This is a genomic window from Yoonia maritima (assembly GCF_043641945.1).
GTDB lineage: Bacteria > Pseudomonadota > Alphaproteobacteria > Rhodobacterales > Rhodobacteraceae > Yoonia > Yoonia maritima_B.
The window spans coordinates 564554-620906 of record NZ_JBHZRX010000001.1; the positions used below are offsets into that span (position 1 = coordinate 564554).

General features: G+C 54.8%; 57 protein-coding genes and 3 tRNA genes (2 of these 60 cut by a window edge). 35 read left to right on the forward strand and 25 right to left on the reverse strand.

What is annotated here, in order from left to right; translation table 11 throughout:
• The 5 genes in view from ACHUEV_RS02895 to ACHUEV_RS02915 are tightly spaced (at most 16 nt apart) and all read right to left on the reverse strand, a layout consistent with a single transcriptional unit that may run on beyond the window.
• Window positions 1-551, reverse strand: the 5' portion of a protein-coding gene (locus tag ACHUEV_RS02895; protein WP_394177556.1) for a 3-hydroxyacyl-CoA dehydrogenase NAD-binding domain-containing protein. Its footprint begins 1531 nt before the window's first position; 551 of the gene's 2082 nt are visible here — the first part of the coding sequence; its start codon is at window positions 549-551; its stop codon lies off the left edge, out of view.
• Between the two features lie 16 nt (window positions 552-567).
• Entirely contained in the window at window positions 568-1494 is a 927-nt protein-coding gene (locus ACHUEV_RS02900; protein WP_394177557.1) for an electron transfer flavoprotein subunit alpha/FixB family protein, read from the reverse strand.
• Complete coding sequence (locus tag ACHUEV_RS02905; protein WP_394177558.1) at window positions 1494-2255, reverse strand: electron transfer flavoprotein subunit beta/FixA family protein; 762 nt, start codon at window positions 2253-2255, stop codon at window positions 1494-1496. Before ACHUEV_RS02905 ends, ACHUEV_RS02900 begins: the two co-directional genes overlap by 1 nt.
• Window positions 2252-3442: an acetyl-CoA C-acyltransferase gene (locus ACHUEV_RS02910; protein ID WP_394177559.1), complete on the reverse strand. Its 1191-nt coding sequence runs from the start codon at window positions 3440-3442 to the stop codon at window positions 2252-2254. Before ACHUEV_RS02910 ends, ACHUEV_RS02905 begins: the two co-directional genes overlap by 4 nt.
• Complete coding sequence (locus ACHUEV_RS02915; RefSeq protein ID WP_394177560.1) at window positions 3435-4940, reverse strand: class I adenylate-forming enzyme family protein; 1506 nt, start codon at window positions 4938-4940, stop codon at window positions 3435-3437. Before ACHUEV_RS02915 ends, ACHUEV_RS02910 begins: the two co-directional genes overlap by 8 nt.
• Before the next feature lie 172 nt (window positions 4941-5112).
• On the opposite strand from ACHUEV_RS02915, the gene ACHUEV_RS02920 reads away from it, so the two are divergent.
• Window positions 5113-5838, forward strand: coding sequence for an IclR family transcriptional regulator (locus ACHUEV_RS02920; RefSeq protein ID WP_394177561.1), 726 nt, complete (start codon window positions 5113-5115; stop codon window positions 5836-5838).
• 6 nt (window positions 5839-5844) lie between these two features.
• On the opposite strand, the gene ACHUEV_RS02925 is transcribed toward ACHUEV_RS02920, so the two are convergent.
• Both ACHUEV_RS02925 and ACHUEV_RS02930 read right to left on the reverse strand, forming a co-directional pair.
• The gene (locus ACHUEV_RS02925; protein WP_394177562.1) at window positions 5845-6312 is read right to left on the reverse strand and encodes a MaoC family dehydratase; all 468 of its coding nucleotides are present in this window, start codon (window positions 6310-6312) and stop codon (window positions 5845-5847) included.
• Between the two features lie 23 nt (window positions 6313-6335).
• Complete coding sequence (locus tag ACHUEV_RS02930) at window positions 6336-7334, reverse strand: NADPH:quinone oxidoreductase family protein (protein ID WP_394177563.1); 999 nt, start codon at window positions 7332-7334, stop codon at window positions 6336-6338.
• A gap of 140 nt (window positions 7335-7474) precedes the next feature.
• Here ACHUEV_RS02930 and ACHUEV_RS02935 point away from each other — a divergent pair, with 140 nt between their 5' ends.
• From ACHUEV_RS02935 to ACHUEV_RS02985, 11 genes are all read left to right on the forward strand, one after another.
• Window positions 7475-8635, forward strand: a complete 1161-nt coding sequence (locus ACHUEV_RS02935) for an acyl-CoA dehydrogenase family protein (protein ID WP_394177564.1) — start codon at window positions 7475-7477, stop codon at window positions 8633-8635.
• Between the two features lie 10 nt (window positions 8636-8645).
• Window positions 8646-9752, forward strand: coding sequence for an acyl-CoA dehydrogenase family protein (locus ACHUEV_RS02940; RefSeq protein WP_394177565.1), 1107 nt, complete (start codon window positions 8646-8648; stop codon window positions 9750-9752).
• A 61-nt stretch (window positions 9753-9813) separates the two neighbouring features.
• On the forward strand, window positions 9814-11010 hold the full coding sequence (locus ACHUEV_RS02945; RefSeq protein ID WP_394177566.1) for an acetyl-CoA C-acyltransferase: 1197 nt from the start codon (window positions 9814-9816) through the stop codon (window positions 11008-11010).
• Window positions 11010-12020, forward strand: coding sequence for an NAD(P)H-dependent flavin oxidoreductase (locus ACHUEV_RS02950; protein ID WP_394177567.1), 1011 nt, complete (start codon window positions 11010-11012; stop codon window positions 12018-12020). The genes ACHUEV_RS02945 and ACHUEV_RS02950 overlap by 1 nt, the downstream gene beginning before the upstream one ends.
• Window positions 12013-12663: a histidine phosphatase family protein gene (locus ACHUEV_RS02955; RefSeq protein ID WP_394177568.1), complete on the forward strand. Its 651-nt coding sequence runs from the start codon at window positions 12013-12015 to the stop codon at window positions 12661-12663. Before ACHUEV_RS02950 ends, ACHUEV_RS02955 begins: the two co-directional genes overlap by 8 nt.
• A 7-nt stretch (window positions 12664-12670) precedes the next feature.
• Window positions 12671-13702: a phosphotransferase family protein gene (locus ACHUEV_RS02960; protein ID WP_394177569.1), complete on the forward strand. Its 1032-nt coding sequence runs from the start codon at window positions 12671-12673 to the stop codon at window positions 13700-13702.
• 140 nt (window positions 13703-13842) lie between these two features.
• Window positions 13843-15087 (forward strand): branched-chain amino acid ABC transporter substrate-binding protein, encoded by a 1245-nt coding sequence (locus ACHUEV_RS02965; protein WP_394177570.1) that lies wholly within the window; start codon window positions 13843-13845, stop codon window positions 15085-15087.
• A gap of 88 nt (window positions 15088-15175) precedes the next feature.
• Window positions 15176-16132, forward strand: a complete 957-nt coding sequence (locus tag ACHUEV_RS02970) for a branched-chain amino acid ABC transporter permease (RefSeq protein ID WP_394177571.1) — start codon at window positions 15176-15178, stop codon at window positions 16130-16132.
• Window positions 16129-17412: a branched-chain amino acid ABC transporter permease gene (locus ACHUEV_RS02975; protein ID WP_394177572.1), complete on the forward strand. Its 1284-nt coding sequence runs from the start codon at window positions 16129-16131 to the stop codon at window positions 17410-17412. The genes ACHUEV_RS02970 and ACHUEV_RS02975 overlap by 4 nt, the downstream gene beginning before the upstream one ends.
• On the forward strand, window positions 17409-18167 hold the full coding sequence (locus ACHUEV_RS02980; protein ID WP_394177573.1) for an ABC transporter ATP-binding protein: 759 nt from the start codon (window positions 17409-17411) through the stop codon (window positions 18165-18167). Before ACHUEV_RS02975 ends, ACHUEV_RS02980 begins: the two co-directional genes overlap by 4 nt.
• A gap of 1 nt (window position 18168) precedes the next feature.
• Complete coding sequence (locus ACHUEV_RS02985; RefSeq protein WP_394177574.1) at window positions 18169-18870, forward strand: ABC transporter ATP-binding protein; 702 nt, start codon at window positions 18169-18171, stop codon at window positions 18868-18870.
• 34 nt (window positions 18871-18904) lie between these two features.
• On the opposite strand, the gene ACHUEV_RS02990 is transcribed toward ACHUEV_RS02985, so the two are convergent.
• From ACHUEV_RS02990 to ACHUEV_RS03005, 4 genes are all read right to left on the reverse strand, one after another.
• Entirely contained in the window at window positions 18905-19675 is a 771-nt protein-coding gene (locus ACHUEV_RS02990; protein ID WP_394177575.1) for an SDR family oxidoreductase, read from the reverse strand.
• A gap of 4 nt (window positions 19676-19679) precedes the next feature.
• A complete protein-coding gene (locus ACHUEV_RS02995; RefSeq protein WP_394177576.1) occupies window positions 19680-20444 on the reverse strand; it encodes an SDR family NAD(P)-dependent oxidoreductase in 765 nt (254 codons plus the stop codon).
• Between the two features lie 3 nt (window positions 20445-20447).
• Window positions 20448-21692 (reverse strand): acyl-CoA dehydrogenase family protein, encoded by a 1245-nt coding sequence (locus ACHUEV_RS03000; RefSeq protein ID WP_394177691.1) that lies wholly within the window; start codon window positions 21690-21692, stop codon window positions 20448-20450.
• A 253-nt stretch (window positions 21693-21945) separates the two neighbouring features.
• Complete coding sequence (locus ACHUEV_RS03005) at window positions 21946-22701, reverse strand: enoyl-CoA hydratase/isomerase family protein (protein ID WP_394177577.1); 756 nt, start codon at window positions 22699-22701, stop codon at window positions 21946-21948.
• Between the two features lie 280 nt (window positions 22702-22981).
• Here ACHUEV_RS03005 and ACHUEV_RS03010 point away from each other — a divergent pair, with 280 nt between their 5' ends.
• The gene (locus ACHUEV_RS03010; RefSeq protein ID WP_394177578.1) at window positions 22982-24046 is read left to right on the forward strand and encodes an OmpP1/FadL family transporter; all 1065 of its coding nucleotides are present in this window, start codon (window positions 22982-22984) and stop codon (window positions 24044-24046) included.
• 60 nt (window positions 24047-24106) lie between these two features.
• Here the strand turns inward: ACHUEV_RS03010 and ACHUEV_RS03015 are convergent, their stop codons facing one another.
• Together ACHUEV_RS03015 and ACHUEV_RS03020 are read right to left on the reverse strand one after the other, a co-directional pair.
• Window positions 24107-24916, reverse strand: coding sequence for an IclR family transcriptional regulator (locus ACHUEV_RS03015; protein ID WP_394177579.1), 810 nt, complete (start codon window positions 24914-24916; stop codon window positions 24107-24109).
• 327 nt (window positions 24917-25243) lie between these two features.
• Window positions 25244-25318 (reverse strand) — tRNA-Thr (locus ACHUEV_RS03020).
• Window positions 25319-25405: 87 nt separating this feature from the next.
• Here ACHUEV_RS03020 and ACHUEV_RS03025 point away from each other — a divergent pair.
• The 12 genes from ACHUEV_RS03025 to ACHUEV_RS03080 all read left to right on the forward strand — a co-directional run bounded on the left by ACHUEV_RS03025 (window position 25406) and on the right by ACHUEV_RS03080 (window position 32587).
• On the forward strand, window positions 25406-25555 hold the full coding sequence (locus tag ACHUEV_RS03025) for a hypothetical protein (RefSeq protein ID WP_204353891.1): 150 nt from the start codon (window positions 25406-25408) through the stop codon (window positions 25553-25555).
• 6 nt (window positions 25556-25561) lie between these two features.
• Window positions 25562-26830, forward strand: coding sequence for a UDP-N-acetylglucosamine 1-carboxyvinyltransferase (murA, locus tag ACHUEV_RS03030; RefSeq protein ID WP_394177580.1), 1269 nt, complete (start codon window positions 25562-25564; stop codon window positions 26828-26830).
• Window positions 26827-27300, forward strand: coding sequence for a DUF2948 family protein (locus ACHUEV_RS03035; protein ID WP_394177581.1), 474 nt, complete (start codon window positions 26827-26829; stop codon window positions 27298-27300). The genes murA and ACHUEV_RS03035 overlap by 4 nt, the downstream gene beginning before the upstream one ends.
• A gap of 61 nt (window positions 27301-27361) precedes the next feature.
• Complete coding sequence (hisD, locus tag ACHUEV_RS03040) at window positions 27362-28672, forward strand: histidinol dehydrogenase (protein ID WP_394177582.1); 1311 nt, start codon at window positions 27362-27364, stop codon at window positions 28670-28672.
• Complete coding sequence (locus ACHUEV_RS03045; RefSeq protein WP_394177583.1) at window positions 28669-29148, forward strand: UPF0262 family protein; 480 nt, start codon at window positions 28669-28671, stop codon at window positions 29146-29148. Before hisD ends, ACHUEV_RS03045 begins: the two co-directional genes overlap by 4 nt.
• Window position 29149: 1 nt before the next feature.
• Window positions 29150-29638: an arsenate-mycothiol transferase ArsC gene (locus ACHUEV_RS03050; protein WP_394177584.1), complete on the forward strand. Its 489-nt coding sequence runs from the start codon at window positions 29150-29152 to the stop codon at window positions 29636-29638.
• Window positions 29639-29769: 131 nt separating this feature from the next.
• Window positions 29770-29988: a translation initiation factor IF-1 gene (infA, locus tag ACHUEV_RS03055; RefSeq protein WP_007205486.1), complete on the forward strand. Its 219-nt coding sequence runs from the start codon at window positions 29770-29772 to the stop codon at window positions 29986-29988.
• 90 nt (window positions 29989-30078) lie between these two features.
• Window positions 30079-30684, forward strand: coding sequence for a Maf family protein (locus ACHUEV_RS03060; protein WP_394177585.1), 606 nt, complete (start codon window positions 30079-30081; stop codon window positions 30682-30684).
• Window positions 30681-31715, forward strand: coding sequence for a ribonuclease E/G (locus ACHUEV_RS03065; RefSeq protein ID WP_106356608.1), 1035 nt, complete (start codon window positions 30681-30683; stop codon window positions 31713-31715). The genes ACHUEV_RS03060 and ACHUEV_RS03065 overlap by 4 nt, the downstream gene beginning before the upstream one ends.
• A complete protein-coding gene (locus tag ACHUEV_RS03070; protein WP_106356607.1) occupies window positions 31715-31900 on the forward strand; it encodes a DNA gyrase inhibitor YacG in 186 nt (61 codons plus the stop codon). The genes ACHUEV_RS03065 and ACHUEV_RS03070 overlap by 1 nt, the downstream gene beginning before the upstream one ends.
• A gap of 94 nt (window positions 31901-31994) precedes the next feature.
• A tRNA-Phe gene (locus tag ACHUEV_RS03075) sits at window positions 31995-32069 on the forward strand.
• 371 nt (window positions 32070-32440) lie between these two features.
• Window positions 32441-32587, forward strand: a complete 147-nt coding sequence (locus tag ACHUEV_RS03080; protein ID WP_394177587.1) for a hypothetical protein — start codon at window positions 32441-32443, stop codon at window positions 32585-32587.
• Here the strand turns inward: ACHUEV_RS03080 and ACHUEV_RS03085 are convergent.
• The 4 genes from ACHUEV_RS03085 to acsA are packed head-to-tail and all read right to left on the reverse strand — an operon-like array spanning window position 32584 to window position 37797.
• Window positions 32584-32823 (reverse strand): acyl carrier protein, encoded by a 240-nt coding sequence (locus ACHUEV_RS03085; RefSeq protein ID WP_394177588.1) that lies wholly within the window; start codon window positions 32821-32823, stop codon window positions 32584-32586. The genes ACHUEV_RS03080 and ACHUEV_RS03085 overlap by 4 nt on opposite strands.
• Window positions 32824-32825: 2 nt before the next feature.
• Complete coding sequence (locus ACHUEV_RS03090) at window positions 32826-34055, reverse strand: dihydrolipoamide acetyltransferase family protein (RefSeq protein ID WP_394177589.1); 1230 nt, start codon at window positions 34053-34055, stop codon at window positions 32826-32828.
• Complete coding sequence (gene pdhA / locus ACHUEV_RS03095) at window positions 34052-36055, reverse strand: pyruvate dehydrogenase (acetyl-transferring) E1 component subunit alpha (RefSeq protein WP_394177590.1); 2004 nt, start codon at window positions 36053-36055, stop codon at window positions 34052-34054. The genes ACHUEV_RS03090 and pdhA overlap by 4 nt, the downstream gene beginning before the upstream one ends.
• Window positions 36052-37797 (reverse strand): acetate--CoA ligase, encoded by a 1746-nt coding sequence (gene acsA, locus ACHUEV_RS03100; protein ID WP_394177591.1) that lies wholly within the window; start codon window positions 37795-37797, stop codon window positions 36052-36054. The genes pdhA and acsA overlap by 4 nt, the downstream gene beginning before the upstream one ends.
• Before the next feature lie 309 nt (window positions 37798-38106).
• Between acsA and ACHUEV_RS03105 the strand changes: the two genes are divergently transcribed.
• From ACHUEV_RS03105 to ACHUEV_RS03115, 3 genes are all read left to right on the forward strand, one after another.
• Window positions 38107-39408 carry a hypothetical protein gene (locus ACHUEV_RS03105; protein ID WP_394177592.1) on the forward strand — a complete coding sequence of 434 codons (1302 nt, stop codon included), beginning with the start codon at window positions 38107-38109 and terminating at the stop codon, window positions 39406-39408.
• Between the two features lie 108 nt (window positions 39409-39516).
• A complete protein-coding gene (locus ACHUEV_RS03110) occupies window positions 39517-39912 on the forward strand; it encodes a cupin domain-containing protein (RefSeq protein WP_394177593.1) in 396 nt (131 codons plus the stop codon).
• A gap of 22 nt (window positions 39913-39934) precedes the next feature.
• Window positions 39935-40708 (forward strand): ZIP family metal transporter, encoded by a 774-nt coding sequence (locus tag ACHUEV_RS03115; RefSeq protein ID WP_394177595.1) that lies wholly within the window; start codon window positions 39935-39937, stop codon window positions 40706-40708.
• Between the two features lie 1040 nt (window positions 40709-41748).
• Here the strand turns inward: ACHUEV_RS03115 and ACHUEV_RS03120 are convergent.
• The 5 genes from ACHUEV_RS03120 to ACHUEV_RS03140 form a co-directional block, all read right to left on the reverse strand.
• Window positions 41749-42621, reverse strand: a complete 873-nt coding sequence (locus tag ACHUEV_RS03120) for an NAD(P)-dependent oxidoreductase (protein WP_394177596.1) — start codon at window positions 42619-42621, stop codon at window positions 41749-41751.
• A gap of 36 nt (window positions 42622-42657) precedes the next feature.
• Window positions 42658-44544, reverse strand: a complete 1887-nt coding sequence (locus ACHUEV_RS03125; protein WP_394177597.1) for an acyl-CoA synthetase — start codon at window positions 44542-44544, stop codon at window positions 42658-42660.
• Window positions 44545-44656: 112 nt separating this feature from the next.
• Complete coding sequence (locus tag ACHUEV_RS03130) at window positions 44657-46447, reverse strand: ABC transporter transmembrane domain-containing protein (RefSeq protein ID WP_394177598.1); 1791 nt, start codon at window positions 46445-46447, stop codon at window positions 44657-44659.
• 89 nt (window positions 46448-46536) lie between these two features.
• Window positions 46537-46610: transfer RNA gene (locus ACHUEV_RS03135), tRNA-Gly, on the reverse strand.
• 170 nt (window positions 46611-46780) lie between these two features.
• Window positions 46781-48337, reverse strand: a complete 1557-nt coding sequence (locus ACHUEV_RS03140) for a bifunctional metallophosphatase/5'-nucleotidase (RefSeq protein ID WP_394177599.1) — start codon at window positions 48335-48337, stop codon at window positions 46781-46783.
• A gap of 162 nt (window positions 48338-48499) precedes the next feature.
• Between ACHUEV_RS03140 and ACHUEV_RS03145 the strand changes: the two genes are divergently transcribed.
• Together ACHUEV_RS03145 and ACHUEV_RS03150 are read left to right on the forward strand one after the other, a co-directional pair.
• A complete protein-coding gene (locus ACHUEV_RS03145; RefSeq protein ID WP_394177600.1) occupies window positions 48500-48832 on the forward strand; it encodes a DUF952 domain-containing protein in 333 nt (110 codons plus the stop codon).
• Complete coding sequence (locus tag ACHUEV_RS03150) at window positions 48829-49881, forward strand: quinone-dependent dihydroorotate dehydrogenase (protein WP_394177601.1); 1053 nt, start codon at window positions 48829-48831, stop codon at window positions 49879-49881. The genes ACHUEV_RS03145 and ACHUEV_RS03150 overlap by 4 nt, the downstream gene beginning before the upstream one ends.
• On the opposite strand, the gene ACHUEV_RS03155 is transcribed toward ACHUEV_RS03150, so the two are convergent.
• From ACHUEV_RS03155 to ACHUEV_RS03165, 3 genes are read right to left on the reverse strand one after another with little or no spacing between them, the layout of a single operon-like run.
• Window positions 49858-51186 carry an MATE family efflux transporter gene (locus ACHUEV_RS03155; protein ID WP_394177602.1) on the reverse strand — a complete coding sequence of 443 codons (1329 nt, stop codon included), beginning with the start codon at window positions 51184-51186 and terminating at the stop codon, window positions 49858-49860. The genes ACHUEV_RS03150 and ACHUEV_RS03155 overlap by 24 nt on opposite strands.
• Window positions 51179-51670, reverse strand: a complete 492-nt coding sequence (locus tag ACHUEV_RS03160; protein WP_394177603.1) for a PaaI family thioesterase — start codon at window positions 51668-51670, stop codon at window positions 51179-51181. Before ACHUEV_RS03160 ends, ACHUEV_RS03155 begins: the two co-directional genes overlap by 8 nt.
• Window positions 51667-52107: a PaaI family thioesterase gene (locus ACHUEV_RS03165; RefSeq protein WP_394177604.1), complete on the reverse strand. Its 441-nt coding sequence runs from the start codon at window positions 52105-52107 to the stop codon at window positions 51667-51669. The genes ACHUEV_RS03160 and ACHUEV_RS03165 overlap by 4 nt, the downstream gene beginning before the upstream one ends.
• A gap of 144 nt (window positions 52108-52251) precedes the next feature.
• Between ACHUEV_RS03165 and ACHUEV_RS03170 the strand changes: the two genes are divergently transcribed.
• From ACHUEV_RS03170 to ACHUEV_RS03190, 5 genes are all read left to right on the forward strand, one after another.
• Window positions 52252-52620, forward strand: a complete 369-nt coding sequence (locus tag ACHUEV_RS03170; protein WP_394177605.1) for a MerR family transcriptional regulator — start codon at window positions 52252-52254, stop codon at window positions 52618-52620.
• A 194-nt stretch (window positions 52621-52814) separates the two neighbouring features.
• On the forward strand, window positions 52815-53216 hold the full coding sequence (locus tag ACHUEV_RS03175) for a MerR family transcriptional regulator (RefSeq protein ID WP_106356566.1): 402 nt from the start codon (window positions 52815-52817) through the stop codon (window positions 53214-53216).
• Between the two features lie 41 nt (window positions 53217-53257).
• Window positions 53258-55036, forward strand: a complete 1779-nt coding sequence (locus ACHUEV_RS03180) for an acyl-CoA dehydrogenase C-terminal domain-containing protein (RefSeq protein WP_394177606.1) — start codon at window positions 53258-53260, stop codon at window positions 55034-55036.
• A gap of 103 nt (window positions 55037-55139) precedes the next feature.
• Window positions 55140-55775 (forward strand): glutathione S-transferase family protein, encoded by a 636-nt coding sequence (locus ACHUEV_RS03185; RefSeq protein WP_394177607.1) that lies wholly within the window; start codon window positions 55140-55142, stop codon window positions 55773-55775.
• A gap of 12 nt (window positions 55776-55787) precedes the next feature.
• A protein-coding gene (locus ACHUEV_RS03190; protein WP_106745739.1) for an acetyl-CoA C-acetyltransferase crosses the window boundary here: on the forward strand, window positions 55788-56353 show its start. The gene runs 646 nt beyond the window's last position; only the first 566 of its 1212 coding nucleotides appear in the window; the start codon lies at window positions 55788-55790; its stop codon lies beyond the right edge, outside the window.

Sequence of the window (56353 nt, forward strand, 5' to 3'; positions counted from 1 at the left end):
GTGACGGCAACCTGTGCCGGATCGCCATCTTCTAGCCGATCAATAATGCCATGCTTTAGCGCGTCTTCCGCCGAAATTGGTGCGCCCCCAGTGATCATCTTGATCGTCGTCGCCGTGTCCGCGACACGTGGCAGGCGGATGGTACCACCAGAGCCGGGCAACAGACCAAGATTTACCTCGGGCAGACCAACCTTGGACCCTGTGATCCCGACGCGGGCGTGACAGCATAACGCCAGCTCAAGCCCCCCACCAAGTGCGGTGCCATGCATGATAGCCACGATGGGTTTCGAGGATGCCTCTAACCGATTGCACACATCCGGCAACACGGGCGGCTGCGACGGTTTGCCAAATTCACGAATATCGGCACCCGCGACAAATGTGCGGCCCGCGCAATATAACGCGATCGCCTTTACCTCGGGGTCCGCCTCAAGCATGTCTAACGCATCAACAACGCCTTTGCGCATGGCGTGGCCCGCCGCATTCACTGGCGGATTGTCGATGCAGATCGTCGCGATGTCATCGAATTTTTGAATTGTAACGACTTCAGTCATATTTCTCTCGATCTGTTCAAAGTGCTTCGGTCAGCGCAGGCACGGCATCGAATAGGTCGGCGACCAACCCATAGTCCGCGACCTGAAAAATCGGCGCTTCTTCGTCTTTGTTGATTGCCACGATGATCTTGCTGTCTTTCATGCCCGCGAGATGCTGGATCGCGCCCGAAATACCGGCGGCGATGTAAAGATCAGGTGCGACCACCTTGCCTGTCTGCCCCACTTGCCAGTCATTGGGCGCATAGCCTGAATCAACGGCGGCACGGGACGCACCAACAGCCGCATCAAGCTTATCGGCCAAAGCCTCGATGACTTTGAATTGTTCTTCGGACCCAACGCCACGCCCACCGGACACAACGATCTTGGCCGAGGTCAGGTCTGGGCGGTCGCTTTGCTGGACCTTGTCTTCGACCCATTCGGACAGACCGGGATCATCCGCAGCGGCGATAGTTTCAATGGTCGCGGACCCGGTTTGGGCAGCGGCGCTAAAACCAGCGGTACGTACGGTCAGAACCTTGGTCGGGTCAGTTGATTTCACTGTCTGGATCGCATTGCCAGCATAGACCGGGCGTTCAAATGTATTACCATCAACCACCGCAGTGACATCCGACAGAACCATCACATCAAGAAGCGCCGATACACGTGGCAGGATGTTTTTCGCACTTGCCGTCGCCGGGGCAACGATATGGGAATAATCCCCTGCCAGCGATACGATCAGCGCCGCCACGGTTTCAGCTAATCCGTTGCCATATGCCGCATCATCAGCACATAGGACTTTGCTGACGCCAGCCAATCTCGCACCCTGCGCTGCCGCATCCGCACATCCAGCAGATGCACAAAGAAGAGTCACATCACCAAGCGCCTGCGCCGCGGTGACAGCCTTGCCAGTTTGATCAAGCGAGATGTCCCCGCCCTGCATTTCGGCCAATAGTAATACAGCCATCAGATGACCCCCGCTTCGTCTTTGAGTTTCGCAATCAGTTCGTTCACGTCTTTGACGATCACGCCTGCCGAACGCTGTGCGGGTTCTTTAGTGCTGATAATCTGAAGACGCGGGGCAACATCAACACCCAGATCGGCGGGTGTTTTCACCTCAAGCGGCTTTTTCTTGGCTTTCATGATGTTGGGCAGCGACGCATAGCGCGGTTCGTTCAGGCGTAGATCGACGGTGATAGTCGTCGGCATCTTGACCTTGATGGTTTGCAACCCGCCGTCGACTTCGCGTGTGACCGTCGCATGATCACCATCAACGCCAACTTCGGACGCAAAAGTCGCCTGCGACCAACCCAACAATGCCGACAGCATCTGGCCTGTGGCGTTCATGTCATTGTCGATCGCCTGTTTGCCGCAAAGCACCAAACCGGGCGCTTCTTGCTTCACCACTTCGGCCAGTAATTTCGCGACGCTTAAAGGTTCGATATCGTCGTGCACATCCGTGACCGCTTCGATCAAAATCGCGCGGTCTGCACCCATCGCAAGCGCGGTGCGCAGCGTTTCTTGCGCCTGTTTGACGCCAATTGAAACAACGACAACTTCGTCGACTGTGCCAGCCTCTTTTAGGCGGATCGCTTCTTCGACAGCGATTTCATCGAATGGGTTCATCGACATTTTGACGTTGGCGAGATCGACACCGCTTCCGTCCGCTTTGACGCGCACTTTCACGTTGTAATCGATGACGCGTTTAACGGGGACTAAGACCCTCATTTAATAGACTCCACGATAATGGCGATGCCCTGCCCCACCCCGATACACATCGAGAGGCAGGCATATTTTCCGCCTGTTTCTTGTAAATTCCGCAGTGCTGTCAGAATGATCCGCGCACCGCTGGCACCCAGTGGATGGCCCACCGAAATTGCCCCGCCATGTGGGTTCACACGGCTGTCGTTTGCATCGATGCCCAGATGTTTGCAGCAGGCAAGCGCCTGTGCGGCAAAGGCTTCGTTGATTTCAATCAGGTCCATATCAGCCATGGTTAGGCCAGCGCGTTCCAATGCTTTGGGAACAGCAAAGGCCGGACCGATCCCCATGACACGTGGTGGCACGCCCGCAATTGCGCCTGCAACAATCCGGCCAATTGGCTTGGCCTTATCCGACGCCGCGCCGATCATCAGCATTGCGGCCCCGTCGTTGATGCCTGACGCATTGGCGGCGGTCGTGACACCCCCAGCAAAAAGCGGGCGCATCGCGTTCATCTTTTCAAGGGTGGTGTCGGGCCGGGGGTGTTCGTCTTGGTCGACCACCGTGACTGCCCCCCGTTTGCCGGGAACGCTGATCGGGGTAATTTCATCTTCAAAAAACCCACGCGCACGCGCCGCTTCGAACCGTTCTTGCGAAGCAAAGGCAAACGCATCTGACGCAGCGCGCGTGATTTTATAATCAGCGGCAAGATTGTCAGCCGTTTCAGGCATCGGAAAATCGCCGTACATTTCGGCCATTTTCGGGTTCGGAAACCGGGTACCGATCGCACTGTCATAGATAGTGTTGTTACGATCCCAAGCGCTCGCGCTTTTGGCGATGGTAAAGGGGGCACGGGTCATGCTTTCGACACCGCCCGCGATATAAAGCGGGGCCTCGCCCAGCGTTACAGACCGCGCCGCGTCAAGCGCCGACGCCATCGACGATCCGCACAAACGGTTCACTGTCAGACCGCCCACCTCAATCGGCAAACCAGCCAGCAATCCGGCAAAGCGCGCGACATTGCGGCTGTCTTCGCCAGACTGGCAAACATTCCCCAGAATAACGTCTTCGATCATGTCAGGCGGAAACGGGCTGCGTTCGACCAGTTTTGCGATAACTTGGGCGGCCAAATCATCAGGCCGGATCGCAGCAAGCGCGCCACCATGACGGCCAAACGGGCTGCGCAGCCCGTCGTAAACATAAGCATTAAGCATTTTTTTTAGCATCCATCTGGCTAATCGTTTCGGCAAAGATGGTCGTCAAAGATCCTTTCAGGATTTTTCCAGTTGCCGCCTGTGGCAGGCTATCTACCAGAACGATGTGCAAAGGGATTTTGTAGGAAACGACATTCTCGCGCATCCAGCTACGTAACTCTGCTTCGGTCACATCGCCTGACACGGTGACAAATGCCAAAACGTCCTCGTTGCCCGCACGTTCGCGCCCGACGACGGCAGATTGAACAACGGCTTTGTGTGCATTCAACGCGCTTTCCACTTCGGCCGGATACACATTGAAACCCGAATGCACGATCAGTTCTTTGCAACGGCCAACGATATGAATTGCGCCATCGGGATCAATGCGGCCAATATCACCAGTTTTTAAATAACCGTCAGCGGTGATAGCCGCTGCAGTGGCATCAGGATCTTTGTAATAGCCCTTCATCACGTTGGGACCGCGCACACAGATTTCACCGGCCCCATCGTCAGAACAATTGTGAAGAATCACCTCCAAGCCCGGCAGCGCGAGCCCGACCGAAGTGTCCTGGCGCAGATCATCAAGCCGCGTGACCGAAATTGTTGGAGAGGCTTCGGTCATTCCGTAGCCATTGTGTACATGCACACCAAACTTGCGCTCGATCTCGGACTTCCAGTGTGGATCAAGCGGCGCACCGCCCGAAGACATAATGCGCAATGATGTTTCAACGTGATCGACACCGGTGTCGTGCAGTTCTTTTAGAATTGCGGCATACATTTGCGGTACTGCCGGGAATAGCGTGACATCGTCTTGCAACGCATCAAGCACGCGCTTTGGATCAAACCGAGGCATCAGCCGGATCGTCGCTCCGACCTCCCATACGGGAAGAAGGATGCCGCCAAATCCGTAAACATGCGTGCCCGGCAAAACACCCAAAATAACATCGCCGTCACCCATTCCGCGCACGCCGCTTGTTGCGGTGGCAGCGTAAATCAGGTTCGCGTGGGTTAGCATCACACCCTTCGGAGTGCCCGTTGTTCCTGATGTGTAGAACAATGCAGCGACCTGATCCGAACCGGGCACAATAGGTTCAATCGCCACGTCGCGCACAGGCGATGCGACGATACGCCCGCAATCTAGCGCACCTAAATCAACGCCCCCAAAATGAGCAGAATGCGCTAGAGCCGCAGCAGAATCATCAACTGTATAGAGAATGCAACGCGCATCTGAATGTGCCAACGCAGTGTCTATATCACGCTCTGTCACGCGTGCATTTAGCGGAACGATCCACGCGTCAATCTTACTTATCGCCAAAATCGCAGCGGCATAAGTCATCCCGTTTTCGGCAAGCAGAACGACGCGGTCGCCTCCGCGAACGCCGTGGGCGCGCAACATCTGCACCATCTCATCCGAGATGCGGTCCAAATTGCCATAGGTATAAGTGCGACCGCCATCATCAAGCACAGCGATGCTGTCTGACGGATTTCCCCCAATCAAATCATGAATTCTATGCATCATCGCCAAATGTTCTCCCCTTAGGGAGCAACATACACACACAGCGTCATGCGTCAACATGCAGTACAGTGCTTTACTATGTAAAGCATTCTAGCTAACGTGAGCAAGGGCTTCACCCGCCCTGTTCAGACAGGTAAGATGGGCGGCACGCACCAGTTTTTGCGAAGGAAATTAAGTGGTCGACGAAACAGATAGACGACATGCGTCAACGCTCGCTAAGGGTTTGCAGGTGCTGCGCGCGTTCAGCCAAAAAGACGCATCGCTTGGGAACCGCGAAATCGCCCGACGCACAGGCATACATTCTTCGACCGTTTCACGAATGACCTACACCCTCGCGAAACATGGATTCCTTGTGCAACTTCAGCCGTCGGAAACATTTCGACTGGGTCCAGCTGCGATTGCGCTAGGGTATACCGCACGTGAAGGTTATTCGTTCCTGTCGCTGGCAGACCCCCTGATGCAGGAACTCGCCGATGACATCTCGGCCTTGGTTGCAGTTGGTGTTCAGGATGGTGACGCCGTGATGTTGGCGCGAGTGTGGCGACCGTCAGAACGCTCCGCGATCTGGCTGCAAGAGGGCCACCGCCTACCGATGGACCGCAGCGCACCTGGTCGCGCAATCAATGCTTTGGCGGCCCCCACCCCGGACGATGCACCGCAGACGACCGAGGATCGGCAAGCGCTGATTTTAAAAGGTTATGTCACATCACTGGGCGGCTGGAACGCCGAGGTGAACGCCTGCGCCGTACCTTTCGTACCCGACCAAACCGGCCTGCCCTTTGCATTTTTGTGCGGTGCTGGCATGGATGAAATGGACGCTGATCGCATACATAACGATGTCGGCCCTAAGCTGATCGCAAAGGTAAACGCGCTGAAAGTCATGCTTGGGCTGCCGCAATAGTCTGATCTAGTCGCTGAAAATCGTGAGCCCCAACCAAACCGCAGTCAGGGCCGGTTTTTCCGCGCCATCGATGTCTATGGTAAGCGTGTGAGTTTTGAGCAATTCGGTCGGCTTACGCTGAACCACGTCTGTAAGCGTAAACCGTCCGCGCAATCGCGACCCGGCGCGGACAGGAGCGAGAAAGCGAATTTTGTCAAAACCATAGTTCACGCCCATCACGCTCCCTTCAGACGGCGGTAACGATGACTGCGCAAAATGGGCGGCCAATGACAGTGTCAGAAATCCATGCGCAATCGTGCCGCCGAATGGTGTTTTTGCGGCGCGCTCTGGTTCGGTGTGTATCCATTGGCGATCCAGCGTCGCGGCCGCAAAGGCATCTATGCGCGCCTGATTAACCAACACCCAGTCAGAAACAGCGACCTCTCGACCGATCAACTGTTCGGACGCGGCCAAGGACCTTGCGATTGCAGACATTTTACTTCCTTCAGCTGCGTCGATTATTCAGCGACTTTTACGATGACTTTGCCCATTGCCTTGCGGTCCGACATCATGTTGATCGCATCGCCCGCCTGTGCAAGCGGATAACTGGCGTGAATGTGCGGCCGAATTTTACCTTCCGCATATAAGCGGAACAGATCATCCATGTTTTCTGCATGGCCTTTTGGATCACGCCGGACAGCCGCCCCCCAAAAAACACCTATAATCTGACTTCCCTTTAGAAGCGGCAGATTTAGCGGCAGCTTTGGAATGCCTGCGGGAAAGCCCACAACCAAATACCGCCCCTGCCAACCGATACCGCGCAGCGCTGGTTCAGCATAATCACCACCAACCGCGTCATAAACGACATCGACACCTTCGCCGCCCGACAGCTCTTTGATCTTGGTCGAAAATGCCCTCTGCGCGTCGCGATCCATTTCGCGTGGATAGATGATCGTATGATCTGCACCAATAGATTTGCAGAACGCAGCCTTATCTTCGGTCGAGACCGCGGCGATCACCGTGGCACCTGCAGCTTTACCCAATTCAATCGCGGCAGCGCCAACACCACCTGCAGCACCCAGAATCAACAGCGTCTCGCCGGGTTTGATTTGTGCGCGATCCTTTAAGGCGTGATGGGATGTCCCATAGGTAAAGATAAAGCATGCGGCGTCTTCGGCCGGCATCGCGTCTGGTACTTTGACCGCGCGCGCTGCCTCCAGCGTCATATGTGTGGCAAAAGCGCCGTGCCCCGTTAACGCCAGCACCCGCTCTCCTACGGCAAAGCCTGTGACGCCATCGCCGATAGAAATAATCTCGCCGCTCACCTCGCCACCCGGCGCAAAGGGGCGCTGCGGTTTGAACTGATATAGGTCCTTAATAATCAGCGCATCTGGAAAGTTCACACCAGCCGCATGCACCTTGATTAACAGCTCGCCCGCTTTCGGTTCTGGCATCGGCAGTTCCGTCATTTCCAGCGTTTCAGGGCCACCAGGTTCATTGCTGAGCATCGCTTTCATGTGCCGTCTCCTCCTCGGATATTTCAGTTTTGCACAACATCGAAAGATAATTGGGTTGTCAATCATTTTGCGAAATGCAATTCTGCTATGCGAAATTAACACCAGTACTTATCGCGATTATGACGACCGGGGAGGAATAAATGCTAGATATTACGGACCCCAACGCATTCAGGTCCGCGATTCGCGCGTGGTTGGATGACAACTGCCCCGCCGAAATGCGCGACGGTGAAAACACACCGGATCATGTCTGCTGGGGTGGTAAAAACTGGGTTTATGAATCAGATGCACAGCGTGTCTGGCTGGAACGCACGTCTGCTCTTGGGCTGACGGTCCCGACGTGGCCACGCGAATATGGCGGGGCTGGGTTAGAGCGCACACGTGAGAAGATTTACCGCGAAGAACTGGCCCGTATAAACGCGCGCTTACCGCTTCAAAGTTTTGGCATCTGGATGCTTGGGCCCGCGTTGTTGAACTTTGGAACGCATGAACAAAAAGAAACCTACCTTCCGCCGATTGCGCGGGGCGAAATACGATGGTGTCAGGGCTATTCAGAACCCGGCGCGGGGTCTGACCTTGCGAGTGTGCAGACCAAATGCGAAGATATGGGCGACCACTGGCTGGTTAACGGCCAGAAGATTTGGACGTCATACGCAGACAAGGCCGATGCCATCTTTGCGCTTGTCCGCACAGATAAAGAGGCGCCCAAACACAAAGGCATTTCGTTCCTGTTGATCGACATGACAGCCAAAGGCGTCAGCACGAAACCAATCCGGCTTATCTCTGGCAGCTCACCTTTTTGCGAAACCTTTCTTGACGACGTCAAAGTACCCAAAGGTCAGATCGTCGGCGATGTGAACAGCGGTTGGGATGTCGCCAAATACCTGCTGACCCATGAACGCGAGATGATCTCTGGCGGCGGGACGGGCGTATCCGGTGGGCGCGCACTTGGGGCTGTGATTGCCGACGCTTTCCCTGATGGGCTGACCGATACATCACTGCGTGCCCAAGCGATGGACGCCGAAATAGATGCACTTGCCATTTCGCTGACCATTGACCGTTACAAGGACCAATCCTCTGCTGGGCAAGGCACCGGCCATGCATCAGCCATGTTGAAATACATGGGTACCGAACTGAACAAGACGCGGCACGAACTGATCATGTCCGCGAACGGCAGTGATGCGTTGGATTGGGACGCGGGCCTTGCCGCCCCATGGCTGCGCACCAAAGCAAATTCAATCGAAGGCGGCACATCCGAAGTGATGCTTGGCATCATCGCGCGCCGCGTTCTTGATCTGAAATAGGACCACAGCAATGGCAAAACTCGTCAGAACCGCAGAGGAAACCATGCTGGCCGAAATGGCGCGCGGCTTTCTTGATGGCGCGGCCCCGGTCGGACACTTGCGCAAACTGCGCGATGCGAATGAGACCCATGATCCGGTGCTTTGGACACAAATGGTCGACATGGGTTGGGCAGGTATTTTGATCCCAGTGGATGCCGGGGGAAGCGATATGGGGTTTTCCGCCGCCTGTGTGCTTGCCCAAGAAATGGGAAAGACGTTGGCGGCCAGCCCGTTCCTATCCACAGCAGTCATTGCTGCAACAGCCTTGCGACAAGCAGGTGCCACCCTTGCGATGCAGGCGATTGCCAGTGGGCAATCCATATATGCGCTCGCTATCGACGAACACGCGAAATTCTACCCAGAGAACACGCAGTTGGTAGCGACAGCCGACGGGAACGGTTTCCGTCTAAATGGGCAAAAAGCATTTGTCGTTGATGGTGGTCTTGCAGATCGCGTGCTGGTTCTGGCGCGCACCGATGGCGGACTAACCCTATTCGATATTGCGGCCAACAGCGCCGGGTTAACGACGACCCAAAACAACATGATCGACAGCCGCAATGCGGCGGCACTTAGTTTTGATAATGTTGTGGCCACGGGTGATGACATCGTCGGCACGATTGATGATGCGATGACCGTTTTGCAGCCCGCGCTGGCAGCCGGGCAAGCCGCGCTTGCAGCTGAAACCGTCGGGCTGGCGACTGCCGCGATGGATATGACCGTCAGCTATTTAAAAGAACGCAGCCAGTTCGGCGTTAAAATCAGCAGCTTTCAGGCGCTTCAACACCGCGCCGCGCATTTGTGGTGCGAAACCGAGGTGACCACATCTGCTGTACTCAATGCTGGGCGCGCGCTGGATGAAAACCCCGATGAAGCCACGCTAGCTGTTTCGCTTGCCAAAGCACGTGCCATCCGCACGGCGAAACTTGCCGTCGTCGAAGGCGTTCAAATGCACGGTGGCATCGGCATGACCGATGAATTCGACATGGGATTTTACATGAAACGCGCGCGTGTCGCAGCCGAATGGCTGGGTGACTACGGCTACCACGCCGAACAAATCGCAAGGCTGCGCGGATTTTGATCAATCACAGAGATCAGCAGCCTGTTGCAAGCATTCTTATTGACGGACAAAGGAACAATCTATGCGTAACGCAGTTATCGTCTCGACCGCCCGAACACCGATCGGCAAAGCATTCCGTGGTGCGTTCAACGCGACCGCACCCACTGCTCTTGCGGCCCACGCAATCACAAACGCCGTGCAGCGTGCGAACGTTGACCCTGCCTTGATTGAAGATAGCATTTTCGGCGCGTCGTTGCAGCAGGGCGTGCAAGGCGGAAACATCGGGCGGCGTGCCGCATTGCGTGCTGGTCTGCCTGTGACCGTCGGTGGCATGTCGATCGATCGTCAATGCGCCTCTGGACTGATGGCCATAGGCACTGCGTGCAAACAGGTGGCGATGGACGGTATGGATGTTGTGATCGGCGGTGGTGTCGAAAGCGTATCAATGGTGCAAAACAAAGAATTCCGGGGCGGCACTGACCCATGGCTGATCGCAAACAAACCCGAAGCCTATATGTCCATGCTTGAAACGGCTGAAACGGTTGGTGAACGCTACGGCATTTCGCGCGAATATCAGGATGCATATGCCGCACAATCGCAGGCACGCACTCATGCAGCGCAACAGGCTGGCAAGTTTGACGATGAAATCGTGCCGATGACCACGATCAAAAAGGTTCAAAACCGCGAAACCGGTGAATGGTTCGACGAAGAGGTCACGCTAACCAAGGACGAGGGCAACCGCCCTGCGACCACTGCAGAAAGCCTTGCATCGCTGGACCCCGTGTTCAAGGACGGCATCCACATCAAAGAAGGCAAACACATCACTGCGGGTAACGCCAGTCAGCTTTCTGATGGCGGCTCAGCGATGGTCATCATGGAAGAGAAATTCGCGGCCAAGAATGGCTCAACACCGCTGGGACGTTGTGTAGGTATCACTGCGGCTGGGTGTGAACCCGATGAGATGGGCATTGGTCCGGTTTTTGCTGTGCCAAAACTGCTTAAGGCCCATGGCCTAAAGATGGATGACATCGGCCTGTGGGAATTGAACGAAGCCTTTGCTGTTCAGGTTCTTTATAGCCGTGATCAACTCGGAATCCCGGACGAAATCCTTAACGTGAATGGCGGCGCGATCTCGATCGGTCACCCTTATGGCATGTCCGGCGCGCGCATGGCGGGTCATGCGTTGATCGAAGGCAAACGTCGCGGCGTGAAATACGCCGTCGTGACCATGTGTGTCGGTGGCGGCATGGGTGCTGCAGGTCTGTTCGAAATCTTTTGATGGCACGGATCACATCCAAACGTGACGACAGCCATTTACCCGCAGCCCTACAAGGGTTGCGGATTCCGCTGGTATCGGCACCGCTTTTCATCATTTCAGGCCCTGAATTGGTCATCGCGCAATGCAAGGCTGGGATCGTGGGTTCTTTTCCCGCGCTGAATGCGCGCGAGGATAACGGCGAACCGCCGATGTTGGATAGTTGGCTGGGTCAGATCACAGATGAACTTGATTGCTACAACCAAGCAAACCCAGATACGCCGGCAGCACCGTTTGCGGTGAACCAGATTGTGCACCGGTCGAACGCACGGCTGGAACGCGATCTTGAGATTTGTGCAAAATGGCGTGTCCCGATTTGGATCACATCATTAGGTGCCCGCCCCGAAGTAAACGATGCGGCACATAGCTGTGGCGGTATTGTGCTGCACGATGTGATCAATAACACCTTCGCCCACAAAGCCATCGACAAAGGTGCCGATGGGCTGATCGCCGTTGCGGCTGGCGCAGGTGGACATACAGGCGCACAGTCGCCATTGGCGCTGATCAGCGAAATTCGTAGTTGGTTTCAGGGTCCGCTACTTTTGTCTGGGTCCATTGCGACGGGCCAAAGCCTGCTCGCCGCACGTGCGATGGGGGCCGACCTTGGCTATATGGGATCACCCTTTATCGCCACGACAGAGGCGAACGCCCTACCCGACCACAAACAAATGATCGCTAATTGCGGTGCCGAAGATATTATCACGTCTTCATTGTTCACCGGTGTTACAGGCAACTATCTGAAGCCATCCATCACGCGGGCGGGACTTGATCCTGATCATCTTCCTCACGGTACCCAAGAAAGCATGAGCTTTGCTGATGGGGCTGCCAAACCCAAGGCTTGGAAAGACGTCTGGGGTGCAGGCCAAGGTATCGGCGCAGTCAGCAAAGTCACCGATGTCGCGACGCTCATCAACCGGATCGATCATGAATACCACGAAGCCGGACACGCATTGGCGGCAGAATTCCATGGCTGAACTATTGATCATCAGACACGGCCAAGCCTCTTTCGGGGTAGCGAATTACGATGCGCTTTCGACGCTGGGGCAACGTCAGGCCGCATTGATTGGGGAAACGTTACGTGTTTCTGGCTGGGTTCCTGACCGCGTGATTTCAGGCACGCTAACCCGGCAGGTTGATACGCTGGCCGCAATGGGTTTCGAGGTCGACCCGGAACAGCACGCCGGATTTAATGAATATGACTTTCAGGACCTCTTAAAAGCTCACAACAGTCCCACGCCTTCCGCGATCCAATCAGCCGACCGCAAAGCGCATTTTCGACTTTTGCGCGAAACCGTCTATGCTTGGATGCGTGACGAAATCGTTGGTGCCGCCGAGACGTGGGATAGTCTCGCTGAACGTGTTGAGGCAGCCCGCCAGTTTGCAATTTCTAGTGACGCGAAACGCGTATTGGTCGTGAGTTCTGGCGGCGTGATCGGTCAGATGGTGTCCCGTACGCTAGGTGGCCCAGTAGAAAACATGATGACGCTTAACTTGCAGATCAAGAACACCGCCATGACCCGCTTTGTTTATTCGGACCGTGGTTTCCACCTGCACGAATTCAACAGCACCCCGCATTTCGCAGTTGGCGAAGGGGCTAAGATGATCAGTTATAGTTAGGGGCGCGATGACAACCGATACGCAAAATCTCGATATCACGGCAATCACGGATTATCTATCAGATCACCTACCTGGGTTTGCTGGCCCGTTAAGTGTTTCCAAGTTTCAACAAGGACAGTCCAACCCGACATTCTTGCTTAGCACGCCGACAAAACGTTTTGTCCTAAGGCGAAAGCCACCGGGGCAATTGCTCAAATCCGCGCATGCGGTGGATCGCGAATATCGGGCACAAAAGGCGCTTGCCGACAGCGATGTGCCTGTCGCCGCAATGCACCATCTATGCGAGGATGACACCATCATCGGATCGATGTTTTATATCATGGACCACGTTGATGGTCGGAACTTTAACCTACCGAGTCTGCCGGAACTGACATCCAATGATCGTGGTGCAGTCATTCGTGAAATGAACCGTGTGCTTGCTGCGTTGCACGACATCGATATCGAAGCGCGCGGGCTGTCTGACTATGGCCCGCCGGGCAATTATTTCGAACGGCAAATCGGGCGATGGACGAAACAATACCGCGCCTCTGAAACCGAAAAACTGCCTGCCATGGATCGGCTGATTGACGCGCTGAACGACCAAATACCCGCCGATGACGGCCAGCGAACATTGGTGCATGGCGACTATCGGATCGACAATATGATCTTTGCCAAAGACGGCACCAATTGTCTGGCTGTTTTAGATTGGGAGCTGTCCACAATTGGTCATCCTTATGCAGATTTGGCCGCCGTGATCATGCAATGGCAAATGCCTGCGGGGCCCGAAGGACGCGGGTTGGAAGGGATCGACAGGACCACGCGTGGTCTGCCCAGTGACAGCGATTTCGTTGCCCAGTACTGCGACCGGCGCGGCATCCCAGAAATCGAAAACTTTGGTTTTTACTTATCGTTTTGCTTTTTTCGTATGGCAGCAATCATTCAAGGCGTTCGCAAACGGGGGCTGACCGGCAACGCGTCAAACCCGGAACGCGCGATAAAGATCGGAGAGAAAGTCCCGCTGTTTGCACAACGCGGACTGGAGGCATTGGAACAAGCATAAATCACAAAAGTCGAAATTAGATTTCGCAATGCGGAACAAATTTGTTTGAATCATGAGGCACCTGTGCAAAACTGATTCAATAATCGAAGGTCGCCGTAGCGGAGGAGCATCGCGACCTTCTTCTTTGGGAGGAGAAAAACATGAACAAGACCAAAAATAGCGTACTCAGTGCGCTGACGGCGCTCATGCTAAGCACGACGGCATCTGCGGCTGATACGATCAAGATCGCCTTTATAGACCCCCTGTCCGGCCCATTTGCCGCGACCGGGGAAAACGCATTTCATTTGTTCCAATATGCCGTCGACGCGGTCGTAAACGATCAGGGCGGGGTATTGGATGGCGATACATTCGAGATCGTCGGACTTGATAATAAAATCAGTGCGACCGAAACGCTGATCCATCTGCAAACCGCAATTGATGACGGTGTGCGTTATATCGTGCAGGGGCAATCCTCGGGTGTGGCTGCCGCGCTTATCGACGCGATCAACAAACACAACCGCCGCAACCCTGACCAACAGGTCTTGTTCCTGAACTATGCGGCGGTCGACCCGGCATTGACGAACGACGCCTGTAGCTTTTGGCACTTTAGCTTTGACGCGAATTCAGACCTAAAAATGGATGCGCTTACAGATGTGATTGCGGACAGCCCGGAACTCACGTCTGCATATCTGATCAATCAGGATTACAGCTTTGGCCGGGCCGTCGCTGCAAGCGCGACATCGATGCTCGCCGATAAGCGCCCAGATATCACAATCGCAGGTGACGAAGTTCACCCAATTGGGCAGGTCAAAGACTTCACCCCATATGCCCGCAAGATCGTTTCATCTGGCGCAGACTTTGTCATCACTGGTGCGTGGGGCGCCGATATGTATGGGCTTGGCACATCGCTGATCGCGAATGGTTTTACCGGTCCAATCTATACCTATTATGCGGCAGCAAGTGGGATCACAGCCGGGTTTGGTGAGGCCGGCAAAGGATCGCTCTTCATCATAGCGGAAGGTCAAACAAACCCGCCCGCCTCTGATGAGGCAGAACAATACGTTGCTGGTTTCAAGGAAGCCTTCCCCGGTGAAAACTTTACGCTCGCGCGCACATCCAACGTGATCCGCATGTTGGCCGCAGCAATCAACGAGGCAGGAACAGCGACAGACGTTGTCGCAGTGGCCAACGCGTTAGAAGGGCTTGAAATCGAAAACCCGTTCGGCGGGACCCTCTATATGCGCCCCGACAACCATCAAGTCATTCAAGATGTTCACGTGATGGCACACACGGATGAAGGGGTTACCAATTCATTGGACGGATCGCCTTATGGCCTCCTCGTGTCGGATTCCATTGTCGCTGCAGGCCGGGATTCCGCCACGACGTGTGAGATGGATCGTCCCTGATCCAACCTCGCGCCCGCGCCTGATCGTCATTCCCCGGTCAGGCGCATTTTTCGCCATTTGGTGTTAGACTACCCCCCGGAGGAACGACATGGACCTGATACTCGTCAACCTTATTGACGGTCTCGTCACAGGCCTTTTGCTGTTTATGCTTTCAGCAGGACTAACGCTCATTTTTTCAATGATGGGTGTTTTGAACTTTGCACACGCCAGTTTCTATATGCTTGGCGCTTATTTTGGTTATCAGATCAGCCAGTATATGGGCTTTTGGATGGCGCTTTTGTTTGCGCCTATCATTGTCGGTATTTTTGGCGCCGGGGTCGAACGATATGGCCTGCGCCGCGTCCATCAACATGGCCACGTTGCCGAACTGATCTTCACCTTCGGTTTGGCGTTATTGATCGAAGAAGCCGTTCAATTTTTCTGGGGCAAAAGCCAAGTCCCATTCATGGTGCCCGAGGCGCTTGATTTCGCGCTATTCTCAATATCTGGCAACGCGATCCCAGCCTACAAAGTCTTTATGATTTTCATCGCCATCGGGATATTCGCGGGGCTGTTATACGTACTGACGAAAACCCGGATCGGCATGATCATCCAAGCGGCGCTTAGTTTTCCACGCACAGTTGAGGCATTGGGCCACAACGTGCCACTTATCTTTATGTGCGTCTTTGGCGTTGGTACCGCACTTGCGGCTGTTGCGGGTGTCATTGCAGGGCCTGTATTGGGCACCTTCCCAGGCATGGCGTTTGTCTTGGGATCAATCGTGTTCGTCACTATCGTGATTGGCGGTCTGGGGTCGCTTTGGGGGGCGTTATTTGCATCCCTTCTGATTGGCTGGATGACAACCTTTGCTGCCTCCTACAACGTCGGCTTGGCCGACATTTTAACCGCAATCGGGATCAGTAAACCGGCCGATATGGCAAACAGCCCGTGGCGTGATTTCTGGCAAATCACGCTGTCACAGATCGGCCCGATCCTTCCCTACCTGTTGATGGTGCTGACGCTGATCTTCCGCCCTCACGGCCTATTCCGAAAGGGTGGCTTATGACCGATACGACCCACAGTTTTTCACGACCATTTGGCATCAGCCTCCGAACCGTCATGCCTTGGTTAGTCGCGACCATAGTGCTGCTTTTGCTGCCCTTTGTGTTTTCCGCGAATTCGACCATTACGGTCATGAACCAGATGGCGATCACGATCATCTTCGCCTTGGCTTACAACATGCTGTTGGGGCAAGTGGGAATGCTATCGTTCGGTCATGCCGTGTTTATGGGCATTGGCGGCGTATTTGCGGTTCATGTCATGAGCTATGTCGAAGTATCCGGTGCCCCACTGCCGCTTCCATTATTGCCGATATTTGGCGGACTCGCCGGGCTGATCCTCGCCTGCATCATCGGCAGCTTTTCGACGCGACAGGCAGGAACCGTCTTTGCGATGATCTCACTTGGGGTTGGTGAATTGATCGCGGCCTGTTCGCTGATCTTCGTCGCCTTCTTTGGCGGTGAAACGGGCGTATCAGCTGACCGTACATATGGGCTGCCCGTCTTTGGTGTCGAATTCCTGCGCCAGTCCGAAGTTTATTATCTGATCGCTGGCTGGCTGCTGCTGTCCGTTTTGCTAATGTATCTATACACCCGCACACCAATGGGGCGCATGGCCAACGCAGTACGTGACAACCCAGAACGCGCAGAATTCCTAGGATATTCTGCACGATGGGTACGTTTCTATTCATTCATCTTTTCGGGGTTCTTTGCGGGTATCGCTGGTGGCTTGTTCGCGCTGAACTATGAAATCATGACAACCGAAAACATGAGCCTCGTGCAGTCTGGCAAGATCCTGTTGATCACCTTTCTAGGCGGTATGGGGTTTTTCGTTGGGCCGATTATCGGTGCGATTGTCTTCACCCTGCTGACAACCGTGCTTAGCCGCTACACTGAGCTTGGCGCGCTTTACATTGGCACGATCTTTGTTCTGACAGTGATGTATTGCCCACGTGGATTGGCAGGGCTGCTCATGATGCATGAACCTGCCTATCGGCTTGGAAAACTGCGGTTGCTGATCGCTCCCTACCTAAAACTGGTGATCCCAGCAACGGTCGCAGTTTTGGGAAGCGCAGCCGTGTTCGAGATGCTGTTCCACGTTCGGCACGCCCCACCCGGTGATCACGAAATGGGGCTGTATGGGATTATCTTCGACAGCCACAGCCCAGTGGCATGGGGTGCTGTGATCATCGTCACATTGGCGGCCATCGCCGTGACACGCGCGCTCGTCCCGCAACTTAACGACGCATGGCACGATGCCAACACGGTCGAAGGAGGTGCGAAATGAACCATGCACTCGAACTCAGCGATCTAAAGAAAAGCTATGGCAAAGCCGAAATCATTCGCGGCGTTGATCTGAAAATCGACAAAGGCGAACGCCACGCGATTATCGGGCCAAACGGCGCTGGCAAATCAACACTGTTCAACCTGATAACCCGGCGCATGGCACCAACCGAAGGTAAGGTGCATCTGCATGGGCAAGACCTACACGGCCTTGTCCCGTTCAAAGTGAACCGCATGGGGCTAAGCCGGTCATTTCAGATCAGCAACATCTTTCCACGCCTTAGCGTCTTTGAAAACGTGCGCTGTGCCCTGCTTTATTCAATGGGATTTAAGTATTCATTCTGGACATTGGTCGACAGGTCAAAGCCATTAACCGAAGCCGCCGATGCCATCATCGAACAGATCAACCTGACCTCACGCCGTGATCTGCCTGCTGGGGTCTTATCCTATGCCGAACAGCGTGCACTTGAAATTGGGCTGACGATTGCTGGTGGTGCTGACGTTGTCATGCTTGACGAACCCACCGCTGGAATGAGCAACACTGAAACGGACTACATCGTAGATCTGATCAGAAAGGTGACCATCGGCAAAACCTTGGTGATGGTTGAACACGATATGGGCGTTGTCTTTGGGCTGGCCGACCGCATTTCGGTTCTAGTCTATGGCCAGATCGTCGCGACAGGCACTCCAGAAGAGGTCCGCGCTAACCCCAAAGTTCAAGAAGCCTACCTTGGTACGGCAATCACGGCGGAACACTGACATGCTGGAAATCGAAAATCTGCACGCCTACTACGGCAAATCCCACGTGCTGCAAGGCGTGAACATGAACATCCAAGAGGGCGAGATTGTCGCGCTTTTGGGTCGCAACGGTGTTGGTCGTTCAACCACCTGCAAAACCGTGATCGGAGAAGTCACTCCGCATGGGTCTGTGCGTTTCAAAGGCACCGAAATTGCAGGCAAAAAAGCATTCGACATCGCCCGCCTAGGTCTTGGTTATGTTCCTGAAAACCGCGACATCTTTCCGGGGCTCACGACACGGCAAAACCTGATCCTTGGGTTAAAGCCGGGCCAAAAGGACGGATCGGGGCGTTGGTCTTTGCAGGACATGTTTGACATGTTCGAAAACCTGAATAATCGCGCTGATACCGAGGCCAGCGTCCTTTCCGGCGGCGAAAAGCAGATGCTAACCATGTGCCGTGCGCTAATGGGTGATCCTGACCTGATCATGATCGACGAACCCACCGAAGGGCTTGCCCCGCAGATGGTGCAAAAGGTCGCCGAAGTTCTGAAAGAAATTGCCAAGCGCGGTGTTTCGACACTCTTGGTGGAACAAAAGCTGGACATCGCGATGGATATTTCTGACCGCGTCTATGTGATGGGCCACGGGCGGGTCGTGTTCGAAGGCACACCGCAAGAATTGAAGGCGAATGACGCTGTGCGGAAAGAATGGCTTGAAGTCTAGGAAATAGCCCGGCGCACATACGCGCTGGGTTTGTTCATTTCGACTTGCGGAATATTCTGTTCAGCTTGCGCATACCGCCAATCCAGCGGTCATAGTTTTCAGACTTGTTACGAAAATACCCCAGCACCTCTGGATGCGGCAGAACAAGGAAGGTTTCTTCTTTGATCGCCTGCACGCAAGCCTCTGCCACGGGCTCTGGCTCTAGCAACCCATCCAGCGACGCGACGGATTGTTCATTGCCGCGTGTCATTTCTGACCGGACGGCCTGTGGGCATAGAACCGAAACACCGATGCCATCGTCGCCGTGGGTCAGGGCCAACCATTCGGCCAAACCAACAGCCGCATGTTTACTAACGCTATAGGGGGCCGCGCCGACTTGGCTTAATAGCCCCGCCGCTGACGCGGTATTCAGCAAATATCCACCTCCACGGGCGATCATCAATGGCACAAGATGACGTGCGGCCCAGACATGGGCCATGACGTTAATATCCCATATCCGCTGCCAGTCTTCATTTGCGGCCTCTGCACCGCCTTTGACCATGATCCCGGCATTCGAACAAAACAGATCAATCGGGCCGATGTTGGTTTCAACATCCGCGATAAGCTGCGCGATCTCTGCCTCGATGCCGACATTCACCTGATACGACACACCACCACAGGCGGCCGCAGTATCAGCGGCGCCTTCTGCGTTTAGATCGACACAGACAACGCATTTCGCTCCTTCAGCTGCAAACCGAAGCGCGAGCGCACGGCCAATCCCGCTGGCCGCACCCGTGACGACGGCAATCTTTCCGCTAATCTCCATGCGCTTACGCCCACATATTTGTGCCGCCACAGACCGTCAGGGCCTGCCCGGTCATATAGCTACTGGCATCAGAGGCGAGGAAAACGGCCAACCCTTTGAAATCCTCTGGTTCACCCAACCTGCGAAGCGGTATTTCGTTACGCGCCCGTTCAGCCGCTTCGGGATTGTCCCATAGTTCCTTGGCAAAATCGGTTTTGATCACACCGGGGCAAATCGCATTACAGCGGATTCCCTGGGGCCCAAATTCCAGCGCCAGATTACGAACCAACCCGATCAGCGCCAGCTTTGACATACCATAATGGCCAAGCATGGTGGATGGCTTGTAGGCCCCTACCGATGCAGTGAATATCATCGAGCCCCCGCCGTTGGCGATCATATCGGGGGCCAACAACTGCGCGAGCCAAAGGTTAGACTCCACATTGGCAGTCATGATCTTTTCATAAGCCGCATCAGGGATTTCAGAGGTCTTGCCGTAATACGGATTCACCCCTGCGTTCCCAATTACGATATCAACTGGGCCAAAGTCCGATTTGGTCTGGGCCACCAGCACCTCTAGCTGATCCTTGTAACCGACGTTGGCCGCGATCCCGGTGGCGCAATCCCTCCCAATTGCTGCGTTTATGCCTGAGGCGGCTTCATCCAGCTGATCTTGCTTGCGCGATGAAATCACCACACGCGCACCCTGCCCTGCCAGCGCAGTCGCCATCGCCAGCCCCATGCCCTTTGATGCACCCGTCAGCAGCGCGGTCTTTCCAGATAGATCAAACATGGCTTACCCCCCGTTTCGCGTGTTTGACGCCTGAAACGCCTTCACCTCGGCACGGGCAACCACTGCATGGTGAACCTCGTCCGGACCATCCGCGAAACGTAATGTCCTTTGGTTGGCATACATTTCAGGTAGTTCTGACCATTGAGACATGCCTGTCGCGCCGTGAATTTGGATGGTCTGATCAATGATCTGACACACTTTTTCGGGGACCATTGCCTTGATCATCGACACCCAAATGCGAGCCTCTTTGTTGCCAAGCGTATCCATCGCCTTCGCGGCCTTAAGAACCATCAGACGCATTGCTTCGATCTCGATCCGGGCGCGCGAAAGGGTTTCCATGTTTTTACCCAGATCGATCAATTTCTTGCCAAAGGCCTCTCGGCCAAGCCCACGAGACATGAACAGGTCCAGCGATTTTTCTGCCATGCCAATCGAACGCATACAGTGGTGAATACGGCCCGGCCCCAAGCGTAACTGGCTAATCTCAAACCCACAGCCTTCACCCATCAGGATGTTTTCCTTGGGAACACGGACGTTGTTCAATCGCAAATGCATATGGCCATGCGGCGCATGGTCGGCACCGAAAACGGTCATCGGGCCAACGATCTCTAATCCCGGCGTGTCCATTGGGACCAGAATTTGTGACTGCTGCCGGAATGTCTCTGCGTCGGGAGACGTTTTAACCATACAGATCATCACCTTGCAGCGCGTGTCGCCTGCCCCGGAAATATAATATTTCTCGCCGTTGATGACCCATTCATCGCCATCCAAAACCGCCGATGTCTGGATATTGCGCGCATCGGATGACGCATGTTGCGGTTCTGTCATGCCAAAACAGGACCGGATTTCACCGGCAAGCAGCGGCTTTAGCCATTTCTCTTTTTGCGCAGGCGTTCCGACGCGTTCTAACACTTCCATATTGCCCGTATCCGGCGCAGAGCAGTTTAGTGTCTGGGATGCCAACGGGTTCTTGCCCAGCTCAAACGCGATATAAGCGTAATCTAGGTTCGAAAGACCCTCGCCAGTTTCGGCGTTTGGCAGAAAGAAATTCCAAAGCCCTGCATCGCGCGCCTTTTGCTTTGCGCCTTCCAGCAGCTCGGTTTGACGCGGCGATAAAGACCACCGCGCCTCGCCCGTATTGGCAGCAGCATGAAATTCTTCTGTGATCGGGTCCACATTTTCTGCGATGTGCTTTGTCACGGCTGCCAGCAAAGGCTTGGCTTTGTCGGACATCTCAAGATTGTTCATCTCAAAGGGCGTATCGGTGTGTGCCATGCTTGCTCCTCGCGGCGTACTATTATGGGCGATGCAAAGAACCGGACACACGAACACGGCCAAGGACAGCCCAGAAAGCGCAACGCTTTTGGGCCAGACAGTTGTTTCCTCCCCGCGGCGCGACAAAGCGCCGTGCATCCGGCGCAGTACGCCCGACATGGATACCTTAGTCGGCAAGCAGCCATATGCCAATACCGCATAGCGGAATTATATTTCGCAGAAAAAACTACTTCCCAGTAAAGACCGGCGCTCGCTTCGCTAGAAATGCGGCCCGCCCTTCCGCAGCATCCGCACTTCGGCCCAACAACGGCTGCAACTGACGCTCGTATTCCAATGCAGCATCAACCTGCCACGCCAAGAAATCACGAATATAGGCGCGCGGCATTGGGGCCGCTTGCATCGCCGTGCGCGCCAACGACACGGCAAGATCAAGCGCAGCACCCGGTTCTGTCAAATGATCCACTAGGCCAATGGTCTCAGCGCGTGGCGCGTTCATCGGCACCGGGTTCAACATCATCTGTTGCGCGCGCCCCGCCCCTACACGTGCGGGCAAGGTCGCCAACATACCCATATCTGGGATCAAGCCAATCTTAGCAAAGCTAGCGATAAAGCGAGCATCCTCTGCGGCGACGATGGTCTCACACGCCAATGCAAGCGAAAACCCCGCGCCAGCCGCCCAGCCCTCGACCGCTGCGATAAGTGGTTTGGGAAAGCGGGTCATGCGGCTAGTCAAATCCTTCATGACCGAAAAACGGTCCCGCGATTGCGAAAAAGTTGATGCCCCCATTTCGCTGATATCTCCGCCCGCCGAAAAATGACCGCCGCCCCCAGTTAAGACCACTGCGCCTACGTCAGAATTACGCTGGCCCTCGGCCAAAGCAGCAGTAAGCATCATACGTGCTTTATGCCCCACCGGGTTCCGACGTGATGGGTCTGACATGGTCAACACCAGCACACCATCGTCCAGAGTTTGTTCGATCATCGCATCCACCTCTTTGTTCATTTTGACCCGGGTTTTCAGGATCAGGCTCCATTACTTCGGCAGCGGAAAAAATGATTCGAACTTGTTTCAGAGTCCAAGACCAGACCGTGGTTAGCCCCAGCCGATAGGCCGTAAACCGACACGATTTTACAACTGCGAAACTTAATTTCGCACAATTGTATCATTTGCGAAACTTAATTTCGCATTTTCATTGACACAGCCCATTCACTTGCAAAATCTTGTTGGCACGCACCGTGTCAGGTGCAACAGGGAGGAAAAAATGACGATAAAATCACAGACAACATTGTTCGGATTGACGGTCGCAGCCGGTACGCTTTGCGCCACCGCTGTAGCGGCTGGAACACCTGAACGTTCAGGGCAGTCCATCACGCCCATCTTTGAACGCGGTACTTACGGTGAGCTTAGCTTTTCAGCGGTCTCGCCCGATCTAACGGGTGAAACAGTAGGCGGTGATAGCATCAGCGATTTGGGCGACACCTATTTTGCCTTCGCAGGTGCCTTTAAGAAAGATATCAATGACAGTCTTTCCTTTGGCGTAGTCTTTGATCAGCCATGGGGGGCCAACATCACTTACAACGATGACGCCACAAATGGGGTCTTTACGGATGCAAATACCGAATGGAACAGCGCAGCGATCACAGCGCTCGGACGGTACAAGCTAGGAAACGGGTTCAGCATTCACGGCGGCATTCGTGCAGAGACACTTGAAATCGACGTCAACCTACCCGCCGCTGGTGCCGAAAACACAATCAAAGAAAGCACTGGCTTTGGGTACACCATAGGTGCGGCATATGAGATCCCGGCCAAGGCCGCACGGATTTCACTGACTTATCATTCCGCAGTTGAACACAAAGCAGACGTATCCTTTAACGACGCGGATGACGGTGAAACGACATTCGACATGCCAGAGTCGCTTAACCTCGAATTTCGGCATGCGGTATCACCGACAACGGTGATCTTCGGTAGCGCGCGTTATATCGATTGGACATCCTTGGACATCAATACAAACAGCTTTGGTGACCTTGTGGGCTATGCCGACGACACGCTTCAAACGTCCTTTGGCGTGGGGCGCGGCTTTAGCAAAGAATGGGCCGGCGCGATCACCGTCGATTATGAACCGCCCACTGACAGCCCAGTATCCGATCTGTCACCAACGGATGGGAAATTCGGCTTGGGTATTGGCGGGACCTATACAAGGGACCAGACTAAAATCTCTGGCTTGGTCAAAGTGCTGAGCAATGGCGACGCAGTCTCCAACGCGGGCAGCGCGTTCAACGACAACACTACACTTGCTGTAGGTTTCAAGATCGCGCGGACTTTCTGATCTGCTAGCAGTACAAAAACAACAAGGGGGCGCAGGTGTCCCCTTGTTCACTTGAACGCCTCAGTCCTTCGACTGCACAGAACCGTAGGATAACCGCTGCGTAGCGGCCAGAACACGCGGTCCATAGACCTCGATCAGTTCTGAAGGTTCCACAAGGAATGATGGCCCACCTACGTTTATACCAAACGTACGGTCTCCATTCAGTGAGAACACAGGCGCTGCGATACCGTTAACCTCTGGCAGCCAGCCTCCGAATGAAGTGCAGAAACCATATTCCGCATAGTCAGCTAAGCCCTGCTTCAAACCTTCGCGAATACGCCCCTCGTCGTCCGGGCGCTCTTTGATCGCAATCTCTAATAGCTCTTGGCGTTCATTCTCTGGCATCGTCGCTAAGATAACCCGCCCGATTGCGCTATGAAACAACGGCAGCCGCGCACCAATGTTATTGCTTAGAGACACCGCCTGCTGGCTGCGGCGCACAGCAGTATAAACGACAGACATCCGGAACCGTTCACCGAATGACGCTGTGAGATGTGGGTTAGGACCAGAGCACAGGTCGATCAGCTCATCGTTTGCACGGTCAGACATCTCGATCCCTGAGAGAACGCCAAACCCAAGCGCAAGAACACCGCCCCCAAGCCGATATGTCCCTGTGCGCTCAGAATACACGAGATACTCGAGTTTACATAAAGTGTGTGTCAGCCGCGAGATAGTCGGCTTTGGCAAACCCGTCCGCGTCGCAATCTCAAGGTTGGTCAGTGTCGTCTCATGTGGACGAAACGCACGCAGAATATCCAAACCGCGTGCAAGCGCTGAAACAAATTTCCTGTCATCATCACCGTCAATGTCGTTCAATTCTTCGTCCGCCATATCGTACCTAGTTCTCCAACTCGTATCAGAAGCACGTCCTGATAAGCCTCACCGCACATGTCTATGCGCCCGGACGAAAAACGCCAATTGGTTTATTCGAAATCCAAGGTTTTCAGCGGCCAGCGCTGCAAAGCTCTATCTCTCCACGCATGTCGCCGCGTGAACCAACTGGAATGACCGAACTTGCACAACAGCGCCCAATTGCATCCAACAGATGTCGCAGTTTGCCCGCCAATGCCTCGTTCCGTTATAAAACACACTTTGGAACGGCTAAATGGACCAGCGCCCTAACTGTGAACGGCTCTTAGCGATTTCAATGATTTGGGATGGTGCTGCGAGGGAGAATTGAACTCCCGACCTCGTCATTACCAATGACGCGCTCTACCACTGAGCTACCACAGCATCCGTGAGCCGGGGAATTAGACGCAAATGCGCGTTGGTGCAAGCCCTGACTGGACGCTTTTTGCACATATTGCTAACAGGGCTGTCATGAGCGACAAACAAACCAAGAGTAGTAAGGGCAAGACTGCCACAAGCCGCGAAGATCGGCTAAAGGCGGCGCTCAAGGCAAATATGGCCAAGCGTAAGGCGCAGGCACGTGCTCGCGCTGCGGGTAACGATAAAAAAGAGAAAGAGTAGGCAGGCATGGATTCGATTGTTGTCAAAGGCGGCAAACCCCTTAACGGAAAAATCCAGATCGCGGGGGCAAAGAACGCGGCGCTGACGCTGATGCCTGCAACCTTGCTGTCAGAGGAACCCCTGACGCTGACCAACGCGCCACGCCTGTCGGACATTAAGACAATGACAGCGCTTTTGCAGTCTTTGGGTGTTGAAGTCACATCCATGCAAGGTGGCAAAGTGCAGGTTCTGTCATCGCATGACATGACATCGACGACTGCTGACTATGAAATCGTGCGCAAGATGCGTGCCTCGAACCTTGTTCTTGGCCCCCTGCTCGCCCGTCATCATCAGGCTATTGTGTCCCTGCCCGGCGGCTGTGCGATTGGTGCGCGCCCAATGGATATTCACGTCACCGCCCTTGAGGCGATGGGCGCAGAGATTGAATTGAAAGACGGTTATCTGCATGCAGTGGCCAAAGGTGGCCTGAAAGGTGCGCGGGTTCCACTTCGCTTTGCATCCGTTGGGGCGACTGAAAACGTATTGATGGCGGCGACATTGGCCAAAGGCACGACCGTCATTGAAAACGCTGCGCGTGAGCCTGAAATCGTTGACCTTGCGCATTGCTTGCGTCGCATGGGCGCGCAGATCGAAGGTGAAGGAACCAGCACGATCACCATCCAAGGTGTCGATAGCCTTGGCGCAGCGACCCACCCTGTTGTGACTGACCGGATCGAGCTTGGCACATATATGCTGGCCCCTGTTTTTGCAGGTGGTGAGGTGGAATGCCTTGGTGGTCGTATGGATTTGGTCACATCCTTCGTTGAAAAACTGGACGCCGCTGGTGTTGAGGTGACGGAAACGCCCGATGGCCTAAAGGTGAAACGTCGCGGCGACCGTGCGAATGCCGTTGATGTCACAACCGAAGTGTTCCCCGGCTTCCCAACTGACCTTCAAGCGCAGATGATGGCGATGCTGTGTACAGCTGAAGGTACCTCTGTTCTTGAAGAGAAAATCTTTGAAAACCGCTTTATGCACGCCCCAGAACTGATCCGCATGGGCGCAAACATCGAAGTACACGGCGGCACTGCAACCGTTAACGGTGTTGAGCGCCTAAAAGGGGCCCGCGTCATGGCGACCGATTTGCGCGCCTCTGTTTCACTGATTCTTGCGGGCCTTGCTGCCGAAGGCGAAACTGTCGTCAGCCGCGTTTATCACCTTGATCGCGGCTACGAGCATGTCGAAGAAAAGCTGGGCGCAATTGGCGCACAAATTGAACGGGTATCTGAATCATGACCGAAGACGCACGTTTCGAAGATGGCAAAGAGGCTCCTCTACGCCTCAAAGCACTGGATGCCGACGACCTGACAGTGATCGCAGCACTGGTCCAAGACGCCGTATTCCCAGCGTCTGAAATGCGCTGGGATCGCAAGGCGCGTCGCTTTGCCTTGCTGCTGAACCGTTACCGTTGGGAGGATGCTGAAAATTCAGTGCGCCACGGCCACGAACGGGTCCAAGCTGTTCTCGCTTTCGAAGACGTGATGCGCGTCCAAAGCCAAGGGGTAGACAAATCCGATCCTGAGATGGTGTTTTCACTTCTGTCCATCAGCTTTACTCCCGGTGAAGATGGTGCAGGTCGTATTGAGCTAACGCTCGCGGGCGATGGCGCCATTGCGTTCGAGGTCGAAGCGCTTGAGGTTATCTTGCGTGATGTGACCCGCCCCTACGTCGCCCCGTCAGGCAAGGCACCAGCCCACCCAGAGTGATAGAATGGCGCATTGATGCGCGTCGCGCGGGCGGCTATGTCCTGCGTTGAAGGAGTGCCCTATGCCACAGTTTCTAAACACGTCTGATGCCGATTTCGAAAGCCGCTTTATCGCCCTGTTGGGCGCAAAGCGCGAAGACAGCCCAGATGTCGATCATATTGTGGCAGATATCATCGCTGACGTGCGCGCACGCGGCGATGCGGCGGTGTTGGAACTGACGGCCAAATTTGACCGCCTAGAACTTTCGCCTGAAACCATGCGGTTTTCTGCTGAGGAGATCGAAGCAGAATGCGCAAAGGTCAGTGACGCAGATCGCGAAGCGTTGGAATTGGCCGCAGAACGGATTCGCGCGTACCACGCCCGGCAAATGCCCGCAGACGATATGTGGACAGACGACACAGGCGCGACCTTGGGGTGGCGCTGGACCCCGGTCTCTGCGGCTGGTCTCTATGTGCCGGGCGGTTTGGCATCTTACCCGTCATCTGTCTTGATGAACGCGATCCCGGCAAAGGTTGCGGGCGTTGGTCGTTTGGCTATCGTCGTGCCAACACCGGACGGTGTAACCAACCCTTTGGTTCTGATGGCCGCAAAGATTGCTGGCGTTGACGAAATCTATCGTATTGGTGGGGCGCAGGCCGTTGCCGCGTTGGCCTATGGCACCGATACAATCGCGCCTGTTGATAAAATCACCGGGCCCGGCAACGCCTTTGTTGCAGCCGCCAAGCGCCGTGTCTTTGGTAAGGTCGGCATCGACATGATCGCTGGCCCCTCGGAAATCTTGGTGATCGCTGACAAAGACAACGATCCCGACTGGATCGCGCTCGACCTGCTAAGCCAAGCAGAGCACGACGAAAGCGCACAATCGCTGTTGATTACAGACGACGCTGATTTCGGTCAGGCCGTGGTAGCTGCAGTTGAAAAGCGGCTAGAAACGCTGGAACGCCGCGAAATTGCGGGTGCCAGCTGGCGCGATTTTGGTGCGGTGATTACTGTGGCGAACATGGACGAAGCCGTCGCCCTGTCAGATCGCATCGCGCCCGAACACCTAGAGCTATGTACAGCAGATGCTGAAAAATTGGCCGATCAGGTGACGCACGCTGGCGCGATCTTTATCGGGGGTTGGACACCCGAAGCGATTGGTGACTACATTGGGGGACCGAACCACGTTCTGCCCACGGCACGTTCTGCTCGTTTCTCAAGTGGATTATCCGTCATGGATTTCATCAAACGCACGACCCTATCACGCATGACCCCAGAAGCGTTGGCCGCAATTGGCCCAGCCGCCGAACGGCTCGCCAAATCCGAAAGCCTAGAGGCGCACGGGCTATCTGTTCGCGCGCGTTTGGATCGTCTGAATGCAGGTGAACCATGAGCAAAATCAGCCACATCACAATAGACGACAGCGGCCTGCCCGCGCCCACGCCCGAGATCGAACAAGAGCGCAAAGTCGCGATGTTTGATCTGCTTGAAGACAACAGCTTTGACTTACCCGCCCGCGAAGGCCGCGAAGTGCCGCCGGGGCCGTATCGGCTTGGCCTGTCTATTCGCGAACGCCGCCTTGTGTTTGATATCCAAACCGACGACGAAAGCCCGGCAGGCGAATTTCACCTTTCGTTGGGCCCGTTTCGCCAAGTCGTCAAAGATTACTTTCAAATCTGTGAAAGTTATTTCGACGCGGTCAAAACACTGCCTCCGAGCCAGATCGAAACCATCGATATGGCGCGGCGTGGCATTCACAACGAAGGTGCACGTGTCCTGCAAGAACGCCTAGAAGGCAAAGCCGAAGTCGACACAGACACCGCCCGCCGCCTATTCACCCTCATTTGCGTTCTTCATTTTGGTGGCTGAATTGGTGGACGGCGACAAATTCGAGCCTCTACCGCAGTCCGTTCTGTTTTGCTGCGACTATAATTCCGTGCGGTCGCCCATGGCCGAAGGAATCATGAAAAGCCTTTTTGGCAAAGACTGTTACATCCAGTCAGTCGGCGTAAAGAACGACCTTGAAATCGACGGTTTCGCCGTCGCCGTCTGCGCCGAAATCGGGGTCGAACTATCGCGACACCGGTCCCGCACATTCGACGAAATGGAAGAATGGGGCGACGATCTGTCTTCGTTTGATCTTGTCCTCGCGCTGTCACCCGCAAGCCAACGCCGCGCGCTTGATTTGACCCAGTTTTATCACATCGAAGTCGAATACTGGCCAATTCTAGACCCAACGGGCATTGGCGATGACCGCGAGGCACGGCTTGAAATGTACCGTCAGGCACGCGACCAAATCAAAGACCGACTGATCAAACGCTGGGGTCCGGGCAAGGTCAAAGCCGCTTCTAGCGCTTAAATTGATCTAAATTTAACATCAAAACCGTCACATTCGTGGCGTCGCGCTGATTAGGCCTTGAAAATTGATGGTTTCGGGCGCATTTAGGCGCCGTCCGCCAAGTTCGGCGGAGGTGAAACACAGGAGATCACATGGCCAAGGAAGAACTGCTCGAATTCCCAGGTGTCGTGAAAGAACTTCTGCCAAACGCGACGTTTCGGGTCGAGCTGGAAAACGGCCATGAGATCATCGCGCATACGGCAGGTAAGATGCGCAAAAACCGCATCCGGGTTCTGGCTGGCGACAAAGTCCAAGTCGAGATGACACCCTACGATCTGACTAAAGGTCGGATCAACTATCGCTTTAAATAAGGCGAAACGCATGTTTCGCCCACTGCGGGTCGGCGTTTTGCCTTTGGGCGAAACGCGGCCGCCGCTTAGCAACAGCGAAACGGCAACCCAATGACGACGCTCCCCCCTCTTCAAGACCTTCAGCTTGTGCTTGGATCCGGTTCGCCACGGCGGCTCGAACTGTTAGCGCAGCTAGGCGTAACGCCCATCGCGATTCGCCCACCCGATATTGACGAAGACCCTCACAAAGCTGAACTGCCGCGCGATTACGTAAACCGGATCGCTGCTGAAAAGGTTGCTGCCGTTGTTGCAGGCGAAGGCGAGGTCGTGCTTTGCGCAGATACCACCGTCGCATTGGGCCGGCGTATCATGGGGAAACCCAGCGATACGGGCGAAGCCGCTGCATTTCTTTACGCGCTTTCTGGCCGTCGGCACAAAGTCATCACATCGGTCGCCGTCAAACGCGGCGATCAGATCTGGCAAAAAGACGTCCAAAGCACCGTCACGATGAAGCAGCTATCAGATGCCGAAGTGAACGCCTATCTAGCAAGCGGCGACTGGCAAGGCAAAGCAGGCGGATACGCCATCCAAGGCCCAGCAGGCGCATTCATCCCCTGGGTCAACGGATCCTACACAGGGATCGTCGGCCTACCGTTAACAGAGACCGCCGGACTTTTGACCGCTGCAGGTTTCCCACTTTATAAAGGTGACACATGAAGGGTCGCTCAATCATTCTTGACCACATTGGCGATATCGAAGTCGCCGCATATCTGGTCGATGGCAAGCTCGACGATCTGCTGATCGACGACGTTGACGCCCCACGCCCCGGCGCAATTTACCGTGGCATCTGCGACCGCCCTATCAAGGGCCAAGGCGGGATGATGTTGCGCCTACCTGACGGCGAAACCGCATTTTTACGCGCGGGCAAAGGCCTGCGTCCCGGCCAACCACTGCTGATCCAAGTGACCGGATACAGTGAAGGCGGCAAAGCAATTCCAGTGACTGACCGCGTACTTTTCAAAAGCCGCTACGCGATTGTCACCCCGGGCAAGCCCGGCCTGAACATCTCGCGTCAAATCACAGACGAAGACACACGCGACAACCTATTGGCCATCGCGCATGAAGTCTTTGACAGCGAACATGGCTTAATCCTGCGGTCATCATGCGAAGCCGCGGATGAGGCTGAAATTGCCGAAGACATCGTTGCGATGCTATCGCTTGCAGACGCTGTCCTAGGTGACGCGGAAGGCACCACCCCCGAGGCACTGACCGAAGGCGATGGACCGCACACAATCGCATGGCGCGAATGGTCCAGCGTAGCAAACGTCGTGACCGACGCAGGTAGCTTCGAAACACACGGCGTACTCGATCAGCTCGCAGCACTAGAAGGCCCGATGGTGCCATTGGGCGAAGGCACGATGTACGTCGAGCCAACGCGCGCCCTTGTCGCAGTTGACGTCAACACCGGCAATGACACATCGCCAGCCGCTGCGCTTAAGGCAAACCTTGCCGCCGCCCGCGCCCTGCCCCGTGCACTACGACTGCGCGGACTTGCCGGACAAGTCAGCGTAGATTTCGTTTCGATGTCCAAGGCGCACCGCAAACAGCTTGAGCAATCGCTACGCGCCGCTTTCAAGAACGACCCAATCGAAACCTCGCTCGTCGGCTGGACCCCGATGGGGCTGTTTGAACTACAGCGAAAACGCGAACGCGCGCCGTTCCCCAAACAACTCTTTGCGAACCTCTAATGGCCTGTCCGATCTGCAAAAAACCAACAGAGACAGCGTTTAGACCCTTTTGTTCTAAGCGCTGTGCAGACATCGATCTGGCCAAATGGTTTAGCGGCAGTTACGCGATTCCAGCCGCCGATCCCGAGGATACAGAAGAGTTGGAAAACGAACTTCGCGCCGCCGAGGAAAAGAAACCGCACTAACTGTGCATTTAACCCAACTTCCCTCTGGACACCCCCCGCCACCGCGTCTAAAACGCCGCTACCCAAGGGGATGCACTTAGCAAAACCAACCCGTGCCCGGGTAGCTCAGGGGTAGAGCAGTGGATTGAAAATCCTCGTGTCGGTGGTTCGATTCCGCCCCCGGGCACCATTTAGCTCTCTGATATAATTAGATAAACAGATATAATCGAATATGGCTTGCAGTCGCTGAATTTGAGTTGGGTGTCATTTGGGTGCCGGCTACGCAACTTAACTGTGGCACGGAGCTATTGTTTAGGCAGCGCTCCAAGTATTCTCTCGAGTTCGCTCTGGTTCCCATATCCTAGCCTCGGCAACATCGAAGATAAAATTTCGACACCCTTCCTTTGCGCTGGAACATCTTCTTGTTCGAAAGCCACCTTGATTGCACCTGACCAGCTCACACATGTCGAGAGCGGCGACATCAAGAAATGGGCATGCCTTAGGTGTCCTGGTGGCCGTGGGGGAGTCATAAGTCTTTCGCTTAGCAAAAGCGACTTCTTCGTGGTCGAAGTGCCCGTCTTCGAGGAGTACATCAGCAAGCAACCCGTCACCTTTGCCGAGGATTGGTACGAAGTGCCAAACCAAACGGTATTTCGTGTCGGGCAGGATTACCGGCTTGATATGGAACCTTTGCGCATGCCTGCTTAGCTTGCTCGGCTCGCTAAGTACCGCGCAATGGCGTCAAAGCTGCCCATCTGATCATAATCTGCTTCGGGAATGTCGATTTCGTAGCGTTTGCTCAATGCAGTGACGAGCTTTAGGAAATCCATGGAATCGATGTCGAATTCTTCGCGTAGGTCCGCGCTACGGTCGATGTCATCTAGACCGATATCAGGGGCGATCCGATACAGTTCGTCAGCAAGCGCTTTTTCATGTTCGTTCATCGTTATAGATCTTTCGGATGTTGTAAATGTTTGTCTATCGCCCGCAGGAATAGCGCACCACGATGCCCGTCGCTGACGCGATGATCAGCTGCCAACGTCAGAGTACTGCCTAGGCCCGCGCGGACCTCGCCGTTTTCGATCATGGGCTGCATTCGCGGTGTGCCGATACCGACGATAGCGACCTGAGGCGGATAGATGACGCCATAAAGCTGATCGACACCACGATCACCCAAGCTGGACAATGTTATCGTGCTGTCTGACAATTCGCGGGCCCGAAACCGACCCTCACGGACGCGCGAAACAAGATCGCGTAATTCGGTCATTAGCGTGTCGAGGTCCTTGCTTTCAGCGTCGAATAACGCAGGCGCAACTAATCCACCTCCACGGATATTTATCGCCATACCGAGGTGGACGGCATCGCTCGCGACGAACTCTCCGTTGGTGAAGTGCCCGTTGAATTCGGTGTATTTTTTAAGTGCCTTGGCAATGGCTTTGGCGAACACCACACCTATTAAAAGCCGGCTTTCTGGATCACGGTCAGCGTTTATTTCAGTTACATAAGCATCTGCCGCACTCAGGTCTATTTGATGCGACAAATAGTAGTGTGGGATTTCGCGTTTAGACCGGGACATCGCAGCGGCGATGGCGGACCGCATATCAAATGGCGCGGCTTGTTGCGCACTGCCAAGCGCCTCGACATCTGCAAGGGACACAACACCGCCTGCGCCTGCCGTGATGGTCGCAATGTCGATCCCGCGCTGTGCTGCCAGCCGACGTGCAGCTGGCGAAACCTGCGGTCGTTGGCCCTGCATGGGTGGTTCGATCTCAGGCATTGGGGTTGGTTCGGGAAATTCCGGCTCTGGGATTTGCGGCGTTGGGTCAACAAAGGGCTCATCTTCCAACGGTGTAGGTTCTGGCTGGGGTTCATCCGGAATGGGTTCTTCGGGGGGCGTGGGTTGTGGCGGTGTTGGCTCTGGTATGTCCTGCGCCGCCGATCCCGCAGCGCGGATCATCGCGAGCGGCGTGCCCACAGGCACGCGCGTGCCGATATCGACCAACCATTTATCTAAAATGCCTTCTTCGAACACTTCCATTTCAATCACACCTTTCTGGGTTTCCACAGCCCCGATGACATCGCCGCGCTTAATAGGTTCGCCTGCGGCAATCAGTTGTTCGACAAGTGTCCCGGCCTCCATATCCGCGCCGAGCGATGGCATGACAAAGGCGCTCATGGTTTTGCCCTCATCACGTTTTTGGCTGCGGCGACGATCTTGTCGGTTTGCGGAATAGCGGCACGTTCAAGATGCTGCGCATAGGGGATCGGCACCTCTTCGCTGCAAACACGGGCCAGTGGCGCATCAAGATCAAAAAACGCCTCCTCCGCCAGACGCATCCCGATTTCAGCAGCTAGGCTTCCTGACCGCCATCCTTCATCCACGATCAAAGCACGATGGGTTTTGCGAACGGAGGCTAGGATCGTGTCCATATCAAGCGGCCGCAAACTGCGCAGATCAATTACATCGGCAGAGATGCCGTCGTACAAAAGGGCGCGCGCGGCTTCGATGGTTTTGTCGACAGAGCCACCGTAGGTAATCAGGGTCAGATCATCGCCCACATGGCGCAATGCAGCGTGATCAATGTCAACTGGCCCCGTATTTTCGGCAAGGCTCCCTTCTTTGTTGTAGAGCATGACATTTTCAAAAATCAGAACCGGGTCCGGCTCCTGCAAGGCGGTCCATAGCATCCCACGCGCATCTTCGAGCGTTGCAGGCGCCAAAACGCGAAGTCCGGGAATATGGGCATACCATCCCTCGAGGCTATGAGAATGCTGCGCGGCCAATTGTTTGCCCGCACCGGTCGCCATTCGAATGACGACAGGCACACCGAATTGATTGTTCGACATATGCCGCATTGTGGCGGCTGTGTTCAGGATTTGGTCAAGCGCCAGCAGTGAGAAGTTGACTGTCATCAGCTCAACAATCGGTCGCATCCCGGCCATTGCAGCGCCAATGCCTGCGCCCGTAAAGCCGGACTCTGATAGCGGGGTGTCACGGATGCGATCCGGTCCAAACTGGTCAAGCAACCCCTTGCTGACTGCGTAGCAACCGCCGTAGCGACCAACGTCTTCACCCATAAGAAATACACGATCATCGCGGGTCATTGCGTCAACGATCCCTGCTTTGACGGCTTCTCGGTAGGTTGTTGTGATCAGTTTACCGGGCTCAATGCGCGCGGGCGGTTTGGGCCGATCTGGGGCCATCACGTAACGCGTTAGACTATCAACAGGTTCATCATTGGCCGCTTCGGCAAAGGAAACGGCATCAGCAATCTCTGCATCGACCTCTTTCGTGATTTCATCCACTTCGTCAGCATGTAGTAATCGCGCCTCTTTTAGCCACGCTTGGAACCTAACAATCGGGCCACGTTTACGCCATTCAGCTACTTCTTCTTTGGACCGATAAAGCTGTGCGTCGAACATCGAATGGGCGCGGAACCGATAGGTCTGGCATTCCAGAAAATACGGCTTGCCTGTTTCGGCAATGGATTTGAGCGCCTTTCGCCCGGCCGCCTCTGTCGCGACAATATCCATACCGTCAACATGCTGCGCCTCGATGTTATAACTTCGGGCCTTAGTGCAAATCTCTGTTTGGGATTCAGTAATGCCGATGGCTGATCCCATGGCATAGCCATTGTTTTCGCATACAAACAAAACTGGCAGGTTCCAAAGGGCAGCAAGGTTCATGCTTTCGTGGAATTCGCCCTCGGCCACGGCACCTTCGCCGAAAAAGCAAACCGTGATCGCATCGGTTTTCGCCATCCGGTCGGCCAACCCAAGGCCAACCGCCATCGGCAAACCGCCACCAACGATGGCATTTCCGCCATAAAAGTTGTGATCCTTGCTAAACAAATGCATCGACCCGCCACGTCCGCCTGCGCAGCCTTCGGCCTTGCCGTACATTTCCGCCAAAATCGGACCCATCGGAATGCCACGCGCCAGCGCATGGCCATGTTCACGATAGGTTGCAACGACGCGGTCTTGCTTTTCCAACAGCGGGATGATCCCAGCGGCGATCGCCTCTTCACCGTCATAGAGATGCAGGAAGCCGCGGATCTTTTGCTGTGTGTATAGTTCTGCACATTTATCTTCAAACCGCCGAATGCGGATCATGTCTTTTAGAAGTGAACGAACATGTGCGTGATCAAGGTGTGGCTTAAGCGATGTTACGGTCATTTCTCGTCACTTTCCAAGGTTGAGATGTCGCCCTCGGGCAGGCCAAGTTCGCGCGCCTTCAAAAGCCGGCGCATGATCTTGCCGCTTCGGGTCTTGGGCAGGTTTTCACGAAATACGATCTCTTTGGGGGCGACCGCAGGCCCCAGCCGTTTACGGGCATGGCCGATCAGTTCTAGCATTAAATCTTCACTGGGTTCATGGCCCGGTTTTAACGCGACATAGGCTTTGACAAGCTCGCCCATGGTTTCATCAGGCACGCCGATCACGCCCACTTCGGCAACGGCTTTATGTTCCATCAAGGCGCTTTCGACCTCGAATGGGCCAATCAGGTGGCCTGCACTCTTGATTAGATCGTTGCTGCGACCGACGAACCAAAAATACCCGTCGGCATCACGCATGGCGAGGTCGCCAGTCAGATACCAACCATCTTGAAAGCACTTTTTATAGCGCGCCTCTTCATGAAGATAATCACGCATCATCGACGGCCAGCCAGGGCGCAAAGCCAATTCGCCCATCGCAAGTGGCTCGGTCAGTTCGGACACGCCCGTGTCAGTGACCTGGACGATACCTGCGTCAATTCCCGGCAACGGCTTACCCATAGACCCCGGTTTGACATCCATTGACGCAAAATTGGCAATCATGATGCCGCCGGTTTCAGTTTGCCACCAGTTGTCGTGAAAGGGCATGCCAAAGGTATCGTTGCCCCAGATCACGGCCTCTGGGTTCAGTGGCTCGCCCACACTGGCCATAAAGCGCAGGGCGGGAAATTTATGTTCTTGCGCGACCTCAGTACCCGCTTTCATCAACATCCGAATGGCGGTTGGGGCGGTGTACCAAACGTTCACGGCCTCAGTTTCGAGCGTGTCGTACCAGCGGTTCGTATCAAACTCCGCCTCATCAACGATCATTGTGACGCGATTGGTTAGCGGGGCGATAATTCCGTAAGATGTACCCGTGACCCAGCCGGGATCGGCTGTGCACCAATAAATATCCTCTGGCCGCAGATCGAGCGCAAAACGCCCCGTAATATGGTGGGCGACGACTGCTTCGTGGACATGAACAACGCCCTTTGGCTTGCCCGTGGTGCCAGAGGTAAAGTGTAATAGCCCTGTGTCTTCGGGATCCATTGGCACGATTTCGAACTTGCCGGATGCAGCCTCCATCAGCGGGGCCAAGTGCTGGGTGTCTTCCTCCTCGCCATCGGTCAGGAATACCTTGCGAAGCTCAGGGAGCCGGTCGCGCAAGCCTTTCACCTTTCGCTTATAAAGGCGCTTGTCCGTGACCAACGCATTTGCGCCGCCGATCTCCATCCGCGCATGGATGGGTTCGGGGCCAAAGGCTGAAAACAATGGGCAGAACACGGCGCCCGCCTTTAGCGTGCCAAGCGCCGCGATATACAGTTCTGGCTCACGCCCCAAAAGTGAATAGACCTTATCGCCACGGGAAATCCCGTTGGCCTTGAGGACATTGGCAAAGCGGTCGGTTTGGTGTTGCAGGTCTGAATAAGTGAAATCTTTGCGCTCGCCAGACTTGGATATCCAACGCAACGCGATCTGCGGCCCGTGCCCGGCGGCGACGTGACGATCGATCGCTTCGTGGCAAATGTTCAGCTTTCCACCGGGCAGCCCACTAATCTCAGAGCGCGCATCCTGCCAAGTAAAGTCAGTCCGGGTCGCCGCATAGTCTTCCAGATTCGCGCGACGCTTCGTCTTAGCATCCTTCGTGATCCGTACGTCTTCCATATACGCGCCACTCCCTTTGCTTCCATATTGGCAAGATAAGCGGCGCAAAACGTTCTTAGCTGATCGAGATCAATCGACCGGAAAATCTAGAAAAAAGGTGTTTGTGAATGCTTTGTTCGGGAATTGGCTGATCCCACGGGGTCACCCCTCATGTTCCACAATCGTCTATCGCAACTATGTCGTGATTTGAAATTTTGACCTCGATCAATGCGGGTGGGGCGTCTGGCAATTATCATTTCGCGCAGACCAGTAGCTCGGTTCGGGGCAGCTTGTGAGTGGTCCCCAATCTAATTTCTGAAGGAGTTAGCTATGATGATCGCAAAAAAACTTATGAGTACATCGATGAAGACAGCCTTGCTCGCGGGGGTTGCAGCTAGTGCGCTTACCTTTGTTGGGCCCGACGTTGCCTATGCGCAAGGTAAGGACGGTGGTGGCAATTCTGAATCGTCTGGTAGCGGTGGCGGTGGCAGCAACAATGCCGGCGGCGATCAAGCAAGCGGACAGCAGGGTGACCGGCCCCAAGGCGGATCAGGTGCTGGTGGAAACAATGCTGGCGGTAGCAATAGCGACGATGTGGAAACCAGTGACGACGATGGTGATGGTCCCCCAGATGGCGCGGGCCAGTCGGGCAATGCACCGACAGGTGATAGTGGCCGACCTGAGGATAAGGGTGGCCAACCAGATGGAGCGGGTGGCGGTGAAGACGACTCTGACCGTCCTGAATGGGCTGGCACGCCAGGTGGATCGGCTGGCCGGGGAGACCCGCCAGATGCTGGCGGCGGCGGTGAGCTTTATGGTGATTTATATATCATTCTTCGTGACGATCAGGGTGTCCCGATCCTAAGCCCAGAAGGTTTCGTGCAGCCGATCGACGCAGATGGCAATCTTATTCCTCTTGATGAAGATGGTCACGCAACAGACGAGTCTCTTGTCCAAGAAGTTGAGTTCGGTCGCCTTAGCGTCAGTCGTGCACCCGATGACGTGCTAGAAGGGCGTAGCGAGGAAGTAATTTACGTCCTCAACAATGCAACCGATGTCGCTTTGGATCCATCCGGTCGAATACTGGTGACAGTTGATGGCGTTACACGTACAATCGACGCGCCACTGGAAAACCTGTCGATCTACATCGCACTGATGACTGATGGATATATTGAAGGTGTCGATAATGATGCGCTCGGTGACCTCGGTTTCCTAGTCGATGGTGAAAAGACAGTCGACGACATGATTGCTGCTGCAAGTTTCCTTGCCGCTGCGTCCGATAAGACGGGCGAGTTGACCTCGGATGAGGTTGCGTATCTCAATCTGATCCTTGGCATTGAGACAACGCAGATTGAAGGATCGAATGTAACCTATTCAGGGGTCGACTATTCGGCTTTCTCGTATGACCGGGAAGACAGCTATGATGGGGTCGTGACAACCATCCTAGTTGAACAAGATGACGGCAGTTGGGTGCCAACCGAAGTTGACGTCTACAACTTTGTCTTTGGCGACGTGACAAATGACACAACCAACGGCACGTTGGATGCCTTCAGTCAGGCAGCCGATGACTCGCGGATGGTGATCAACTACCTCCACGAATACGAGGTTCCGGTTCCTCCGTCGGCTCTTTGAAAACGAACATCAAAGGCCCGAGCATTTTCGGGCCTTTGATTAAGGTCAATGGGTCTAGTGCTGATGACGATATGAATGAACCCGAAAGTTCATAGAGAGGTACAAAGAATGAAGGGTTTTTCAGCCAACATCGAAACACTCACCGAGGAAAACGACGATTTTCGGCGTGTCCTATACACAGGTCATCACCTGCAATTGGTCCTTATGGCCCTGCAACCCGGTGATGACATTGGTGAGGAAATTCACGATGATCGTGACCAATTCTTTCGTTTCGAAACGGGATCAGGTGAAGTTCATATTGATGGCGCAAAAATCCCGGTGAAGGCCGACGACGGTGTGATCGTCCCTGCTGGGGCAAATCATAATGTGATCAATACGGGTACAGAGCCGCTTCGCCTTTACACAATTTATGGACCGCCCGAGCATCTTGACGGCACGGTCAACAAAACCAAATCCGAAGCAGATGCCTCTCACGCGCATTTTGACGGTCGCACGACAGAATGAATCCAAATGTTCAGGTGCTTAGATGAATCTCATCGCACTCGGATTTCTGGGAAGCCTCGCGGCTGGTCTAATGACCGCCGTCGGGGCTCTGCCAATTTTAGTTGGCAAGACAGTCTCGCGCAAAGCGCATGATGTCCTTTTAGGGTTTGCAGCGGGCGTCATGCTGTCAGCTTCTTACTTTTCGCTCATCATCCCGGGGCTTCAAATTGCCACTGACCAATATGGCGAAGGCATGATCCCTGCGTTGATCGCAGTTTGCGGGATAGTTCTTGGGGCCGTTGTCATTCGTGTTCTTGACGAACGCGTGCCGCACCAGCATTTCATGAAGGGGATAGAGGGTCCGCGAGCGGTTTCAGTCAAAAAAATATGGCTGTTCGTGATCGCAATCACTTTGCACAATGTCCCCGAAGGCCTTGCCGTTGGCGTCGGTTTTGGCGGCAGCAACATAGAGGCAGCCACCGCTCTGGCCTTCGGCATAGGCCTACAAAACGCGCCCGAAGGGCTGGCCGTCGCGTTGGCCCTTCGGTCCGAAGGATATGGAAAACGTTATGCCTTTGGGGTTGCCGCAGCAACAGGTCTGGTCGAACCCATCGCTGGGTTAATCGGCGTTATCGCTGTCAGCGCGTCACAACAGCTATTGCCATGGGGGCTAACCTTCGCCGCTGGCGCGATGATCTATGTGATCAGCAATGAAATCATCCCCGAAACGCATCGACACGGCCACCACAAAGGCGCAACAACCGGCCTGATCGTCGGCGTCGTAGTGATGATGTTTCTGGATGTTGTGTTTGGTTAAGCGTCTCTAGCTCGCGCTCAGAGGAATACCCACTAGCAGTCGCTACACTCGCGCCGAGAACAGTTCTTCGTGGTTCACGTTCCGCCGTCCGAAGCAGGTAGGTCGCTCCGACATAAAGAAGCGCATCATCAATTTGCGTGATCCATTGGAGCGCCCAGCGGTGTGTTCGCTGCGGCTGACGCCAGCGCCAGAGCAAGCGCTCGCTGTTCGCTGAAGCCACTACTTAACAAAAGTAAGTAGGTAATAATCCCTGCGGGAAACTTATGCAGCACCATGCCAGTTGCCGATAGGACACCAGTTAAGATGCTGACAGTGAATGTGACCGACTACATTACCCGATCGATCGACGAATGAAACCCGATCCCAAGCATGGCCACAAGGCCGATTTTATATCTTTCTGTGGCTGGCTTATCGCAGACTTGGGGCGTCATAAAACGATTAAAAACGTACACAAGAAGATAGCCAGTCAGCATATCGGCTGGAACACTTTCGCTCAATTGGATGCTTTTTAGTATCAAATGAAAAAATGAAACGGCAATCAAGACACCTACAGCAAAACATGCGAAGTAATCGGCGTTCTGGCGACCCCATTCGCTGAAACGACGTGCTGTGAAAACACAGATGGTCGTGACGAAACCTACAAGAAAACTCGCCCAGATCGCCCTACGTATCTGAGGCCATACTTACACAGATTATGGCTTCGCTATGGTCGTATTAGAGCTTCACGGTTTAGCCAACCTTGCTTGGCCTGTATCTAAAGCTCCAACCAGTTCATGCCGCGCAAGCTATATCTGTTTTGACGTTTCACAGCCCCGCGCCTGCATGCCTTCTTCTGCGACACTGTCTCCACACTTAACCGGAGAAATTGCACTCACGTATTGTACTGAAGTCAGCAAAGCATTTCCTGACGTGCAGCTGTCCAGACCAGACCTTATCGTCTTGGCGCTATGACAACTACCGAGGGTTCACTATGCGTGTAGAACCTACGGGCATTGAGCGATCCAAATCATAGCTACAGAAGGGTTCTTAGGTAAGGACTTTCAGCCCATCGCCTGCAAGCGCTTCAGCAGTGACGACGTGTCCCAGCGTCCTCCGCCGAGTTTCTGGACGTCTTTATAGAACTGATCGACCAATGCTGTGACAGGCAGGCTCGCGCCGTTTTCATCGGCGGTGTCGAGGCAAATCCCAAGGTCTTTGCGCATCCAATCCACAGCAAAACCGTGATCAAAGTGATCGTCTAGCATTGTCTCGTAGCGGTTGGACATCTGCCAGCTACCAGCGGCACCTTGGCTGATGACCTCAACCACCGCACGTCCATCTAGGCCAGCCTTTTGGGCGAAATGCAAAGCCTCTGACAGGCCCTGCACTAGACCCGCGATTGCGATCTGGTTGCACATTTTGGTCATCTGCCCTGCGCCGCTATCGCCGATACGGCGACAGATACGTGCATAGGCGCGGATGACCGCCTCTGCGGCATCATAGCTTTCCTGCGCGCCGCCGCACATCACAGATAGGACACCGTTTTCTGCACCGGCTTGCCCGCCGGACACGGGCGCATCAACAAATGCGATCCCTTTTTCGGCGGCCGCGGCGTGAAGCTCACGGGTGACAGCGGCTGAAACGGTAGTGTGGTCGACAAAGATTGTGCCCGGCTCCATGCCAGCAAAGGCACCATCGTCCCCCAAACAGACTGAACGCAAGTCGTCGTCATTGCCCACGCAGGACATGACCATACTGGCACCTTTGGCGGCTTCACGCGGGGTGGTTGCCAGATGCCCGCTATGCGCGGACACCCATTTTTCGGCTTTGGCCGTCGTGCGGTTATAAACCGTAACGTCGTGCTCTGCTGATTGCAGGTGCCCTGCCATGGGGAACCCCATAACGCCTAGACCCAGAAATGCCAGTTTTGCCATGATGATCACGTCCTTTAAATATGGGCGCGTTTGGCGTTACTCGACGATCTCCCATGCGACCGTATAAGCACCCAACGCTTTTATGATATCTTGATCGTCCACATCGCCTGTTTTTGCAATACGTGCGACAAGACCGCGTTTTTTGTCTTCGGTGACTTCACGGACTTCAGCGGCGACATCTGCCAAGGCTTCGTTGTAAATGCGTGTGATGGCGCGTTTACGCAGATCGGGCTTAAAGATTTTCCCGACAGCTGTCTTTGGGAGCTCGTCCAGAATTTCCAGATACTTTGGGAATGCCGCGCGTTCGTGGATGTGTTCGTTAGCGAATGCGATCAGCTCATCGCTCGAAATCGCAGCGCCGTCCACCAGCTCAACATAGGCACAAGGAATTTCGCCAGCATGTGCGTCAGGCTGACCGATAGCACCGGCAAAGGCGACGGCCTCGTGACCAGCCAACGCTTCTTCAATCTCGGCGGGGTCGATGTTGTGCCCACCACGAATGATCAGGTCTTTCGCACGGCCCGTGATCCACAGATAGCCATCAGGATCAATACGACCTAGGTCGCCAGTGCGCAGGTACTGCGTTTCAGATTTGTCACCCGGATAGAACAGACCTTCGTTCTTGTCGGCTTCGGTGTAGGTTTGACCGTCTGACACACCTGGGTTGCAGACACAGATCTCGCCGATTTCATCAACGCCCACCTGTTCGCCAGTCGCCACAGACATGATTTTGATGTCAGTATACGGGAACGGAATCCCGATTGAACCAACGCGTTTTTCACCCTCAGGCGGGTTAATCGCCACAAGGCAGGTCGCCTCGGTCAGGCCGTAACCTTCGCAGATGGTGACGCCAGCGGCAGCTTCGAACCGCTTGTACAGCTCAAGCGGAAGCGGCGCAGAACCACAAAACGCCAAACGCAAGCTTGAGATATCAGCATCGACCTTACGCTGCATCAATGCGGACATCGCTGTCGGCACCGTGATCATAAAGGTCACTTTGTGTTTTTCGATCAGCTTCCAGAAATTGTCGAACACGCCTTCGCCGCGATAACCTTGTGGGGTTGGGAAAACGACCTCTGCCCCGGAACCTAATGATGCACCCAGCGAAACGATCGTCGCAAAGACGTGGAACAGCGGGAGCGGACAAATCTGAACATCTTCTTCGGTGAACAACAACCGCGCACCGAGCCAAGCGTTATAGACGATTCCAGAATAGCGGTGCTGCACAACTTTTGGCATGCCAGTCGTACCACCAGTGTGGAAATACGCAGCAACCCGGTCAGTCGTACTATCGGCAAACGCAAGCTCTTTGGGCTGCTTGGCGACTTCAGCATTGAAATCCAGAACACGCGCGTCGTGGTTGGTTGGGTTCTTTGGACGGATCAGCGGAACGATGAAACGCTTGAGGCCAGTCAAATAGCGCAGCAGATCCACTTCTAGAACTGTCTTCACATTCGGGGCAAAGCGCACGGCTTCGGCCGCCTTTTGTGCAACATCTGTCTTCGGGAATGCCTTAAGGGTGACCAGCACCTTTGCGTTTGTTTCGCGCAAAATGGCCGAGATTTGTTCCGCTTCAAGCAGCGGGTTAATTGGGTTCACGATCCCTGCGACCTGACCGCCAAGATACGTCAGGATCGTTTCGGTCGCGTTTGGCAGCAAGAATGCAACCACGTCGTTTTCACCAACACCCAGCGAACGGAAAAGGTTCGCCGTCTGTGCGGTCTTATCGCGTAGCTCATTCCACGAAAGCGTTTCGCACTTTGATTCTGGGTCGGACAGCAAGCTATAGCTAACCGCATTCCGTGCACCGTGCTTGGCCGCTGTCTGGCTTAGCAGTTCATATGTCGTCGTGGGCAGCTCGCGCTGATCCCATGGCATTTCATTCTCAATCGCATTCCGATCCGCGACAGTCGCATAAGCCATGCCGGTTCTCCTCCCCTAGTTTTCGCCGCCGGTTATAGGGCGGTCATTGTCTTAGGGCCCAGCGTGGGCAAAGATGCGCCTATTCGCAAGTCTGACGCTGCGAAATTTTGCACTATTCCGCTGCAACCCCATCCGTAAATTGCAATTTAGCAAGACGGGCATAAAGCCCCCCCTGTGCGACAAGGCTATCGTGTGTGCCATGGGCGACGATTTTACCCTCTTCGAACACGACGATACGGTCGGCTTTTTTGACTGTGGCAAGGCGGTGCGCGACAATCAATGTCGTCCGTGTCTTAGCCAATTCATCCACCGCAACCTGCACGGCATGTTCGCTTTCGGCGTCCAGCGCGCTTGTCGCCTCGTCCAACAACAGGATAGGCGCGTCGCGCAAGATCGCCCGCGCAATCGCGATGCGCTGTTTCTGCCCGCCCGACAACATCACACCACGTTCACCGACATAGCTGTCGTAGCCATCAGGCAAAGCAGTGAGGAAATCATGCGCAGCTGCGGCTTTAGCCGCTTCTTCCACCTCTGCATCAGTCGCAGTTGGACGACCAAAGCGAATGTTTTCACGCGCCGTATCAGCAAAGATCACCGGATCTTGGGGAACGAGGGCAAGGTATTTGCGGAACTCAGTGCGTTCCAGATCGCGCAGGTCCTGACCATCCATGCGCACGGCCCCAACTTGCGGATCATAAAAACGCTGCACCATATGGATCATCGTGCTTTTACCAGCACCCGATGGGCCGACAAGCGCAACAGTCTCACCCGGCTTAATATCAAGATTAACGCCATGTAGCGCCGGAATGTCCGACCGGGATGGATAGCTAAAGTGAACATTATCAAACGTCAGCCCGCCCTTCACTGGCGCGGCGACGGCATCAGGCTCTGCTGGGTCTTGAACCGTGTCTTCAATAGTTAGCAATTCAACTAAGCGTTCTGTGGCGCCCGCAGCACGCTGCAATTCGCCCCATACCTCTGACAGTGCAGCGACCGCGCCGCCAACCATAATGGTATAGATCATAAACTGAACCAATCCGCCTTCGGTAGTTTCACCTGTGCGAACATCCTGCGATCCCATCTGCAAGAACATCACAATGGCAGCAAACACCATAAAGATGACGAGTGCAGTCAACAAAGCGCGGGTCATAATGCGGCGACGTGCCGAACGATAGCTTTGCTCCGTCACCTCGTCGAACTTGGCGCGGCTGCGGTCCTCGTGCGTAAATGCCTGTACAGTTTGCGCAGATAACAACTGCTCAGAGGCACCACCGCTCGATTCGGCAATCAAATCTTGGTTTTCTTTGGAAAGACTACGTACGCGCCGCCCCAGAATCATCATCGGAATCAACACCACGGGAATGGGCCACAGCACCATGATGCTCATTTTGACGGAGGTCAGCAGCATCAACACGACGCCGCCCAAGAAAATAAGGATATTGCGCAGCGCAATCGAAGCCGAACTACCGACCACAGATAGGATAAGGGTCGTATCAGTCGTGATGCGGCTTAGGACTTCACCAGTCATTACGCGTTCATAAAACGCAGGGCTCATGCCGATCATACGGCCGAACACGGCCTTGCGAATGTCGGCAACGATGCGTTCACCCAAACGCGTGACCAGAAAATACCGAACCGCCGTGCCCAGCGCGAGCAGCCCCGCGAAGAAAAGCATCGTGGTAAAATGTTGCTCCAACATCGCGCCATCTTCGGCGCTAAAGTTGTCGACGATCAAACGCGCCGCAATCGGCAGCACCAGCGAAATGGTCGCTGTAAAGATCAACGCCAAACCGGCCCCAATGATGTTGAGCTTATAAGGTTTCAAGAACGGCCATAACGCCTTGAGCGCGCTAATTCGTTTTCCTGGTGCGCGTTCTTCAACGACTTTGGGGGATCGGGCCATTACAGTCTCATCTATATTGCTTGCCAAAAGACATAAAACCGCCTGCCCTGTTTCACAAGGCAGCCAATCGTATAACTGATGGGAAGGTTTGGAGCGGGCGACGGGAATCGAACCCGTGTCATCAGCTTGGAAGGCTGAGGTCTTACCATTACACAACGCCCGCGCGCTGTAGGGATGAATTATTGCACTGCGGCCAAAGGGTCAAGCGACCACTGCTTTTTCCTTGCACAAATATCCGGCGCCCCGGCATCAAATTTCTAGAAATTTGATTTCCGCCAATAAAAAAGCGCGCCGCGGATAGCCACAGCGCGCCCTTTAGCGGTTTTATGCGCCTTACTTCATCGCGATACGGCCATCGGTGTATGGCTCGTATGGTGCGTGCTCGGCCAGATACTCTGCAGTCACATCCGCAAGGTCTGGGCCAAAGTCATAGGCATCGGATGCATCTTTAAACATCGCGTAACCGTCGCCACCGTTGCGAACATAGTTGTTCGAGACCAGACCATATGTCGCAGCCAGATCAATAGGTTCACCTGCAACCATCACGTCTGACACACGGCTTCCGGCCTCTGCGGCAGCATCAACAGTGAAAGTGATACCAGCAACCTGCGGGAAACGACCTGCGCCCTCTTCGATTTGGCTCACACCGTTTTCAAGCGCAGCAACAACAGTCTCACCGCTCACGTAGAATGTGGACAGAGTGTTCTGGAATGGCAGCACAGTCAGGACTTCACCCATTGTGACGTCGCCTTCATCGATGCTGGCACGGATACCGCCAGAGTTCGCAATCGCGATCTGGATGCCCTGATCTGCAACGCGGTCAAGCATCGCGTCTGCAATCAGGTTACCACCAGAACATTCCATCGCACGGCAAACGTCGCGGTTACCTTCGATCGCAGAAGCCGCAACAGCAACAACTTTGTTACGGATTTCTTCGAGTGGCTCTGCCAGTTCAGCGATACGCGCAACTGTCGTCTCGTCCTCGGCAACTTGGCCGTCGATCAGCAATGGTGCACCAGATGCTTCGGTCAGAACACCAGCGTCATCAAAGGTAACGTTCAACTCACCCAAGAATTTTCCGTAGGCATAGGCCTGCACGATTGCCGTATCGCCAACCATTGTTGGATAAGAACCAGCAGCGCCGTCCATATCACCCAGCAATGTGTTCGAGTGACCACCAACGATCACGTCAACGCCAGTCGTGTTTGCAGCAACCTGCTGGTCAACAACATAGCCAGAGTGCGACAGAACGATGATCTTGTTCACGCCTGCTTCGGTCAGCTTGTCAACTTCGCCCTGAACCGCGTCGGATGGATCAGTAAAGATGATGTTGTCGCCAGGGCTTGCCAGCTCGTCTGTGTCTTGTGGTGTCAGACCGATCAGACCGATCTTTTCGCCGCCCTGCTCAATCACTGTGGACTTCATCAGAACGTCAGCAAGCAAAGGCTCGCCTGATACATCAGCGTTGGACATCAGCACAGGGAATTCAACCGAATCCATGAACCCGCGCAGAACTTCTGGGCCATCGTCGAATTCGTGGTTACCCACTGTCATCGCATCATAGCCAAGCTTGTTCATGAATTCCGCGGCCATCGCACCTTTGTAGTAGGTGTAGAACAATGTGCCTTGGAACTGGTCACCGCCATCCACAAGGATGCTGTTGTTGGTGCGCGCACGCGCATCAGCAATTGCAGTTACCAAACGCGCAGTACCGCCAAAGCATTCGCCAGCAGCGTTGTCTTCGGACGAACAACCGCTGTCATATTTGCTGATCGGCTCAAACCGCGCGTGAAAGTCGTTCGTGTGCAGGATCGTCAGCGAATAGTCGGCCGCAGCGGCCCCCGCAGACAGTGCCAGTGCACAGGTGGATGTCAAAATACGTGAAATCATTGTTTCAGTCCCCAAGTTGGAATGGCCGTAGCTTGGCAACGGCCTAGTTCAGAGTCAAATGGCTTCGCCAATACAGCCCGACTGCCCCTACGTTAAGTTCCAGCATATCCGCGCTGCGATCCGGTGCTTGACCAATTTGTGTGCAACCTCCATGACAACGCCATGCTGATATACAAAATTTTCCGCGCCCACGAATGGGCAGACCTGCAAGCCAAAGGCGAAACCCAAGGTGCGCCGATTGATGTGGCTGATGGATATGTTCACTTTTCCACTGCCGAAACTGTCGCCGAAACTGCCGCGAAGTACTTTGCTGGTGCCGAGGGGCTTGTTTTGCTGGCGCTTGAGGCTGACACACTTGATCCGCTAAAGTGGGAACCTGCCCGCGAAGGCGTGCTGTTCCCCCATCTCTACCGCAATCTACGCATGTCAGATGTGTTGTGGGACGCGCCACTACCGCTGGCCGATGGCATCCACCAATTCCCGGAACTATCATGAAGCTGTTAGAACAAATCGGCCTTGCTGCCCTACGCCGTATTGATTCTGAAACCGCCCATGGTCTTGCACTCAAGGCTTTGAACACAGGGCTTGGCCCGCGCGGCGGCCCGTTCACATCCGACCGGCTGCGCACGCAGTTTGCGGGGCTTGATCTGCCCAACCCGGTTGGCCTTGCTGCCGGCTTTGACAAAAACGCGACTGCGTTGAGTGCGCTAGCCCGCACCGGCTTTGGTTTTCTAGAGGTAGGCGCCGCAACCCCCCGCCCACAGCCCGGCAATCCAAAGCCACGGCTGTTCCGCCTGACCGAAGACCAAGCTGCCATCAACCGCTTTGGGTTCAACAACGACGGGATGGAGGCCATCGGCACCCGCCTTATCCAGCGCCCCAAAGACCGCGTTCTTGGCCTGAACCTTGGCGCGAACAAAGACAGCACTGACCGCGCAGCCGATTTTGCGACAGTGCTGACGCATTGCGGCCCGCACGTTGATTTCGCGACGGTCAATGTGTCGTCGCCCAACACCGAAAAACTGCGTGACCTGCAAGGCAAAGCAGCACTAGCTGCGCTTCTTGCTGGGGTCATGGACGCACGCAATGCGCTTGAGACAAAAATCCCAGTGTTCCTAAAAATCGCACCAGACCTGACCACAGACGAATTGTCCGAAGTGGCCGAGGTCGCAAATGCGTCGGGCATCTCGGCTATCGTGGCGACAAACACCACGCTTGATCGCATTGGTCTGCACGGACAACATGCCGCCGAAAAAGGTGGACTGTCAGGGCAACCCCTGTTCGAAAAATCCACACGGACATTGGCGCAGCTATCCGGCATGACCGACCTGCCTATCATCGGGGTTGGCGGTGTCGGCAGCGCCGAACAGGCCTACCAAAAAATCCGTGCAGGCGCTTCGGTCGTTCAGCTATACACCGCCTTGGTGTACGGCGGCATCTCACTGGTCGATGAAATCACCCGCGGGCTTGATGCATTACTAGAACGCGACGGTTTCGCTAATATTAGTGATGCGGTTGGATCAGGCAGAGGCGACTGGCTCTGAAGCCGCCTCTAACCCCGGATATTTCCATCCCAGTGTGATGCCACGCACAACAAAGCTAAACAGTAACCCCAACCACAGACCGTGGTTCCCATAGGCCTGCATCAAAGGAATCACCGCCGCGAAATAGATGATCGTCGAGATGATCATCATGTTGCGCATGTCCTTTGTTCGGGTGGCACCGATGAATATCCCATCCATCATCCATGGCAGCACGCCAACGATCGGCGCGGCAACCATATAGGGCAGATAGATGGCTGCCGCCTCTTGGACCGGTACGTTCTTTGCCATGATCGCGATGATCGTTGTTCCGAAAACTGCAAAACAGATGGCCAGCACGATACAAATTACGCCGCCCCAGAAGGTGGTCATCACTGCACTTCGGCGCAGCGCAGCGCGTGAACGGGCGCCCATCGCGTTCCCGACCAACGCCTCGGCCGCGACAGCGAAACCATCCATCGCATAGCCGGTGACGCTTAGGAATTGCAGCAGGATATGGTTTGCCGCCAATTGGACCTCTCCAAACTTCGCGCCAAAGAACAAGAAGCTGACAAAAATCGCCTGAAGCAAAACAGAACGGATCATAATGTCCGAATTCACCGCAGCCATGTTGATCAGCCGCGCCCGGTCCAACACCCGCGCCCAGTCGCGCCAATCAGGGACAGCAAACGCTGCACGGCACAGCCACAGCCCCAGTACGACACCGGCCCATTCGGCAATGAACGTCGCCCATGCGACCCCTTGAACGCCCCATTCGAACCCAAGGACAAACAGCAAATCCAACGCAATGTTGGTCCCATTCATCAACAACTGGATTGCGAAGACGGCACCCGTGCGCTCTTGCCCGATCAGCCAACCCGTGATTCCATAAAGCGCGATCATCGCTGGAGCGGACCAAACGCGAATTGCCATATACTGACGCGCGAGGTTTTCGACCTCGGGCGTGGCTGGCGATACGCGGAACGCACCTGCAAACAACAGCCCTTGCAATAAGATAATCGCGACGCCCGCACTAAGGCCGATAATCAGTGAGCGGGTCAAAAGCGCCGCGACCTCGGCCTCGTTTTTTGCGCCGGTCGCTTGCGCGGTCAGACCCGATGTTCCCATACGCAGGAAACCAAAAATCCAATAAATCGCGGTAAGAATGATCGCGCCGATACCGACGGCACCAATTGGTGCCGCCTCGCCCATCTGGCCCACCACGCCCGTATCAACCACGCCAAGGATCGGAACCGTCGCGTTAGATAAAACAACCGGCAGCGCAATGGTCAGGACCCGACGATGCGTCAGGCGCGCGATATCAGCCATTGCGTTGCGGCATTAGGAAATGGCCAGTGGCCTGCGCAAACAGACGGGTTCGATTGTCTTGCCAAGCCTCGACATGAACAGAGGCGTAGCGCCGCCCAGATCGGTTGACCCGCGCGCGCGCATAAGCATCGCGTGGCAGGCCAGTACGCAGATAATCAACGGTGAAATCAATGGTCTTTGGCAGCACGATCCGTGGGGCACCCTCGGTCACTTTTCCGGCTTCCATGTCATCCCAGATCATTGACCAAGTCAGTTCCATAATCGCTGTGACCTCAAGAAAGGCCGCAGTCACGCCACCATGCAACGCAGGCAGCATCGGGTTGCCAATCAGCTTGTCGTCATAGGGCAGAATGCCAGTCAGCTCGTCACCACGACGATCGATTTGAATGCCAAGGAATTGGATATATGGCACACCTTTGACCAGCTTTTGCAGCGCGGCATCGCGGCGTTGCTTGACGACTTGGACAGGTTCAGGGCGCTTCATGCTGGTGCCCTTTCGATTGTGAATGCTCCGGTTGCTGTGGCAACTGGACGCTCAAGATCGGCATCAAAGGCAGTCGCCCGGATAAAGGCGACCGACCGGGTCACATGATAACATTCCGCGCGCGTCGTCAGCTGATCACCGGGTGTCGCCGACCGCATATAGTCGATGCGCAGATCAAGCGTCGCCGTGCCAATCGGCGCAGAAGGATGCGCCATTACAGCAGCCCCGCTACAGGTATCCATCAGCGCCGAAACTGCGCCGCCATGAATAACGCCCGTCTCAGGATCGCCGATCAGACGCGAATCATATGGCATGGTAATCTCGGCCGTGCCTTCGCCAATCTCTGTCAGTTCCATGCCCAATGTCTGCGCATGGGGAATCGCGGCGATAAACTGTCGCGCAATCTTGGTTCGATCAACGGATGTTGGGTCTGCCATTCTTTTTCCTTGCCGTATGTTTTGCTAGGTTCGCACGATTGTGACGCACCGCGCCATATCTGCAAGACCTGATCACAAACTTACCTTACAGACCCCGTTGCCCGACCGCCAAACAGCCGTTACGTTAAGCTAAGGGAGATCGCGATGACTGATAAACGCCTTTCATTCAAAGAGATGTGTGCAGAATTCGATGTAACGCCGCGTACGCTGCGCTACTATGAATACATCGAACTACTTACGCCCGATAAAGAAGGGCGTTCACGGTTCTACGGCCCCAAAGAGCTGGCGCGCATGACATTGATCCTACGTGGACGGCGTTTTGGGTTCTCTCTTGAAGATATCCGCCAATGGCTCATGATTTATGAACATGAAGGCACCGAAGCGCAGATGCGCGAGTGGATTTCTTTGGCTGACCGGCAAATGATCGAACTTGCGGAGCAGAAAAAGCAGCTTGAAGAAACGATGGCAGAGCTGTCCGAACTGCGCGAGTACACCGCCAAAACTTTGGGCTAAATCGGCCCAAAGCGGGAAGATTGCACTCGTCCTCGCCTTTATAAAATTTCACATACCCTAGCGTCATCTTTCTTTACCTTTCGTCAGCTTTGAAATGACGCGACGTTCCGTTTACGTTAACGTCACCTTTGCTTGTAAGCTACGCCTTATATCCGCAAGTGCCGGTCAGATTGATTTGCACCAAGGAACGAGTAATGACGACTGAAATGATGAACATCCGCGAAATGTGCGACGCTTTTGACGTGACCCCACGTACGCTTCGCTTTTACGAATCAAAAGAGCTGCTGTTTCCTGTCCGCGAAGGACAAAAACGGCTTTTCTCAAAACGTGATCGTGCGCGGCTCAAGCTGATCTTGCGCGGCAAACGTTTTGGTTTCAGCCTCGAAGAAATCCGGCAGCTGCTGGACCTATATCACATGGACGACGGCCAAGAGGCGCAATTGTCCAAGACCTACGAAACAGCAGAACGTCACTTGGCGGACATGGAAGCTCAGAAAGCTGAGCTCGAGGAAGCTATTGGCGAACTGAAACAACAAATGGCTTGGGGCGCGGCGAAGCTTGCCGAACTCGGCCAACGGAAAAACGACGCGGCTTAATCCACCGCGTCAAATACAGGACTTTAGGGAGAGACACGACAATGCCAATTTACAACGCACCGACAAAAGACCTGCAGTTCGTTCTGCATGATCTACTGAAAGTCAGTGAGCAAAACATCGAAGGCTACGAAGACCTAGATCGGGAATTCACTGGTGCCGTCCTCGAAGAAGCCGGCAAAGTCGCAACCGAAGTCCTGCACCCGCTCAACGTTGTTGGCGACAAAGAAGGCTGCGTTCTTGAGAACGGAGTTGTTCGCACACCAAACGGCTTCAAAGCTGCGTTTGAGCAAATGAAAGAAGGCGGCTGGACTGCAATGGATTGCGATCCAGAGTATGGCGGTCAGGGCCTGCCCTATGTCATGAACAGCGCTGCACAAGAACCATTTGTGTCAGCAAACATGGCGTTCAACATGTATCAAGGCCTGACACACGGCGCCTACTCCGCGATCCACGCGCACGGAACTGACGAACAAAAACAGAAATACCTGCCAAAGATGGTCACATGCGAATGGACCGGCACCATGAACCTGACCGAACCACATTGTGGTACGGATCTGGGCCTGATGCGCACCAAGGCAGCCCCACAAGCTGATGGCAGCTACAAAATCTCTGGCCAAAAGATCTTCATCTCGGCTGGCGATCACGACATGGCGGATAACATCATCCACCTTGTACTAGCCAAAATCGAAGGCGGCCCAGAAGGCATCAAAGGTGTTTCCCTATTCATCGTGCCAAAATTCATGGTGAACGAGGATGGTTCGCTTGGTGATCGCAATGGCGTGTCTGTTGGCTCTATCGAAGAAAAGATGGGCATCCACGGGAACTCGACCTGCGTCATGAACTATGACGAAGCAACAGGTTACCTGCTGGGCACAGAGCACAAAGGCATGCGTGCAATGTTCACAATGATGAACGAAGCGCGCATCGGCGTTGGCCTGCAAGGCTATGCCCAAGCAGAAAGCGCGTATCAAAACGCCGTTGCCTATGCGAACGACCGCCTGCAAGGGCGTGCCGTAACTGGTGCAGAAAACCCAGATGGCCCTGCCGATCCACTGATCGTACACCCAGATATTCGCCGCAACCTGATGGATCAGAAATCATTCGTCGAAGGTGCGCGTGCATTCACACTTTGGGGTGCAAACCTGATCGACCGCGCACACCGCAATGGCGACAAAGAAGCCGACGGTCTGATTTCCCTGATGACACCCGTCATCAAAGGTTTCCAAACTGACAAAGGCTTTGAATACGCAGTTGCCGCACAACAGGTTTACGGCGGTCACGGCTATATCGAAGAATGGGGCATGTCCCAGTATGCGCGCGACGCACGTATCGCGATGATCTATGAGGGCGCAAACGGCGTTCAGGCGCTTGATCTTGTTGGTCGCAAACTGGCCCAAGACGGCGGCAAGCACGTCATGGCATTCTTTGAGATGATCAAAAACTTCATCAAAGAAAACGAAGGTAACGAAGCGCTGAAAGCTGACTTCCTTGAGCCACTGAAAGCGGCGTCAAAAGACCTGCAAGCTGCTGGTATGTACTTTATGCAAAACGGCATGAAGAACCCGAACCACGCGCTGGCTGGATCATATGACTTTATGCACATGATGGGTCACGTTTGCTTTGGCCTAATGTGGGCGAAAATGGCTAAGGCCGCGATGGAAGCACTCGAAGGTGGCGCATCCGACACAGCGTTCTACGAGACCAAAATCGCAACTGGCAAATACTACATGGCGCGTCAACTTCCGGCGACAGGCATGCACCTCGCACGTATTAACACAGGTGCCGATACTGTGATGGCGCTGGACGCTGCTAACTTCTAAGCTCTGACTGACCGCTCTTGCCGGGTTTCCCGGCAAGAGCATTCGCTATCCATGCACATGCGGCTAGCGAAAACAGGCCCTTCGGGGCGTACAGGGGGAAGATATGACAATGAAATTGCACTGTTTCGGTGAAAGCGGCCATTCGTACAAAGTCGCCATGGCGCTTTCGATGATGGATATCGAATGGGAACCCGTGTTCATCGACTTTTTCAAAGGTGAATCGCGCAGCCCCGAATACCGTGAACTGAACATCATGGGCGAAGCCCCAGTGTTGCAGGACGGCGATCTTACGTTGACGCAATCTGGTGTGATCCTTGATTACCTCAGCTCTAAAACTGGCAAGATGGGTGGTCGCTCGGCCGATGCACGCCGCGAAGTGCTGCGTTGGATGTTCTTTGATAACCATAAGCTGTCCAGCATCGCTGGCATGCTCCGGTTCCAAATGAATTTCCTGCCAGAAGACAAGCGCAACGCAGACGTAATTGCATTTCTATCGGCTCGTCTTGCATCAGCGCTCAAAACGCTCGACGATCAATTGACCAACCACGCGTGGCTGGCAGGCGATGACATCACCGTCGCTGACCTGTGCTGCGCAGGTTACCTATTCTACCCCGAACCATTCTCATTCGACCGCAAAGATTACCCTCATATCGACCGTTGGCTTGATGCAATCGCATCCCAGCCTGGTTGGAAACCACCTTATGAACTAATGCCCGGCAGCCCCGCTGACCGTGCCTGAACGGAGGAAACTATGACCGAAGCCTATATCTATGACACCGTGCGCACTCCGCGCGGCAAGGGCCGCAAAGACGGCAGCCTGCACGAGGTGAACTCTGCACGCTTGTCCGCTGGCGTTCTGAATGCGCTCAAAGAGCGTAACAACCTTGAAGGTCACGCCGTGGAGGATGTGATCTGGGGGAATGTCACCCAAGTTGGCGAACAGGGCGGTTGCCTTGCGCGTACTGCGGTTTTGGCTTCAGACCTTGACCAGTCGATCCCCGGTCTTGCGATCAACCGTTTCTGTGCATCCGGTATGGAAGCCGTGAACCTTGCTGCAAACCAAGTCAAAGGCGGCGCAGGTTCTGCATATATCGCTGGTGGCGTGGAAATGATGGGCCGCGTGCCAATGGGTTCTGACGGCGCTGCAATCGCTGTCGATCCATCCATCGCGATGGACACTTATTTCGTCCCCCAAGGTATCTCTGCTGATATCATAGCGACCGAATACGGGTTCACCCGTGAAATGGCCGACCAGCTTGCCATGGAAAGCCAAAAGCGCGCTGCGGCCGCTTGGGAAGACAACCGTTTTGCCAAATC

What these genes read in the sequence shown, in the direction of transcription:
- ACHUEV_RS03160 (WP_394177603.1), bottom strand. Translation starts at nt 51,670, where the DNA reads ATGAAGCGCCCTGAACCTGTCCAAGTCGTCAAGCAACGCCGCGATGCC.
- ACHUEV_RS02990 (WP_394177575.1), bottom strand. Translation starts at nt 19,675, where the DNA reads ATGGAGATTAGCGGAAAGATTGCCGTCGTCACGGGTGCGGCCAGCGGG.
- ACHUEV_RS02960 (WP_394177569.1), top strand. Translation starts at nt 12,671, where the DNA reads ATGACAACCGATACGCAAAATCTCGATATCACGGCAATCACGGATTAT.
- ACHUEV_RS03145 (WP_394177600.1), top strand. Translation starts at nt 48,500, where the DNA reads ATGCTGATATACAAAATTTTCCGCGCCCACGAATGGGCAGACCTGCAA.
- ACHUEV_RS02965 (WP_394177570.1), top strand. Translation starts at nt 13,843, where the DNA reads ATGAACAAGACCAAAAATAGCGTACTCAGTGCGCTGACGGCGCTCATG.
- ACHUEV_RS02975 (WP_394177572.1), top strand. Translation starts at nt 16,129, where the DNA reads ATGACCGATACGACCCACAGTTTTTCACGACCATTTGGCATCAGCCTC.
- ACHUEV_RS03070 (WP_106356607.1), top strand. Translation starts at nt 31,715, where the DNA reads ATGGCCTGTCCGATCTGCAAAAAACCAACAGAGACAGCGTTTAGACCC.
- ACHUEV_RS03105 (WP_394177592.1), top strand. Translation starts at nt 38,107, where the DNA reads ATGATGATCGCAAAAAAACTTATGAGTACATCGATGAAGACAGCCTTG.
- ACHUEV_RS02935 (WP_394177564.1), top strand. Translation starts at nt 7,475, where the DNA reads ATGCTAGATATTACGGACCCCAACGCATTCAGGTCCGCGATTCGCGCG.
- ACHUEV_RS03005 (WP_394177577.1), bottom strand. Translation starts at nt 22,701, where the DNA reads ATGATCGAACAAACTCTGGACGATGGTGTGCTGGTGTTGACCATGTCA.
- ACHUEV_RS03125 (WP_394177597.1), bottom strand. Translation starts at nt 44,544, where the DNA reads ATGGCTTATGCGACTGTCGCGGATCGGAATGCGATTGAGAATGAAATG.
- ACHUEV_RS03035 (WP_394177581.1), top strand. Translation starts at nt 26,827, where the DNA reads ATGACCGAAGACGCACGTTTCGAAGATGGCAAAGAGGCTCCTCTACGC.
- ACHUEV_RS03130 (WP_394177598.1), bottom strand. Translation starts at nt 46,447, where the DNA reads ATGGCCCGATCCCCCAAAGTCGTTGAAGAACGCGCACCAGGAAAACGA.
- ACHUEV_RS03060 (WP_394177585.1), top strand. Translation starts at nt 30,079, where the DNA reads ATGACGACGCTCCCCCCTCTTCAAGACCTTCAGCTTGTGCTTGGATCC.
- ACHUEV_RS02925 (WP_394177562.1), bottom strand. Translation starts at nt 6,312, where the DNA reads ATGTCTGCAATCGCAAGGTCCTTGGCCGCGTCCGAACAGTTGATCGGT.
- acsA (WP_394177591.1), bottom strand. Translation starts at nt 37,797, where the DNA reads ATGGAAGACGTACGGATCACGAAGGATGCTAAGACGAAGCGTCGCGCG.
- ACHUEV_RS02905 (WP_394177558.1), bottom strand. Translation starts at nt 2,255, where the DNA reads ATGAGGGTCTTAGTCCCCGTTAAACGCGTCATCGATTACAACGTGAAA.
- ACHUEV_RS03045 (WP_394177583.1), top strand. Translation starts at nt 28,669, where the DNA reads ATGAGCAAAATCAGCCACATCACAATAGACGACAGCGGCCTGCCCGCG.
- pdhA (WP_394177590.1), bottom strand. Translation starts at nt 36,055, where the DNA reads ATGACCGTAACATCGCTTAAGCCACACCTTGATCACGCACATGTTCGT.
- ACHUEV_RS03085 (WP_394177588.1), bottom strand. Translation starts at nt 32,823, where the DNA reads ATGAACGAACATGAAAAAGCGCTTGCTGACGAACTGTATCGGATCGCC.
- ACHUEV_RS03155 (WP_394177602.1), bottom strand. Translation starts at nt 51,186, where the DNA reads ATGGCTGATATCGCGCGCCTGACGCATCGTCGGGTCCTGACCATTGCG.
- ACHUEV_RS03010 (WP_394177578.1), top strand. Translation starts at nt 22,982, where the DNA reads ATGACGATAAAATCACAGACAACATTGTTCGGATTGACGGTCGCAGCC.
- ACHUEV_RS03140 (WP_394177599.1), bottom strand. Translation starts at nt 48,337, where the DNA reads ATGATTTCACGTATTTTGACATCCACCTGTGCACTGGCACTGTCTGCG.
- ACHUEV_RS03170 (WP_394177605.1), top strand. Translation starts at nt 52,252, where the DNA reads ATGACTGATAAACGCCTTTCATTCAAAGAGATGTGTGCAGAATTCGAT.
- ACHUEV_RS03115 (WP_394177595.1), top strand. Translation starts at nt 39,935, where the DNA reads ATGAATCTCATCGCACTCGGATTTCTGGGAAGCCTCGCGGCTGGTCTA.
- ACHUEV_RS02995 (WP_394177576.1), bottom strand. Translation starts at nt 20,444, where the DNA reads ATGTTTGATCTATCTGGAAAGACCGCGCTGCTGACGGGTGCATCAAAG.
- ACHUEV_RS03175 (WP_106356566.1), top strand. Translation starts at nt 52,815, where the DNA reads ATGACGACTGAAATGATGAACATCCGCGAAATGTGCGACGCTTTTGAC.
- ACHUEV_RS03000 (WP_394177691.1), bottom strand. Translation starts at nt 21,692, where the DNA reads ATGAACAATCTTGAGATGTCCGACAAAGCCAAGCCTTTGCTGGCAGCC.
- ACHUEV_RS02950 (WP_394177567.1), top strand. Translation starts at nt 11,010, where the DNA reads ATGGCACGGATCACATCCAAACGTGACGACAGCCATTTACCCGCAGCC.
- ACHUEV_RS03165 (WP_394177604.1), bottom strand. Translation starts at nt 52,107, where the DNA reads ATGGCAGACCCAACATCCGTTGATCGAACCAAGATTGCGCGACAGTTT.
- hisD (WP_394177582.1), top strand. Translation starts at nt 27,362, where the DNA reads ATGCCACAGTTTCTAAACACGTCTGATGCCGATTTCGAAAGCCGCTTT.
- ACHUEV_RS02985 (WP_394177574.1), top strand. Translation starts at nt 18,169, where the DNA reads ATGCTGGAAATCGAAAATCTGCACGCCTACTACGGCAAATCCCACGTG.
- ACHUEV_RS03150 (WP_394177601.1), top strand. Translation starts at nt 48,829, where the DNA reads ATGAAGCTGTTAGAACAAATCGGCCTTGCTGCCCTACGCCGTATTGAT.
- ACHUEV_RS03180 (WP_394177606.1), top strand. Translation starts at nt 53,258, where the DNA reads ATGCCAATTTACAACGCACCGACAAAAGACCTGCAGTTCGTTCTGCAT.
- infA (WP_007205486.1), top strand. Translation starts at nt 29,770, where the DNA reads ATGGCCAAGGAAGAACTGCTCGAATTCCCAGGTGTCGTGAAAGAACTT.
- ACHUEV_RS03120 (WP_394177596.1), bottom strand. Translation starts at nt 42,621, where the DNA reads ATGGCAAAACTGGCATTTCTGGGTCTAGGCGTTATGGGGTTCCCCATG.
- ACHUEV_RS02930 (WP_394177563.1), bottom strand. Translation starts at nt 7,334, where the DNA reads ATGAAAGCGATGCTCAGCAATGAACCTGGTGGCCCTGAAACGCTGGAA.
- ACHUEV_RS03185 (WP_394177607.1), top strand. Translation starts at nt 55,140, where the DNA reads ATGACAATGAAATTGCACTGTTTCGGTGAAAGCGGCCATTCGTACAAA.
- ACHUEV_RS02955 (WP_394177568.1), top strand. Translation starts at nt 12,013, where the DNA reads ATGGCTGAACTATTGATCATCAGACACGGCCAAGCCTCTTTCGGGGTA.
- ACHUEV_RS02915 (WP_394177560.1), bottom strand. Translation starts at nt 4,940, where the DNA reads ATGATGCATAGAATTCATGATTTGATTGGGGGAAATCCGTCAGACAGC.
- ACHUEV_RS02980 (WP_394177573.1), top strand. Translation starts at nt 17,409, where the DNA reads ATGAACCATGCACTCGAACTCAGCGATCTAAAGAAAAGCTATGGCAAA.
- ACHUEV_RS02910 (WP_394177559.1), bottom strand. Translation starts at nt 3,442, where the DNA reads ATGCTTAATGCTTATGTTTACGACGGGCTGCGCAGCCCGTTTGGCCGT.
- ACHUEV_RS03065 (WP_106356608.1), top strand. Translation starts at nt 30,681, where the DNA reads ATGAAGGGTCGCTCAATCATTCTTGACCACATTGGCGATATCGAAGTC.
- ACHUEV_RS02970 (WP_394177571.1), top strand. Translation starts at nt 15,176, where the DNA reads ATGGACCTGATACTCGTCAACCTTATTGACGGTCTCGTCACAGGCCTT.
- ACHUEV_RS02940 (WP_394177565.1), top strand. Translation starts at nt 8,646, where the DNA reads ATGGCAAAACTCGTCAGAACCGCAGAGGAAACCATGCTGGCCGAAATG.
- ACHUEV_RS03090 (WP_394177589.1), bottom strand. Translation starts at nt 34,055, where the DNA reads ATGAGCGCCTTTGTCATGCCATCGCTCGGCGCGGATATGGAGGCCGGG.
- ACHUEV_RS02945 (WP_394177566.1), top strand. Translation starts at nt 9,814, where the DNA reads ATGCGTAACGCAGTTATCGTCTCGACCGCCCGAACACCGATCGGCAAA.
- ACHUEV_RS03025 (WP_204353891.1), top strand. Translation starts at nt 25,406, where the DNA reads ATGAGCGACAAACAAACCAAGAGTAGTAAGGGCAAGACTGCCACAAGC.
- ACHUEV_RS02900 (WP_394177557.1), bottom strand. Translation starts at nt 1,494, where the DNA reads ATGGCTGTATTACTATTGGCCGAAATGCAGGGCGGGGACATCTCGCTT.
- ACHUEV_RS03110 (WP_394177593.1), top strand. Translation starts at nt 39,517, where the DNA reads ATGAAGGGTTTTTCAGCCAACATCGAAACACTCACCGAGGAAAACGAC.
- murA (WP_394177580.1), top strand. Translation starts at nt 25,562, where the DNA reads ATGGATTCGATTGTTGTCAAAGGCGGCAAACCCCTTAACGGAAAAATC.
- ACHUEV_RS03015 (WP_394177579.1), bottom strand. Translation starts at nt 24,916, where the DNA reads ATGGCGGACGAAGAATTGAACGACATTGACGGTGATGATGACAGGAAA.